The sequence below is a fragment of the Candidatus Pelagibacter sp. PS_40 genome (genome assembly GCF_059417765.1).
On sequence record NZ_CM182064.1, the window covers coordinates 1,154,149 to 1,210,196 of the forward strand.

The following is a 56,048-nucleotide window of genomic DNA, read 5'->3' on the forward strand; positions in this document are numbered from 1 at the left end:
TTGGGTTTGCAATTTCTTTTCCAGCAATATCCGGTGCAGAACCATGAATAGGCTCATACATAGCTCTCATTTCTCCATCTTTATTTTTTGCACCTAAAGAAGCAGATGGTAATAAACCTAGAGATCCCGTTAACATTGAGGCTTGATCGGAAAGCATGTCTCCAAATAAATTGTCCGTAACAATTACATCAAACTGCTTTGGGTTTTTTAATAATTGCATTGCACAATTATCAGCAAGCATATGACTTAATTCTACATCTTTATATTCTTTGTCGTGTAGTTCTTGAACTTCTTCTTTCCAAAGTTGTCCTGCTTCCATTACATTTGACTTTTCACATGAAGTAACTCTATTTGATCTCTTTCTTGCTAAATCAAAAGCTACTTTTGCAACTCTAACTATTTCGCTAGTTGTGTAGGAATGGGTATTAATCCCTTTTCTTTCACCATTTTCTATCGGCTTAATTCCTCTTGGTTCACCAAAATAAATTCCACCTGTTAATTCTCTAACTATCATAATATCTAATCCAGACACGATTTCTGGTTTTAAGGTTGAGGCATCAACTAATTGTTCAAAACAAATTGCAGGTCTTAAATTTGCAAATAGTTTTAATTCTTTTCTTAATTTTAATAAGGCTCTTTCAGGCTTTTTTGAAAACTCTAAGTTATCCCATTTTGGTCCACCAACTGCACCTAACATAACAAATTCACTTTCTAGAGCTTTGTAAAAAACTTCATCCGTGATTGGTGTCCCATGCTTGTCATAAGAACAACCTCCAGCTAAATCTTCATCAATTTCAAAATCTAGAGATTTATTTGAATTCAACCATAAAATAACTTTTTTAACTTCTTGAATAACCTCGGGTCCAATACCATCGCCTGGTAAAAGTAAAATTTTTCTTTTTTTAATTTTTATCATTAAATATCCATGGTTTATTATTCTTTAGATTTTCTTCAAAAGTTATAATTTTTTCTTTTTTGGCTAACGATAGTGCAATATCATCAAGTCCTTCTAACAAACATTTTTTCTTAAAAGGATCAATATCAAACTTGATTTCACTATTTCCAAAAATTATTTTTTCTTCATTTAAGTCTATTGAAATTTCTTCTTTTCTTTTTGAATACTCTGATAATTCTTTTATTTTTTCTTCTGGCAGAGTAATTGGTAAAATTCCATTTTTGAAACAGTTGCTGTAAAAAATATCGGCATAACTAGAGCTTATCACACATGTTATTCCAAAATCTAGCAGTGCCCAAGGTGCATGTTCTCTTGATGAGCCACAGCCAAAATTTTTTCCTGCGATTAATATTTTTGATTGATTGTGAGGTTTTTGATTTAGAATAAAATCTTTAATTTCATTTCCATTATCATCGTATCTCATTTCAAAAAATAAGTTTTTTCCTAACCCTGTTCTTTTAATCGTTTTAAGAAATTGTTTTGGAATAATCATATCTGTATCAATATTTACTATTGGTAAATATGCTGGGATACTAGTAAGTGAATTAAATTTTTGCATTTTAGTTTTGATACTTTCTAACATCATCTAAGTTTCCAGAAATTGCAGCTGCAGCTGCCATTCCAGGACTTACTAAATGTGTTCTTCCACCTCTACCTTGTCTTCCTTCAAAGTTTCTGTTTGAAGTTGAGGCGCATCTTTCTCCTGGTTTTAATTTATCAGCATTCATGGCAAGACACATAGAACAGCCAGGCTCTCTCCATTCAAAACCTGAAGCTATAAATATTTTATCTAAACCTTCCTGCTCTGCTTGTTCTTTAACCAAACCTGAGCCCGGAACAACCATTGCCTGAACATGGGACGCTTTCTTTTTATCTTTTAATATTTTGGCAGCTTCCCTTAAATCTTCAATTCTACCATTTGTACAACTTCCTATGAAAACCTTATCAATCTTAATATCTGTAGCTAGTGTATCAGCTTTTAAGCCCATATAATTTAATGATCTTTCTAAAGAGTTCTTTTTATCTTCATCCTGTTCATTTTTAGGATTTGGAACTTTGCCATCTATAGTGATTACATCTTGTGGAGAGGTTCCCCAAGTAATCATCGGTAAAATATCTTCTGCAACTAAGTTGATTTCTTTATCAAATTTAGCTCCATCATCAGTTTTTAAACTTTCCCAATATTTCATAGCCTTATCCCAATTTTCATTTTTTGGAGACATCGGTTTACCCTTTAAATATTCAAATATTTTTTCATCAGGAGCAATTAACCCTGCTCTTGCTCCTCCTTCAATAGTCATATTGCAAATAGTCATTCGTTGCTCTACGCTTAAAGATGAAATTAGACTGCCGGCATACTCAATAACTGATCCTGTTCCTCCCGCAGTTCCAATCTGTCCTATAATTTGCAAGATTACATCTTTAGAGGTAACTCCAATAGGAAGTTTTCCGTTAACATTGATTCTAAAATTTTTTGCTTTTTTTTGTACTAATGTTTGCGTTGCTAGAACATGTTCTACTTCTGAGGTCCCAATTCCAAATGCCAAAGCACCAAATGCACCATGTGTTGCTGTGTGGCTATCTCCACAAACAATTACTGTACCAGGTTGTGTAAAACCTTGTTCTGGACCAATTATGTGAACAATTCCTTGTCTCTTGTCATTCATTCCTAAATATTGAACTCCAAATTCCTTACAATTGCTTTCTAAGGTATCTACTTGAATTTTAGACTCTGCATCCGCTATTCCTTTAGATCTATCAGTAGTTGGAACATTATGGTCTGCAACTGCTAGTGTTAAGCCAGGTTGTCTAACTTTTCTATTAGAGTTTCTTAATCCTTCAAAAGCTTGTGGGCTTGTTACTTCATGTACTAAATGTCGATCAACAAATAATAGTGCTGTACCATCATCTTGTTGATCTACTAAATGATCATTCCAAATTTTATCGTAAAGAGTTAAAGGCATTGAAAAAAAAATTATTTTTTTTCTTCTGATTTTTCTATTTTTGGTTCTGCTTGAACTTCTGCTTGTTTTACAGGTTCTGCTTGAACTTCTGCTTGTTTTACAGGTTCTGCAGCTACTGGTGCTAAAGTTTCTTCTGTTACCATTTCTGGTTTAACATCAACTTCTATACCAATTTTTTTTCTAATTTTTTCTGCAATTCTAGCTGATTTACCTGTTCTGTCTCTTAGGTAATATAATTTTGCTCTTCTAACTTTACCATGACGGATAACTGTAATTGTATCTATAACAGTACCATATAGCGGAAATGTTCTTTCAACACCTTCACCAAATGAAATTTTTCTAACTGTGAATGAAGAATTTATATCTCTGTTTTTTCTAGCTATACACACACCTTCAAAATATTGAATTCTATCTTTTTTACCCTCTGTAATTCTAACACCAACTTTTATTACATCTCCTGGAAAAAAATCTGGGATTTTCTTCTCAGATAGTATTTTTTTAACGTTTAGTTGATTTATTTCTTCAATTGTTTTCATATTAGTATTTATCAAATTAATTTTTCTTATATTTTTCCCATAAATCTGGTCTTCGGACGCGTGTTATAGCCTCTGATTGTGATAAACGCCAGTCTTTAATTTTGTTGTGATCTCCTGATAATAGCACTTCTGGAACGCTTTTTTCCTCCCAAATTTGAGGTTTTGTGTATTGAGGATACTCCAAAAGTCCGTTCTCAAAACTCTCATCATGCTTTGATTGTTCATTTCCTAAGACACCTGGAAGCAATCTTAGAACACTATCTAGTACAACAAATGCTGCTGTTTCACCTCCAGATAAAATAAAATCTCCTATGCTAAGTTCTTCTATATTCCTTGTAGATAACAACCTTTCATCAACACCTTCAAAATGACCACAAATTAAACTAATAGATTTTTCTTTAGACAGTTCTAGTGCTAATTTCTGATCAAGCTTTTTTCCTTTTGGTGATAAATAAAAAATTCTTTCTCCTTCTTTTTTATTTTCATCAAGAGATTTTGCTAAAATGTCAGCTTTCAACAGCATTCCAGATCCACCTCCAAAAGGGGTGTCGTCTACTGTTTTATGTTTGTCCTCAGCAGCCTCTCTAAAATTTACAACTTTTAAATCCCAAATTTTATTTGTTAAAGCTTTTCCATATAGCCCTTTATTTAAAGGGCCAGGAAAAAAATCAGGATAGAGTGTGAATATCTGAGCTTGCCACATGAATCCAACTATTTAGCTTCTTCCTTTGGAGCTTCTGCTGCTGGTGCTGCTTCTGCTTTAGGAGCTTCTTCCTTTGGAGCTTCTGCTGCTGGTGCTGCTTCTGCTTTAGGAGCTTCTTCCTTTGGAGCTTCTGCTGCTGGTGCTGCTTCTGCTTTAGGAGCTTCTTCCTTTGGAGCTTCTGCTGCTGGTGCTGCTTCTGCTTTAGGAGCTGCTGCTGGTGCTGCTTCGTCTCCTTCTTTTTTTCTTTCTTTTTTAGGAATAGCTTTACTTGGATTACTACCGTTTGCAGGTATTGCTATAATACCATTTTCACCTAAAATTCTTGCAACTCTAGTAGTTGGTTGAGCACCTTGACCTAACCAATATTTAATTCTTTCTGCTTCTAGTCCTACTCTTTCTTTTTTATCTTTTGGTAAAAGTGGATTAAAGAATCCTACCTTCTCAATAAATCTTCCATCTCTTGCACGACGACTGTCAGCTATAACTACTTTATATACTGGTCTTTTCTTTGTTCCACCTCTTGATAGTCTTATTTTTATCATTTTTTTTCCTTTTTTTATTTAAGTTGATTTAGTAGCTCTGGAGGTATTCCTTTATCAGACATACCCTTCAGGTTTCCTTTTGACATCTTCTTCATCATTTCAGACATCATTTTAAATTGCTTAAGCAATTTATTGATAGTGGCCGCATCTGTTCCAGAGCCATTAGCAATTCTTTTTTTCCTAGAACCATCTATGATTTTAGGATTCCCTCTTTCTTTTTTGGTCATAGACAAAATTATTGCTTCGTTTTTAGTAATAATACTTTCATCAATTCCCGCAGCATCCATCTGTGACTTCATCTTTGAAACACCTGGCATAAATGACATTATTCCTTCTATACCACCCATTTTTTTCATTTGTCTTAGTTGGGATAGATAGTCCTCCATAGAAAATTGTCCTTTTTTCAAATTTTCTTCAGCTTTTTTTAAATTTTCTTCACCAAGATCTTCTGCTGCTTTTTCTACAAGGGAAACAATATCTCCCATTCCTAGTATTCTATTTGCTATTCTATCTGGATGAAAAACTTCTAAGTTTTCTATTTTTTCTCCTACCCCTAAAAACTTAATTGGCACTTGAGAAACATATTTCATACTAAGAGCTGCACCACCTCTTGCATCACCATCGGCTCTAGTTAAAACAATACCTGTTAAGTTTACCGTATTTTTAAATTCTTTTGCAACTTCTGCAGCAACTTGCCCTGTTAAAGAATCTGCAACTAAAAATGTTTCAGTTGGATTGATTATATTCTCTATTTGTTTAATTTCGCTCATCATCTGAAGGTCAATTTGAGTTCTACCAGCTGTGTCAAACAATATAATTTCTGCTCCATTTAAGCTTGCAGCACTAACTGCTCTTCTACAAATGTCTGCTGGTAATTGTCCTTCAATTATAGGAAGTGTTAAAATATTATTTTGTTCTCCTAAAGACCTTAATTGTTCTTGGGCAGCAGGCCTGTAAACATCAAGGCTAACCATCATTATCTTTTTCTTTTTATTTTTTTCTAAGTATTTGGCTAATTTTGCTGTTGTTGTAGTTTTACCAGAACCTTGAAGACCAACTAGCATCATTGGAACTGGCGGAACTGCATTTAAATTAATATCTGTGTTGCTTTCGCCTAAAAGGCTTACTAGTTCATCATAAACAATTTTAACAACCATATCTCCTGGTGAAGTTGATCTGATTATCTCTTGACCTAATACTTTAGGTTTAACTTTTGTTATAAAATCTTTAGCTACATCTAAAGAGACATCAGCTTCTAAGAGGGCCTGCCTAATAGCCCTTAAACCCTCATCTACTTGCTTTTCGTCAAGTGAAGGTGCTTTTTTTAAAGAAGAAAAAATTTCTTCGAATTTATTTGTTAAGTTTTCAAACATATTTATTACGCACAGCAGTTTCGCACTAGTGGGCGAATATCGCTGACTAGTGTTGATCTCTTTGTTTCCAAAGACACCACAAATTTAACGTTTTTGTGGAAACGAAATCAACCTATAATAGAGGTTCAAAAAGTCAATAAATAAGTTAAATATCTGTATATGGATATTAAAGCATTTAAAATGGATGGTTTAGGCAATGATTTTGTAATTATTGATCAAAGAAGCCAAGATTTTAATTTAGATAAAGATCAAATAATTAAGATATGTGATCGTAGTTTTATTGGATGCGATCAACTCATCCTAATTAAGAAAAATAAAGAAATAGATGCAAATGTAGAATTTTTTAATTCAGATGGAAGCATATCTGGTGCTTGTGGAAATGGCACTAGGTGTGTGGCAGATCTTCTATCAAAAGAAAGTGGTAAAAAAGAAATAACGCTCTTAACAACTTCTGGCTCACTAAAATCAAAAATTTTAGGAAATAATTTAGTCGAGACTGAAATTGGTATACCAAAAGTTAATTGGCAAGAAATTCCATTAAGTAAGCAGCTAGATACTCAAGACTTAAAAATTGAAATTATAGATAGAAATACTACCAAACATATTGGTGGAATAGCCATAAATGTTGGCAATCCGCACATAATTTTTTTTGTAGATGATATTGAAGCATTTGACTTAAAAAATATTGGTCCGAAAATTGAAAATCATCCTCTATTTCCTGAAAAATGTAATGTGACCCTGGCCAAAGTTATAAATAGAAATTTAATAAAAGTAAAAGTTTGGGAAAGAGGAGCTGGACTTACCAAGGCTTGTGGGACGGCAGCTTGTGCAACAGCTGTTGCAGCTAACATTAATAATCTGGTAGAAAAAACTACAGATATAGAGTTTGCATTAGGTAGTTTAACAATTTCTATTGATGAAAGAAATAGCATTCATATGAAAGGACCTGTGTCTGATATTAAAAATATCAACATTAAGTTGTAATGGGAATTTTTGATAAATTTAAAATTGGTTTTAAGAAAAGTGCTTCTACATTTACATCTGGTTTAAGAGATATAATTGTAAAAAAAGAAATAGATGACAAAACATTAGATCAAATTGAAGAATATTTGATTCAATCAGATGTTGGTCTTGTTGCAGCTGAAGAAATTAAAAAAATTATTGCTCAAGAAAAAATTGACCCCAAAAAAGATATTATGAATGAGGTAAACTTGATTCTTAGAAACTATATAGTTACTTTAATGAAACCTTTGGAAAATGAGAATTTTTTTAATAAAAAAGAAAAACTTAATGCAGTCCTAGTATCGGGAGTTAACGGGGTTGGAAAAACAACAACTATTGGAAAAGTTGGTAAAATTTTAAAATCTAATGGTAATAAAGTTATGTTTTCTGCCTGTGATACGTTTAGAGCAGCTGCTATAGAACAATTAGAAAGTTGGGCTAATAAAATTGATGTGCAAATTACAAAATCTACTCAAGGATCCGACCCGGCATCAGTTGCCTACAAGGCAATAGAAGAGGCATTAAAGAACGATTTTAACCATGTTTTGATCGATACGGCAGGGAGATTACAAAATAAAAAAAATTTAATGGAAGAATACAAAAAAATTGCCCATGTAACAAAAAAAATAGATCCAGATGCTCCTCACGATGTAATCCTAGTGCTTGACGCAACCTCTGGCCAAAATGTTATCAGTCAAGTTGAAGAGTTTAACAAAATTATACCTCTTACTGGTTTGATAATGACAAAATTAGATGGTACTGCAAAAGGAGGAATTTTATTAGCCCTTGCTAAAAAATATAAGCTTCCAATAATTGCTCTTGGACTTGGTGAAAAAGAGGATGATTTACAAATTTTTAATGCAGAAAAATTTGCAGAAGCATTTACTCAAATTAATTGATTAAATTATTCGAAATTAAAGGTTTATAATAATTACATTTATAATTTTCTTTTAATTGTGAGTGACCACAGTTTTTTGCGATCGATGAAATTATAAATTCAAATTTTCCACTAGAAGGATATTGATTTAACTTTTTATTAGTAATATCGAATTGAAAATTTTTATTAATATTCTTAATAGCACTAATCATAACTAATGTATTATTATCTTTTAATAAATAATAAGCAAAATCTTCAGGGAACACTGGAAAATCATACTCTTCTAAAAAAAATTTAGCCTTTGAAGGAAACCACTCGTATGAAATTAGAGGAAGTGAAGTTTTTGTTTTATAGTTATACATATAAAGATCCTGAGGAAAATCAGTTATATAATTAGATTCTTCCCCTCGTGCTAAAATAGGTTTTTCTCTAGTTTTAAAATAAAGACTAAAATTTTCATCATGTGAATTCATCTGACCTATATGAAAAAAATTATCCGCAGAATAATCTTTTTCATCCGCATAAGTAAAATTAGCTACAAAGATTATAATAAATAAAGTCCTAACAATTTTTTTCATACTTATTGTATAAATATGAAATTTGTAAATTATTTGTTTAGATTGTGGCTTAATTTATTTAAACTTTTCTCTTAACTATATATACCCCGCCAAAAACAAGGGCTGTCCCTATGTAATGATAATACTCGAGCTGCTCATTAAAGAATAAAACTCCATAAATGGCACTATAAACTGTAAAAATGTAAAGAGTAAAACCAGTTATAGATGCCCCAAGTTTTTTTTGCGCCATTGTGTACAAGGTAAAAGCTATAATTCCCGGTGAAATAGCTGCAAATAAAACCCACATAAAAAAATCAGAATTAAATACAGTTCTTACAAAAAAAGCCTCTTCGATTAGATAAAATGGGAGCAAGCTAACCACTCCAAAAAATGCAATCAAAGTAAATCTATCAAAAATTTTTAGATTAGTTTTCCAATAAAATAGATAGATAGAATAAAGAGCCCAACCTATTGCAGAAGCTAGCATCCAGAGGTCGCCAATTGTGAATTTAAGACTAATTAATAAAGATAAATCACCTTTAATAATAATGGCAAAAACACCTATTAAACATGAAACTAGTCCAATAATTCTAAGAAGATTTATTTTTTCCTTAAAAAATAAACTTGAGATTATGATTATAAAAATTGGAGAAGAGGAATATATAATTCCCATGTTGGTAACAGTTGTTGTTTGACCAGCTAAAAATGGAAAAGCTCCACAAACTCCACAACCCATCGATCCAATGAAAAATATTCTTTTATATTCTTGTTTTACAAACTTAAAATTTTTTTTTAAAGAACTGTAGGTAAATGGTAGTAATATTAAAAAAACTGCAGTCCATCTCCAAAAAGCTAAAGATATTGGAGGAACGTACTCAACCCCACCTCTTGCAACGATTAAGTTGCTAGCCATAAAAATTGGCTGAATAAATAATAATAAAAAAGGTAAATAGCTATTTTTAGAATTATTCACTTAAAGGAAGATTTAATTCTTATCGAAAAAAGCTTCGTAGAACATCATATAAATTGCTACTGCCATTAAAATATATACTGGTAATATATCCCAAAATCCTATCATTGAAGATCTAGTTAAAGTTGTTGCAAGACCTATAAGAAATAATGTTGCAAGGCCTGATCCTAATAGAGTTGTTATTTTATTTAGCATATTTTTTACAATTTTTTTCTAGCCAGTTGGCTACACCTAGAAATCTTAAATCATCTAGCTTGTCTCCAATTAACTGTATACCTAATGGTAAATTATTTTCTCCAACAAGTAAAGGTAATGAAATAGATGGTAGACCCATATAAGTCCAAATAGTACAAAATTCAGGGCTTCCAGTGCTCTTGAGACCCTTCGGTGCAACCCCTGCTGATGATGGAGTTAACACCCCATGGTAATCTTCAAAAACCTCTTTGTAAGACTCATAACTTCTCTTCATAAAATCTATCGCTTCAGCATATTCTTTGGCTGAGTACTTTAGGCCTCTTTCAATTGCACTGACCATTTCTTTAGAAAGATGTTTTTTTGATTTTTTATAATAACCTTGAAAATTATTTGCCATATCTGTTTCATGAATTATTTTATGATATTTTGGAATATCATCAAAATAAGAAGGGGTATCGAATACTTCAATATTTTTTTTAAAAGTTTTTATAAAGAACTCAAAAGATTTTTGAGATTCTTTATCAATATTTTTCCAGTTTTTTGTTTTATAAAAAATAAATTTTGGCTCATAAAGTGGTCCTTTTTTACAAACAGTTAACATTTCATCTGCCGCATAATGAATAGTTGATGGATCGTATAAATCTTTTTTTATTAATGATTTTGCAAATAGGGCAACATCTTCTACCGTTTTTCCAAATACACCGATGTGATCTAATTTATCAGATTGTCTCATCACTCCACTTCGTGAAATCAACCCATAAGAGGGCTTATAACCAACAACTCCACAGTAAGAAGCAGGTCTAATAATTGAGCCGTTAGTTTGTGATCCAATTGATAATGGTGCCATATGTGCTGCTATAACAGCCGCAGAGCCACTTGATGATCCTCCAGGTGTTCTTGAATTATCATGTGGGTTAGTAGTTTTGCCTGGGTGAAAATATGCAAGTTCAGTAGTTACAGTCTTTCCCATTACTATTGCCCCCTCAATCTTAAGTAGATTAACAACTTCAGAATCTTGTGAGCTTGGCATTTTTTTTCTGACAGGAGAACCACATTCAGTAGGCATTTCAAAAGTACCTATTATATCTTTAACTGCTATTGGTAGACCGTGCAAAGACCCAAGAGGTTTTCCTGATTTTCTATACTCATCTGCTTCAGCAGCTTTTTCTAAAAGCTTTTTTTTATCAAAATATTCCCACGCCTTTACATCTTTTTCAAATTTTTCAATTCTCTCAATATATTGATTACAAACCTCTACTGAAGAAATCTGACCCGATTTTAAGTGCTCAACTAATTTATTAGTTGTTAGAGTAAATATATTTAACATTTTAAATTATTTAGTTTGCAAATAACGTTTCTGGTAGCCACAAAGCAATACCTGGAAACATATACATAAGAAACATAGCAAATATTACTATTCCTAAGAAAGGCATAATTCCGGCAAATATTTCCATCAATTCAACATTTTTCTTTTGAACGCCCTTTAAGTAATAAGCGGACATAGCCATGGGAGGTGTTAAAAATGATGTTTGTAAATTTAGAGCGATTAACATTGCAAAGAAATATGGATTAACATCAAACACCTCAAGTAAGGGTAAAAATATTGGAACAAATATAATTAGAATTTCAGTCCATTCTAATGGCCATCCTAAAAGAAAAATTATTACTTGAGTAATAATTAAAAATTGCCAAGTTGATATTTCAATTGATGTAAAAAAATGTTCAAAAATTTCATGACCACCTAGATAAGAAAATACAGACGAAAAAGTCCAAGAACCAATGAATAACCACATAATCATCGCTGTAGTTTTTGCTGTTAGAAAAACAGATTCTTTAAAACTTTGCCATTTAAGTGTTTTGTAAAACCAAGATAACAATATAGCACCAAATGCTCCTGCTGCTGCTGCCTCTGCTGGCGTTGCTATACCTGCTAAGATTGTTCCAAGAACTAACATAATTAATCCAAAAAGAGGAACAAAAGAAACTAATACTTCTTTTAAAATTTCAGCTCGTGGCGGAATATCTTCTGCTCTTGGCTTAGGTGCAATTGATGGTTGGAGCCAAGCTCTACCTACTGCATAAGCTATATAAAGTCCTGCAAGTAAAAGTCCTGGAAAAATTGCTGCAGCAAATAATCTCAAAGGAGATAACTGAGCTATTACTGAATAAACAATTAACATGATACTAGGTGGAATTAAAATACCCAAACATCCACCCGCACAAATTACTCCTGAAGCAAATTTTTTATCATATCCTGCTTTAACCATTGCAGGCCAAGCAAGTAGACCCATTAGGGTTACAACGGCACCAATAATTCCTGTGGCTGTAGAAAATAAAGTACATGTTATTAGAGCAGCTACTGCCATTGAAGCTGGCAATCTGTGAGCTGCAAGTCTTATTGCAAAAAATAATTTTGATACAATTCCAGCTCTTTCAACTAGATACCCCATAAATAGAAATAGTGGGACGGCGGTGAGCACGTTATTATCCATAACGGTATAAGTATTTTTTACAAATAAAGAAAATATCCTATTATCAAATATGTGATCCATTAAAGCAGGATCGTAATAAGCATAATATCCAAAACCTATTCCCATTGCCATCAAGGTGAAGGCAATTGGAAAACCTAATAGCACCGCAAATAAAAATATCCCCATCATGAAGATGGCAACTTCTGGATTTGTTAAACTAAATAACATCTTTTTGATCCTCGTCCTGCGCTGTTCTCATTAAAATTTGTTCTGTTTCTTCTGCAACAACCATTCTTGCTGGCCAATGTCCAGTTTTAATACAAATAATTGCTCTAAATACTTCGGCTATTCCCTGAATAACTAAAAATACTCCCGCAGCTGGTATTAAGGATTTTACCATATAAATATTAATTTGTGCTGGGCTACTCCAACTAGTTTCTTTTATCTTCCAAGCAAGTGCAGCATATTCATAGCCATAAAATGCTAAAGACACGACACCAGGAAAAAAGAAAATAAAATAAAGTACTAAATCAATATAGCCTTGTGTTCTTGGTTTAAATAATCTGTAAATTACATCTCCTCTAACATGAGATTCGGTTGCTAAACAATAAGCACCTGACATCATTAATATTGCACCATACATCTGCATGCTAAAGTCAAAATTCCAAAGTGTTGGCTTATTAAATACATAGGCCATCATAACTTCATAACAAGTTCCACCCATCAAAATAACTATACACCAAGAAAAAGCCTTACCTATCGAAGTGCTTAACGTGTCAGCTAATTTTATGTAGGCTCTCATCATGATTTGAATAGGATACTCTAATTTTGTTAAAAACTGTACTATAAAAAAAGGGGGCCGAAACCCCCTTCTTAAATTATTAAAAAGTTAATTAGATTTTAACTTTTCCAATTGGTCCAAACTCATTTTCATAAGCTAGTTTGTAATTAGGCTGATTCATCAGCAAGTACTTCATTACTTTCTTAGCGTATGCTTTTTGAGAGTCTACCACTTTTTTGAAGAATGCATCTTTTCCAGAGAATTCTCCAACAACTTTATCCCAACCTTTTAACTGTTCAGCTAAAATAGCATCAGATGTTTGGTAAACGTTAACCTTATGTGTGTTCATCAAATCAGCTAAACTGTCAGAATATCTAACAAGTGCTTTGAAGTAGTTATCTGAGTTAGCAGCATAAGCAGCGTTCTTCAAGATAGCTTGATGAGCAGGTGAAAGGCTGTTCAGTCTCTTCGTGTTCATAGGAATTTCAAACATCTCTTGAGATTGGTGGAAACTTCCTAAGTGATAGTGTTTAGAGACATCTTGCATTCCAAACTGTGAGTCTGATGTTGGGTTGTTAAACTCAGCAGCATCGATCAAACCAGTTTTCATTGCTGGTTGGATTTCACCACCTGGTAATTGTCTTACGACCATCCCCATAGCAGTTAAAACGTTAGTCGCTAGACCAACTGTTCTATACTTCATACCTTTAACATCAGATACTTTAGTTACATTCTTTTTGAACCAACCAAAAGGTTGTGCTGGCATAGGCATATGAAAGAATCCAGTGTAGTTATATCCAACACTAGCTACTGCTTCTTCATATAATTTTCTTCCTCCACCATACTCCATCCATCCCATAACTTCTTGAGATGACATTCCGTATGAAGGACCAGTTCCAAAAAGTGAAGCTGCAGCGTTTTTACCGTACCAATACGCAGTCACCCAGTGACCCATATCAACGATTCCATCGCTTACCGCCGCTCCGATTTCTGAAGTTTTAACAATTGCGTTTACAGGCTGAAGATCAATTTTAAGTGATCCACCTGACATATCGCTAACCATGTTACAGTAGTCTTGCGCCATTTCAAAAAAGATGTTTGCGCCTGAAGGCCAAGCAGCTTGCATCTTTAATACAGTAGCGTGAGATCCTGCAGTTGCAATATTTGGCATTGCAACAGTTGCTGCAGCTACAGCACCAGCTTTAGCAGCAGTCTTAAAGAACTTACGTCTTGAAGAAGTTGAATTCTTCAATGATTTTTTTTCTTTAATCATTATTTTTCTCTCCTTGTTATTTATATTAGTTAATTAACTAGTATGATTTTAAGCACAAAATAAAATTAGAGTCTAATGAATAGTGTTTAGTTTTTTTGAAAAAACACTTGTTATATAAGGCTAATTCAATGATACGACTATTATAACTACAACTTAAAATTGCATTATTTTTTAAATGTTAAGCTTGCCCACAAGCTAAACCAGTCTGATTTATATTTTAGTTTTTCTATATAATTTGCTTTGTCCAACTTAACTGCACTCAATAAATAGGTTCTATTTTCAAAAATCCTTATTTTTCCTACTCCATTTGGGTTTGTTTTTACAATTTCCTTGTAGCTATTTTCCTCATCTCTACTGAAGATAGTAATTTGCCAGTTTTCTAGAGGGTTGCCCTTTTCAAATAGTTGAAACTCAAATATCTCCTCCTTTAAGTTATATGGTGAAGTTAAAGCAATAATCTCAAAGTCTAATTTTGGCTTTTGAATAAAAAAACTTTTATTACCATTTGTCATTAATGCTTTTGCAAATCTTCGATAACTCTCTGTGGGCAGCTTATTTTTATCAAATTTGTTTAAAGTGCTTTCAAAATTTTGCTCTTTTAAGAAATCTTCAAACTTTTCAATAGACTCATATTTTAAGAATTCATAATTTGTTTCATAATTTAAAATATGAAAACCTTTATCTAAAATTAGTGTTTGGATAGCTGGAAAATTTCCATCTCTCTGAGGTAAATTTATTACTTTATTTTTATTTTCCAAATATAAGCTTTTTTTATTTGGTTCATAATAGCCAAACGGAGAACCTATAAAATTTTGGCCTATATTAATATGTATCTTCGATACTTCCTTATTGTTAAATTTAAAGTTAACTGGCTCAAGCCATAATTCATGTGCGTATGAATTAAATTTCAAAAAAGTAATAAATAATAAGACTGCAAAAAAATAAAAAATCTGCTTTAATAAGTTAATGTTTTTTAAGATATTTATATTTTTATTATTTTTCATACAATCATCTTATGCTCATGAATTGCGTCCAGCAATTGCAAATCTCAATATTTATGAAGAAGACAATATCACAAATGCCACTTTATCAATCCGATTAAATCTTGAGGCTATTATTGCAGAAGTAGACATAAATCACTCGAATACGAAAGAATCTAAACAATCTGATAAATATGAAAGCTTAAGAAATATGAGTGCAGTTGAGTTGCTTGAAAAATTTAATTCTAAAATAAAAAACCTTCAAAACAAAATTTATTTAATATCAACTAACTCTAATTATAACTTAGTTCTACTGAATATAGATATACCTGGGGTTGGAAATACCAACGTTGCTAGGGATACTATTGTTGATTTTGATATTCAAAATATAAAGGATGAAGACTTAAAATTTTTTTGGGACAAAAATTTAGGATCAATTATTTTACGAGTTAATTCTCCTAATAATGAAGATTTATATTCAAAACTAATCGCGACTGGTAAAAAATCAGACTGGTTTAACCCTAAAAATAAAAAAGAAGTAGATTTTTTTGATAATATCAGATCATACACTCATTTAGGGTTTAAACACATAATACCCAAAGGTTTAGATCATATCTTGTTTGTATTAGCCTTATTTTTGTTAACACCCAAAATAAAACCTTTACTGCTACAGGTATCAATATTTACATTGGCTCATACAATTACTTTATTTTTAGGTGTATTAAATTTAATTAAAATTCCATCTGTTATTGTGGAGCCTATTATAGCTTTATCTATTTGTTTTATTGCTATTGAAAATTTATTTACTGAAAATATAAAAAAAACGAGACCTTATATAATTTTTATTTTTGGATTACTTCATGGTTTGGGTTTTGCTGGTATTCTAAATGAAATTGGAATTTCAGATGGATTATTTATTTCAAGTCTAATTTCTTTTAATGTGGGTGTTGAACTTGGGCAAATTAGTGTAATTTTTTTATCTTATGTTTTTATAGCATTGTTGTTCCAAAAAAGATTATGGTATCGTAATAAAGTTACAAGACCTCTTTCATTAATTATTGCATCCATTGGTCTTTATTGGTTTATTCAAAGATTATTCTTTTAAATAAAATTGATATGAAATATTTTTTTATATTGTTTATACTTTTTTTACCTTTTAATTCTTTTACAGAAGAAAAAAAACTAGAACATTTTTGTAAAATGGACACTAAATTTTATGAGACAGACAAAAATGAATGGAGCCAAAAAACTATAGACTATGATTTTTATATTTCAAATAATGATGAGATTAAAATTTTTGATAAAGAGGTAAAAAGATATCTTTTTTCTTTAGAAATTATCCTGAATAATGAAAAAGCTTTAGTTGGTCATTTTTTAAATGAAAAGATGATTAATACTTTTACGTTTAATAAAATTACTCGTTATGCAAAATATTCTAATACTTATTATAATAAACAAGGTGGTGGACAAATAGGTGTTGGTGTATGTTTTCCAAAAACAGTTTAATTGCTTAACTTAATTCGGTTCTGATAATTCTATCTCTGGATCAAATACTTTAACTTTTATTCTTGAATACCATTCTGAAACATTTTCAATATCTTCGTCTGATAGCATCTGAGCTATCATGGTCATTTGAGGATGTTGTAATTTTGCAGACTTATAATTTTTAAGCTTTATTTTTAGATAATCTCTTTCTTGTGCATATATATTTGGTACTGCACCAGAATTTCCACCAGATTCGGCTTTACCACTCACACCATGACAACCAGAACAAATATTTTGGGCAATTTCTTTACCAGCTTTAAGTGTTTCCGTTAAATTAACTTCTGCAGCTAATTGAGGGGTACTCAAAAGTGATAAAGAAAATATAGCTAATATAATTAATTTCTTCATACTCTTTATTAATTCATCCGAGTATGGCTAATAATTTTAATAGCTTCTACAAGTTTTGCTTCACCATCCCTTAATTTTCCAGCATCACAAAGGGCTTTACCTTCATCTTTAAGGGCATTTATTTTTGTTAAACTTGAATCTGTATACTGATACTGTTTTTTTCCATAAGGTCTTTCAGATTCTTTCCAAATAGACTTTTGATAATATTTACACAGATAATCAGGAGCGTTTAATGATGCCTGATATTCTTTTTCAGTAATACATTTACTTCTTACAATTTTATATTCTCCATCCTTTGTCCAAGTACCAAAACCTGTGCATACTTTTTTTTCATCTGTATTTGCAAAGCTTACTCCCGTGCAAATTGCTAAAAATGATATAATTATTAAAATTTTTTTGATCATAATTGTTTCCTTTAAATTTTTGTTTAAAAAAAAGGACCGGAGATTAAGCCGGTCCCTAATTTATATTTTATTAACCTTCGTATTTGATTCTGTATACTACTCCAGCTTTATCATCTGACACTAGTATAGAGCCATCAAAGTATTGTTGAACATCAACTGGTCTACCTAAGTAAGTGCCCATTTCAGTCATCCAACCATCAGCAAAAGGTTCTGTCTTTTTAGCATTGCCTTTTGAGTCTAGATAAGTAACCATAACTCTAGCACCTCTAGGTTTTACAGCATTCCATGAACCATGTTGTGCACTAAAAATTGCATTATGGTATTTTTTTGGAAACTGTTTTCCAGTATAAAACATCATTCCTAAGTCAGCAGCATGTGCAACCATCTCAACTTGAGGCTTAACATATCTATCAGCATCTTTTTTTGGAATTGTTTGTCCTTTATACTCATTGGTTCTAACTTCTCCACCACCGGTATAAGGGTGACCATACCACATGCCCATTTTAGGCATTTTATTTAGTTCACCTGGAGGTGTTTCATCTCCCATACCGTCAACTTGGTTATCAGTAAACCATAAAGATCCATCTTTAGGATTAAAAGCATGCCCAACTGAGTTTCTTATTCCAGTTGCTACAACTTTTCTATCAAGGTCTCCTGGGAAACGATTAAAGCTAATCATTCCACCAATTCCAACTTCTTGATATAGATCCAATTTGTCTGCTGGAGCTACGTTGTGAGGCTGACCTAAACTAACATAAAGTTTATTGTCTGCTTTATTAACAGCACAAACTCTAGCCGTGTGGTTATATGATTCCTCCTCAACTGGTATCAAATTACCTTGATCAATAATCGGTACAGCTACAGTGTCAGGACTTTCCATAAAATATTCAGCAGCTGGGAACCATAAAACTCTGTTTCTTTCTGCTACATACAAATGGCCATCATCACTAAAACAAACACCATTGGGGATATCAAACTTAACTGTTGGAGCAAACTGCTCTACAGTATCTGCAATATCATCCATGTCTCTATCGGTTGCTTGCCAAACCTTATCTTTTCTTGTTCCAATCCATACTGTTGTTTTGTTTCTTGCAACAGCCATGTGTCTTGCATCAGGTACTATAGCAAACACACTAATTGAAAACCCAGCAGGCAAATTAATATTTGGCAAAATGTTTTTTTTAACATTTGCAGCAAATTTAGTATCCTGTGGAATTACAATTGCTTGTGTAGCGTCGCCTGATTTATACATACTACTTAACTTTTTAATTGTTGCCTCATCACCAGCAGCAAATACAGAAGTAGCAATTGAGCTTACGAACAAAAAAGTACTTAATGTTGAAAGTATTTTTTTCATTTTCTTCTCTCCTCTATTGTTAATTATTCAATGATCAAGCTTCTCTCAAAACAGAACAAATGTGAATAGGTAAAATTTATATTAATTCCTATAAACGTTATAAAAAATAATAACTTTCAATTCCAAGTTGTATTAATTAACTTTATTTTTGCAATTTCCTGTTTTGAAAAACTCATCAATATTGTCTATAGCTAGATTAGCCATAGCAATTCTTGTGTGCTTAGTGGCACTTCCAAGGTGAGGCAAAATAAAAACACTTTTAATCTTCAGATAGCCTGAATTTAAATTTGGTTCACCTTTATAAACATCAAGTCCTGCTGCATAGATTTTTCTTCTATTTAATGCATCTATTAAAGCTTCATCTTCAACAATGTCTCCACGAGCTACATTTGTTATAACCGCACCTGTTGGAAAATATTCTAATGTTTCTTTATTAATTAAATTTTCTGTTTCTTTTGTTGCGGGGCAACAAATTGACAATACATCTGAAACTCCAAAAAGACTTTTAATGCTATCATGATAAATGGCACCTTGTTCTTTTTCGTCACTTAATTTTGATCTGTTGTGATAGTGAATAATCATTCCTAAAGATTTTGCAATTTTTGCAATCTTTTGACCTATTCTCCCCATTCCTAAAATTCCAAGCCTCGTACCAGTTAACTGTTTTCCAATCAAGTAATCTGCAGACCACTTCCAGCTACTTTCTTTTGCAGCTTGAATACCCTCTGGAACTCTTCTACATGCTCCAAGAATTAATAAAATTCCAATCTCTGCAGTAGCATCAGATAAAACCTCTGGTGTATTAGTTACGGCTATTCCTCTTTTTTTAGCTGCCTCTAAATCAATGTTTCCAAAACCAACTGCAAAATTAGAAATTACCTTAATACTATCTGGTAATTTACTTATAGTCTCTTCATCCATCTTATCAGTTAAAGAAGTTAAGATTGCATCATGGCCTTCACTTAATTCAATAAGTTTTGACTGAGAATATAATTCATCATTACCATTAAGCTTTGCATCAAATGTTTTAGAAGCTTTTTCCTCAGATTCTTTTAATAGTCTTCGTGTAATTATAATTTTTTTCATAGTTAATTCTTTTGTAATATTTTTGGTTTTGGACCACCAGTATACCAATCTAATATCTCAATGGTATGTAAAATTGGAGTTTTGGTTCCATTAGAAATTTGGGTAATACAACCTATATTTCCAGTTGAAATAAAATCTGGTTTCAAACTTTCAATATTTTTTACTTTTTTACTTAATAATTCTTTAGCAATTTCAGTTTGCAAAATATTATAAGTGCCAGCAGACCCACAACAGATATGTCCTTCTGGAATTTCCATAATTTCATTATTTGTTTTTGAAAGTAATGACATGGGTTGACTGTGTACTTTTTGTCCATGTTGCATTGAACATGCAGAATGATAAGCAATTTTATATTTCTTGTCTTTTGTTTTAAAGTTTAATTTTAAATTAGTATCTAAATATTCAGAAACGTCTTTTGTTAAATCAGAAATCACTTTTGCTTTCTTTTTCATTTCTTCATCATCTTTAAAAATGAAACCATAGTCTTTCATGGTCGTTCCACAGCCAGAAGTATTTGATAAAATAGCGTCTAAATTTCCTTTTTGATGTTCGTCATACCAAGTATTAATATTATTTCTAAAATCTTGGTGCGCGTCATCTTCTTTTCCCAAATGATGATTTAATGATCCACAACATCTGATCTTTTTAGGCACAACTACTTCAACTCCATGTCTATTTAAAAGTCTGATTGTTGCCTCATTAATTTGAGGAGAAATTTCTTTTTGAACACATCCAGTTAAAAGAGCAACTCTTGCAATTTTATTTTTACCAGTTGCGGAATAAATTTCTTTTTGTTTTATGGTTTTTTTTGGAAAACTTGTCGGCATCAAATTCATCATATCTTTTATTTTTAATGGCATTAAAAATTTAAAAGGTTTAGCTAATTTAACCATATAACTTGCTAATCTGAAGTATCCTGTATTTGGTAACACTACTGATAAAAAATTTCTAATTGTTCTATCAAAAAAAGATCTTTCATAGTTTTTTTCAATATATTTTTTACCATGATCAATGATGTGCATGTAATTCACTCCAGCAGGACAAGTGGTCATGCAGCTATAGCAAGATAAACATCTATCTATATGTTTTACAGTTTTTGCTGTTGGCTTTTTTTGATTTTCCAACATATCTTTAATCAAATAAATTCTTCCTCGCGGTCCATCTAATTCGTCACCAAATATTTGATGGGTTGGACAAGTTGCATTACAAAAACCACAATGAACACACTTTTTAAAAATTTTTTCTGTTGCAGCGTTGTCACTGTCTTTTAATTGTTTTTCAGTAAAGTTTGTTTGCATTAAATTCCTCTATACATTTTTCCAGGATTAAAAATTCTTTTAGGGTCAAAACTTTTTTTGATCTTTTCTGATATTAAAAGTCTTGTATCATCTACTGTAAAAATTGTTTCTTCGTAATCATATTCATCCGATGTCTTTATGATAGTTAAATAACCACCTAATTCCTTGGTTAATTTTTTAATATCGCTAACCTTAGAGTTCTTCTTTGATTGAACCTCTATCCAATATAATGAGCCACACCAATCAATGTAATATTTATACTTATTACCTAAGAATTGCATCAACTTAGGGCCTTTCGAAGGAGGCACTACTACTCTTAAAAGGTTATTCTTTGTTGATTTGAATATTTCAAGATTATTTATTTTTTTCCAAAATGGTGTTGATTGATGAACATCTAAAACTGTTGTATTCAGCTTACTAAGCTCCAGTTCATTTGTTAAAGCTTTTAATTTTTCATCTATTGAAATTTTATCTCCTTCTATTCTTAGCGCTAAAAATGAACCTTTGTATTTTAAGTCATTAAATTTAAAGACCATCTCTTTGTTTTGGTCATAATTTTCATCTTTGGGTTCTTCAGGAATATAAACAGCTCCAGAGACTTCGCTGCTTGAACTAGATATCTTATCAAATAAATTTTTAACTAATTTTTTATCATCAGTATGTATAGTAATTGTATTAGATAATTTTTTTTTAGGTAGAACCTTCAATGTTATTTCAGTTAAAGCAACTAAAGTTCCAAAAGATCCTGTTACTAGTTTTGATAGATCATAACCTGTAACATTTTTTACAACTGTCCCACCTGATTTAATTATATCTCCTTTACCATTCACACCTCTAAAACCTAATATGTGATCTCTTAAACTTCCTACTTTAAATCTTCGAGAGCCAGCAAAGTTACAAGCTAAATGGCCTGCTATGGTGCCCTTATTTGATTTTCCATTTTCAATAAATCCAAAATCAATAGGCTCAAAAGCAAGTTCTTGATTGTTTTTTTCTAACTCCTTTTCAACTAACTCTAATGGCGTGTTAGCTTTAACCTTAATATATAGTTCTTCAGGCAAATACTCAATTACACCTGACAACTTAGACATAGATAGTTTTTTTGCAGATTGAATGTTGTTACCAATAAAATTTTTTGAACCTGTGCCAATTATTTCTGTTGGTTGGTTTTTTTTGTAAAGTTCCTGAACTAGATTTGAAACTTGCAGCTCATCTTCTGGATAATAAGTATTATTAGAATCTTGGAAGATCTGGGAATTTTTCTTCATTTCTGTGGACATGTACCCTTCCTTCCTCTGCACATTTTCTTAATATTGGATAAACTTTTCCTGGGTTTAGTAAATTTTTTTCATCCAGTGATTTTTTAATATCTAATTGTTGTTGAATATCTGTATTATTAAACATCTCACACATTAGTTCTCTTTTTTCTACTCCTACCCCATGTTCTCCAGTGATCACTCCCCCTAATCTAACGCACGTCTTTAGTATCTCGGCTCCAAATTCCTCTGTTTTTCGCAGTTGTTCTTTATCACTTCCATCAAACATTATTAATGGATGTAAATTTCCATCTCCTGCATGAAAACAATTTGCTACAGGTAATTTGTATTTTTCAGAAAGTCTTTTTATTTCAAGTAAAGCTTCCGCAAGTTTTCCTCTTGGTATGGACCCGTCCATACAATAATAATCTGGTGCCATAGCTCCACATGCTGGAAATGCTGCTTTTCTACCTGCCCAAAATGATAGTCTTTCTTTTTCATTTTTACTTAATTTTAAACTTGAGCAATTATTTTTTTCACAAATACTTCTCACCTGTTTTAATAATTCATCTACCTCAGATTCGGTTCCATCTAATTCTACAATTAATAAAAGTTCCGCATCTCTTGGATATCCTGCTTTACTAAAATTATCTGTTGCCTCTATCAAAGCTTTATCCATTATTTCCATACCTGCTGGAACAATTCCACTTGAAATTATTTCCGATGCTGCATTTCCACCTTCTTCAATTGTTGGAAAGCCTATTAGCGCTGCTTTAACTACTTGAGGGTTTTTTAAAATTTTTACTGTCACTTCAGTAATTACTCCTAATAATCCTTCTGAACCACAAATTAATCCCATTAGATCATACCCTTCTTGATCAAGAGTTTTTCCACCAACTCTACAAACTGTTCCATCCATCATTACCATTTCAACACCTAAAATATTATTAGTTGTCGTTCCATATTTTAGAGAATGAACGCCTCCAGAATTTTCAGCAACATTGCCCCCTATTGAGCATGCAAGTTGACTTGATGGGTCTGGTGCGTAGTAAAAATTTTTATGTTGTACGGCATGTGTTATTCCTAAATTTGTTACACCAGGTTGGGTTACTACACATTTATTTTCAAAATCAATTTCTATAATTTTGTTAAATTTTCCAAGACTTAATAAAATTGCATCATTTAAAGGTAGAGCTCCCCCTGAAAGACCAGTGCCAGCACCTCTTGGTACAACTTTAATATTTTCTTTGTGACAAAACTTTAAAATGTTACTTACTTCTTCAGTGTTTTCTGGCATCACAACAGCGAGTGGTGTTTGTGTATAAGCTGCTAATGCATCAGTTTCATATGGTTTAATATCATCTGCATGACTTAAAACATTTTCTGGATTGATAATTTTTGCAAGATTTTTAAAAATATATTCTTTTTTATTGATCGTTGCTTTGTCAATCTTTGGCAGAACTAATTCACTCATTAGTCTTAGCCTAGCATTTTTTTGATGTTTTCCAATGCGTTAGATATGTTGTCTTGTGAAGCTGCATAGCTAAATCTTACGTAATCTTGGCAAGTTTTACCAAAAGCTGTTCCTGGAACTATTGCTACTCCTGCTTCATGCATACATTTTTTTGCAAATTCTGAACCATTCATTCCTGTTCCAATAACTTTAGGAAATGCATAAAAGGCTCCTCCTGGTAAACTGCATTCCACACCTGGTAAACTATTTAAACCTTCGTGAATCAATTTCCTTCTTTGATCAAATTTTACCATCATTTCATGGATTGCATCATCTGGTCCGTCTAAAGCTGCAATTCCTGCAAATTGTGACGGAGCATTAACACATGAAACACTATTAATAATTAGTTTATTTACATGTGGTATTAATTCTTCTGGCCACACACTCCATCCCATTCTCCATCCAGTCATTGCATAAGCTTTACTCCAACCATCTAAAACAATTAATCTATCTTGCAGATCAGGATAATTAAAAAATGTTGGCATTTCTTTTCCATCATAAATTTGTCTACTATAAATTTCATCACTTAGGATTGCTACATGAGGATGTTTTTTTAACCCTTCTGCTAAAACATCTATTGCAGATTTTTCAACAAAACTTCCCGTTGGATTATTCGGGTTAATTAATATTAACAATCTAGTTTTATCTGTAATTAAAGATAGAATTTTTTCTGGATCAAATTTTAAATCTTTATCTTCTGTTAAGTCATAAGGGACTGGAGTTGAACCTGTGTAATTAATCATTGATTCATATATTGGGAATGCTGGTGTTGGATGTATAATTTCCGCACCTGGCTCCCCAAAACATTGTATCGCATAATACATTGTTGGTTTCCCACCTGGCATTATCAATACTCTTTCAGGGTCAATATCCTTATTATAAAGTTTTTTAATTTTTCTAGTAACAGCTTGTCTGCACTCTAAAATTCCGTTTGATAAAACATATCCATGATGACCCTCATCTAATGCTTTTTTTGCAGCATCTACTACGTGTTGGGGTGTCTTAAAATCAGGCTGACCTAGACCTAAGTGAATCATTGGTTTGCCTTGTGCTTCTAATTTTTTTGCTTCAGCTAAAACACTAAATGCAGATTCAGTTCCTAGTCTTTGTAAATTTTTTGCTAATTTCATAATAATTTAATTCTAATATCAATATTATATAATTTAATTTATTTTTTTTATATATAATTTTGATAAGTAAAAACTATTTTCTATAAATTAATTTTGACATATCTAATCCTTTTAAAGTCTTACAACCCATTAGTACCATATTTCTATTAATTTCATCATGCATGTTTTGCAATAGACGTTCCACACCTGGTTGACCTCCAGCACTTAAAGCAAATAAAAACATTTTTCCAAAACTGCATGCCGTTGCACCAGCTGCTAAAGCTTTTAAAACATGGGTTCCACGTCTTACACCACCATCTAAAATAATCTCTAATTTATCACCAACAGCCTCTCTAATTACATTAACTTGGTCAAAGGGTGATCTTGAACCGTCTAATTGTCTACCCCCATGATTTGAAATCATTATTGCTGTACAACCAATATCTATTGCTCTTTTTGCATCTTCAACTGACATCACACCTTTAAGGGCAAATGGACCGTTCCATCTTTTTACACAGTATTCAGCATCCTTCCAATTCATAGCCGGGTCATATTGTTCATTGATATATTCGATAACTGATTTTGAGATATTTGTTCCTTTATCTGTTTTATTTTTAACATTTGATAATTCAAATTTTTTATGAGTAAAATAATTAAATACCCATTCAGGTTTCATGGCAAAACTCATTAAGCTTTGAAGTGTCAATTTTGGAGGGGTAGTAAAGCCAGTTCTGTGATCTCTTTCTCTGTTTCCAGCAACTAACGTATCAACTGTTAGACACATACCATTAAAACCAGACACTCTACATCTGTCTATTAAGTCGTCCGTAATTGATTGATCTTTATGAACATATAGTTGAAATAATTTTGGTCCATTTGAAATATCAGCAATCTCTTCAATAGTATTATTGGCCATTGTAGACATGCTATAAAAAGTTCCAAACTTTTCAGCAGCTCTTGCTGAGGCTTTGTCACCTTCATGATGGTAAAGTCTTTGCATTGCAGTTGGTGAGAGAAAAACTGGCATATCAATTTTTTTTCCAAAAACAGTTGTAGAAAGATCTGGTTTACCAACACTAGCAAGAATGTTTGGAATTAAATCACAATCATCAAAAGAATCTGTATTTCTTTTTAAAGTTTTTTCATCGTCTGCACCACCATCGATGTAATGAAAAATTGGAGAAGGTAATTTTTTTTTTGCTAATTTTCTAAAGTCATTAAAATTATAGCAGTCTTTTAAGTTCATATGTTCTTTTAAAATGATTTAAAGAAATTAAACATATAACTATTTGCTCCAGGATTTTTTGTTCCCAAGCTAGCATTAGAAAGATGATTATAAGAAAAACCAAGTTGACTGTTGCTTACAAAATCTACAGAAATTTGTAGTTCACTTTTAAATTCTAAAATATGACCCAGATCTTTACCATCACCTTTACTATACAATCCCGGTGCAAAGCTTGGAATAAAATTAATTTTACCTAACTTATATTGAGCTTGAATACCTGTATAAATATATGCAGCAGAGTCCGCAGTCACTAATGCACCCGTTATTGGAGAAATATTACCTAAAAAAGTATCTCTATTTAAATCCTCATTTTGATGTTGAAATCCGATTAATGTTGATTTTTTACCAGTATCACTGAAGTCAAACATTCCAGAATAGACATTAAATTTAGAACTATTTTCTTCTGAATAAACCATTGAAGACAATAGACTAAAAAAAATGATAAAAATAAATTTTGATATTAACTTGGAATGTTTCATTTAAATTTTGTTATTTTTATTAGATATTATTTTTTTATATATTATTGCACCACCAAACAAAAATAACAATAATGGTAATAACCATAAAACATAAGTATTTTTGTTTAACTGGGGATCAAAAATCACCCAATCACCATACTTTTCTCTTAAAAATTGGTATATTTGTTTTTCTTTTAATCCTTCATTAATTTTTCTATCAACAATTAGTTTAATACTGGAGGCAAATTCAGATTCTGAATCGTATACAGACTGACCTTGACAAATTAAACAACGAATATTTTTTAAAATTTTATTTTTTAAAATATCATTTGCTTCATCTGATTTTAACTCAAAAAAGCTTGTGGCTAAAAATAGGATTATAAATATTTTTAAAATTTTCATTTAATAACTAATTTAATTTCATTAACAATTTCTTGATTGATTGGACCAACAAATTTTTTAATCATATTTTTATTTTTATCTATTAAAAAAGTTTCTGGAACTCCATATGCTCCAAATTCAACTCCTAAAGTTCCATCTTTATCAATTAAGATTCTAGAATATGGATTGCCAAAGTCATCAATAAATTTTTTTGCATTATTAAAATTGTCTCTATAATTTAATCCAATTAACTTAATCGATTGATTTTTACTTAGTTGCATTAATAAGGGGTGTTCTGTTCTACAAGGTACACACCAGGATGCCCAAATATTTACAATATAAAATGTGTTCTCTTCAAAAATCTTATCTGAGTTTATATAACTATTGGAATAAAAGTCTTTTGCTTTAAAGGTTGGGATATTTTTTTTCTCATTAACCTTTGGGGTATAGGTGTTTGGAGTATTTAATCCTTTATAAAAAATAACAAAACAAAAGCTTAAGAAAATAACTACAACAAATAAGCTAAACTTATTTTTCATATCTTTCTTTTAAATAAACTCATTAATCCACCAAGGCATAATAGTAAAACTGAGATCCATATCCAAACCATAAATGGTTTTACTTGATATCTAATATTAAAATATTCATTACCTTTTACAAGATTCATTACTAAAAACTTGTCCTCTAATAGTGTTGTTCTTATATCTGCCTCACTAGTAATAATTACAGGCTGATTATAAATTCTAATCTCGGGTTTTAATTCAATAGTTTTGCCATTTTTGTCTTTTATTTCAAAAGAGGCAATGATGGAGTTAAAATTACTTTCTTTTCTTTCCTCTATCTTTTTAAAAAAAATTTCGCCTTTATTATAATCATATCTTTCACCAATTTTTATGTTGGTTATAATTTCTGAGGATAAAATACTATTAAATAGAATGCTTAATATTAATAAACTAAAACCAAAGTGTGAAACAGTTTGAGAAATATTATTAAATTTTTTAATAAATAATTCTTTTAAAGTTGTAAAGAAAAGAAAAAAAGCAGCTGAAATTAAAACCGTATAAAAAAGTAAGTCAGTAGTTAAATTTTTTATAATAAAAAAGGTTAACATTACCGAAATTATAAATGTGATAATAAGTGATTTCTTATTTTCAATTTTTGATTTAATCCATTTAAGTCTTGGTCCAAGAGACATGAACAATAGAAATGGTATTAAAAAAGGAACAATTAATTTTTGATAAAAAGGAGGCCCTACTGATATTTTTTCACTAGATATTACATCTAGAAATATTGGATATACCGTACCTATTAAAACAACAGCTAAAAAATACATCATAAACCAATTGTTTATTAAGATAGAGGTTTCTCTGCTAAGCCAAAAAAAATTATTTGAACTTTTACTATTTTCTTTGTGAAATATAAAAAATATTCCTAACGATAAGACAATTAGTGCAAATAAAAATATTAATATAAAAATACCTCTTGCAGGATCATTAGCAAATGTATGTACAGAATTTAATATTCCGGATCTTACTAAAAAAGTTCCACACATACTTAGGGTAAATGTTGTAATAGACAGTATAACCACCCAAGATGTTAGTGATGCTCTTCTTTCTAACACTACAATGCAATGCAACAATGCAGTTAGTGTTAGCCATGGCATTAAAGAAACATTTTCAACTGGGTCCCAAAACCAAAAACCTCCCCATCCTAACTCATAATATGCCCAAATTGATCCAAGCATAATTCCAATAGTTAGAAAAATCCAAGAAACTAAAACCCATTTTTTAATATGCTGCCCCCATTCTTTGGTGACATAATTTTGTGTAACTGCAGCAAGAGATGATGAAAATATTATAGAAGTACCAACATAACCTAAATATAAAATTGGGGGATGAATTGCTAAAGCTGGATCTTGTAAAATTGGGTTAAGACCAAGACCTTCATTGGGAATTGGAAATAGATAATTAAAAGGATTAGATGTCATTAATACAAATAAGAAAAACCCAATAATTATTATTTGCTGAAATAATAAAGTTAAGATTCTATATTTTTGAGGCTGCTCTCTTGATTTAATTAAAAACAAAAAAATAAACAAAGTTAATACTAATAACCATAATAACAAACTTCCTTCATGGTTTCCCCAAGTTCCTGAGATTTTATAGAATAATGGTTTGGTTGTGTGAGAATTATTAAAAACTGTCTCATTACTAAAGTCTGAGTTTATAAAAGATATAATCAAACTCAAAAAACTCACAATTACAAAAACTAACTGTAGAAATGATAGAGATAATATATTTTGGTTAATCTGCTTATTAGTTTTATTAAAGTCTTTAATTGAAACTCCACAAAGCAATACCGAAAGTAACAACCCTAAAATTAAAGAATAATAACCTATCTGATTAGCTAGCAATTTATTTATCTCCTAAGGCTTCTTTAACTTCTGGGGGCATATAATTTTCATCATGTTTTGCTAAAATTTTAGTAGCTGTAAAATAATTCTTATCTTTTAAAAAGCCTTCAGCAACTACTCCTTTTCCTTCAGCAAATAAATTGGGGACTGCCCCTGTATAGACAACATTAATTTCGTTTTGAAAGTCAGTAATAACAAAATTAACTTTATCAGAATCTATAAAAATCGATTGTTCTTTAACCATCCCACCCACTCTTATTTTTTTTTTATTTAATTCTATTAAAGATTTTATTTCAGATGGAGACTGAAAATATACAACGTTTTCTTTTAATGATTGTAAAACTAAAAAAACTGTTAAAATTACCGAGGCTAAGATTAAAGCTAAGAATATAAATCGTAATTTAACCTTTTTACCATACATGGTTTATTAGTTAAATATTTGATGTATTGGATAATATTTCTCTATTAATATTTTGTGATCTTGCAGCTCTAGCTTTCTCAACATTTAGAGAACCAAATTTAGAAGCAAATCTTTTTTGCTCTTTTGAAAGTTGTAATTTAGTTACAAAGTACAGGGCTGTAAAACTAATCAATGTAAATGAAAAAGCTGACCAAACGTAAGCTCCATATCCATTCATTGAAATTATTTCATTTATCATAATCTATCTAATCCTTTATTTTTAACTTTTATCAGCTCTGTATTATATTTCATCAAAAAAATGAGTAATGAAAAAAGGGCAAATGCCGCAGTCATAATGCCCAATGGGACTAACATTGTTGGGTGAATTGCTGTGTTGGTTGATAAAATATTAATTGAAGATGGTTGATGTAACGTGTTCCACCAGTCTACAGAAAATTTAATGATAGGAACATTTACCACTCCTAAAATTGCAATCAAAGAAGTAACCTTTACTACCTGTTCTTTGTCCTCATAAATTCTCCAAGCCAATAAATACATTCCATAAAACAAAGCTAAAATTAACATAGAAGTTATTCTTGCATCCCATGCCCACCAAGTACCCCAAGTTGGTTTTCCCCAAATTGAACCTGTAACTAATGCTATGATGTTAAAAATAAATCCTGAGGGTGCTAAACTTTTAGCAATTAATGCAAAATTTTTATTTTTAAAAACAAAACTTCCAACAGACAATAAAGCTAAACTTGTAAATATTCCAAGTGATATCCATGCAGCTGGTACATGAACATACATAATTCTTACTGCATCACTTTGTTTATAATCTTCAGGTGAAAGTATAAGCGCTTCCGTTAAACCAATTGTTAAGACAATAATAAATAAAAATAAAACATACTTTGGTGCTCTAGAGGTTATTGCAAAAATTTTATTAGGCTCAAAATATTTAAACATTTTTAAATTATATATATTAAAAAAAGATAATTTAGTTTTTATTATGGAAAGTCATCCTGATCAAGAATGCAGAGGGAGTCAATAATGATAAAAACGTTATTTAACACTCTTGATCAGAACATATTTAAGATAACAACTATATATGTCGAAGATTTGAATTAATTGTGTTTGAAAAAAGAATTAATTAGAGGGCTTAAAGTAGCTAGAGCCTCTTTTGCCAGAAAAAATCTCTTCAATTAAAGGATGTTTAATTGGATCTTCTGAATCGTCCATTAATAGATTTTGTTCTGAAACATATGCTTCATATGTAATTTCATCATTTTCAGCTAACAAATGATAAAAAGGCTGATCTTTTCTAGGACGAACGTTCTTTGGAATAGATTGATACCATTCTTCAGAATTATTAAATTCGAAATCAACATCATAAATTACACCTCTGAACTCAAAGTGTTTATGTTTTACAATGTCTCCTATTGAAAATTTTGCTTTTTGAATTGCCATTGCTATTAATATGGGGGTTTAAAAATAAAAATCAATAAAAAACATTTATATTTTTTTTATTATGTTAATATCTTTCAAGTGAATAAATCTTTTCTTAAATTTGCAACAGACTTTGGGCCTTTAGTCATTTTTTTTTATTATTATTATAATAATGATAAGAATCTAGCAGTTGCGATTCCTCCACTCATAGTTGCAACATTAATTGCACTAGCAGTTGTTTGGTTTTTTGAAAAAAAAATACCTATGATGCCATTAATAAGTGGTATCTTAATTACATTTTTTGGGGGTCTAACAATTTATTTTAATGATCCAGTTTTTATCTATGTAAAGCCAACGATCATTAATATTTTATTTGCCCTTGCTTTATATTTTGGAAAATATTTTACAAAAGAACCTGTCCTTAAAAAGATTATGGGTAAGTCAATTGCTCTAACTGATATGGGTTGGGAATTATTAAACAAAAGATGGATGTACTTTTTCTTCTTCCTTGCAATCCTTAATGAATGTGTCTGGAGAACGCAAACAGAAGAGTTTTGGGTTAATTTTAAGGTATGGGGCATGTTACCAATAACCCTTGTCTTTACAGCATTTCAAATATCATTGATTAATAAATACAAGCTTGATGAATAGAAACTTAAAGCTAGTTGTAAATAATCCTCACAAACAAATAGAAGAAAGACAATTTTTTGAAAAAAATGAACTTAAAATCATTTTAGATCTATATGCAAAAATGGTCTCTGAAGGATCATGGAAAGACTATGGTCTAAACATTTCTAACAGGCAGGTTAGTTTTAGTGTCTTTAAAAATGCAGCAGAGAATGCTTTGTATAAAATTTGTAAAAACTTTAAACCTAGCAATAAAAATTTAAAGTATTTAATTACAGATTCTAATGGGAAAGTTTTAAAAAATTCCTTTGATCTAGAAATTTTACTTAAAAATACTAATTGGAAGAACCTTAAGAAATAAAAAGACTATCGTCTTTGACCAAATAATCTTAACAACATTATAAACAAATTTATAAAGTCTAGGTAAAGAGTTAAAGCACCCATTACAGCTTTTTTACCCATCAACTCACCCGTATCGCTTGATACATACATGTTTTTAATTTTTTGAGTGTCATAAGCAGTAAGACCTACAAAAATTAAAACACCTAGAATTGAGATTACAAAATCCATCATTGAAGATTTTAAGAACATGTTAACAACTGATGCAACAATAATTCCAATTAAGCCCATCATTAAAAATGATCCTAATTTTGTAAGATCTCTTTTAGTTGTGTAACCATACAAACTCATTGCACCAAAAGTAATAGAGGTAATAAAGAATACTCTAGTGATACTCGCTCCAGTATAAACTAAGAATATTGAGGATAGTGATAACCCCATTAAAGACGCAAAAACCCAAAAAGTTGTTTGAGCAGTTGAAGCTGTCATTTTATTAATTCTAGCACTCATGTAAAAAACTACTCCAAGTGGAGCAAGCATTACAATCCATTTAAAACCTGAAAGAAATATTGTATTTCCTAAGCTTGTTAATGCTGTAATTGATCCATTAGCATCTGTTACTACAGATAGTTTGAAAAATATTAAAGATATAAGTCCTGTTAACAAAATACCAGAAGCCATGTAGTTGTAGACTTTTAGCATGTAGGCTCTTAAGCCCTCATCCATTACTACTGTTGATTGCTGAGCTTCTTTTACTTTATTTAATATGTTTTGCTTATTGAATTCCATGACACATATATAATAGCCTTTTACTATTATTTCAAGATGTCTTAATAAGATTAAATAATTATGAATTATAAAAAATTAGGAAATACAGATTTAAAAGTAAGCACTATTTGTCTCGGTACTATGACTTGGGGTGAACAAAATACCCAAAATGAAGGTTTTGAGCAGATGGATTATGCTTTAGATCAGGGTGTAAACTTTTGGGACACTGCGGAAATTTATTCTGTTCCACCAAGACAAGAAACGTTTGGTCATACTGAGACTATTATTGGTAATTGGTTTGAAAAAACAAAAAAGAGAGACAAAGTAATTTTAGCTTCAAAAGTTTGTGGCCCAATGAGAGAGTATGTAAGAGGTGGTGGAAATCAATTTGGAGAAAAGAATATTACAGAAGCACTTGAAGGAAGTTTAAAAAGATTAAAAACGGATTGTATTGATTTGTACCAATTACATTGGCCAGAAAGAAAAACAAATTTTTTTGGCAAACTAGGTTATGAACATGATGATAGCAATGAGTGGACTAGGTTTGAAGATATTCTAGGAAATTTAAAAAAATTTATTGATCAAGGAAAAATTAAATACGTTGGTGTATCGAATGAAACACCGTGGGGATTATCTAAATATTTAGAGCTTTCAAAAGATAAAAATTTACCAAGAATGCTTTCAGTTCAAAATCCTTATAATTTATTAAATAGAACTTATGAAATTGGACTTGCAGAAATGTCTATTAGGGAGCAAGCCGGATTGCTAGCTTACTCTCCTCTCGCGTGTGGTTATTTATCTGGAAAATACAGAAATAAACAATTGCCAAAAAATTCTAGAATGGAAAGAGATGGTGATTTTTGGTCTAGATATAATAATCAAAATGCTGAAAAAGCTATTGAATTATATTATGAAATATCAAAGAAACACAATCTGGATTTAGCTCAAATGTCTTTAAAATTTTTAGAAATTCAGCCGTTTGTAACATCGGTTATCATTGGTGCAACGACAATGGAACAGTTGAAAACTAATATAGAAAGTATAGGTATAGATTTAAGTGAAGACGTAATTAAAGAAATAAATGAAGTACAAAAAATTTACCCTAACCCATGTCCATAATTAAAAATTTTATAATTCTAATTCTTGTAAGCTTATTTGCTGTTAGCGTAAATTCACAAGAAGTAAAAAAAGTTGGTAAATTTAAAGACTGGGAAACAATTATTATAACTGAACAAACCGGTAAAGTTTGTTTTGCTCAATCAGTTCCTGTGTTGCAGGCCCCAAAATCTAACCCTAGAGAAGCAAGAATGTTTGTTTCATTTAGACCTGCCGAAAAAATAAATGATGAAATAAGCGTTACTGGTGGCTATGAATTTAATAATCAAAACTCAATTATAGCTACTTCAGGTAAATCTAAATACAAATTTGATATTGCTCAAGAAGGTTTTGCTTGGATTGCTGATAACAAACTTGAAAACAAAATGATTAAGACCATGAAGAAAGGATCAAGAATTATGATCACTGGTCATAATCAAAAAGGCTCTCAAACTATAGACCATTATTCATTGTTAGGATTTACGAAAGCCTATAATGCTGCAAAAACTAGCTGCAGTTAATTAAATGAAATCTAAAAAGAAAATTGTACTCGCATATTCTGGCGGACTAGACACTTCTATTATTTTAAAATGGCTTCAAGAAAATTATGATGCAGAAGTTATTTGTTATACTGCAGATGTTGGGCAAGAAATTGATAGAAAAAAAATTATAAAAAATGCCAAAAGACTAGGTGTTAAAAATATCATTATTGAAGATTTAAAAGATACATTTGTAAAAGACTATGTCTTTCCAATGATTAGAGGGCATGCAATTTATGAAGGTGTTTATTTATTGGGTACTTCAATTGCAAGACCTTTAATTGCAAAACGTCAAATTGCTGCCGCTAAAAAATTTGGAGCTTATGCAGTTTCTCATGGTTCAACTGGCAAAGGAAATGATCAAGTGAGATTTGAATTGGGATATCATTACTTCGGTCCAAAAGTAAAAATTATTGCACCATGGAGAATATGGAAATTAAACTCTAGAACAGATTTAATTAAATATGCAAAAAAAAACAATATTCCAATTCCAACAGATAAAAAAGGTGCTCCTCCTTTCTCTATTGATGATAATTTATATCACACATCAACTGAAGGTAAGGTTTTAGAAAACCCAAAAAATTCAGCTCCTGAGTTTCTTTTTCAAAGAACAGTGTCACCTGAAAATGCACCTAACAAAGCTTCATTTGTAACTATAGGCTTTAAAAATGGAGACCCCATAACTGTTAATGGTAAAAAACTATCGCCTGGAAATTTATTAGAAAAACTTAACGATGTTGCTGGTAAAAATGGAATAGGTAGAGTTGATCTAGTTGAAAACAGATTTATTGGAATTAAATCTAGGGGTGTTTATGAAACACCTGGTGGAACACTTTTAATGTCAGCGCACAGAGCAATTGAGTCTGTTACTTTGGACAAAGAAACTATGCATAAAAAAGATGAAATTATGCCTAAATATGCTGAACTTATTTACAATGGTTACTGGTACTCAAAAGCAAGATTTAAACTTCAAAAAATTGTCGATCTTAAAAAGAATAAAGTTAATGGCTCTGTTAAGCTTAAATTATACAAAGGTAATATCACCATAATGTCTAGACAGACAAAAAGTAATGCTTACTCAATGAAAAAAGTTTCTTTTGAAGAAAATAAAACCTTTAATAAATCAAATGTAGAAAGATTTATTAACTTTCATAAACAAAAGCTTCGTTCATAAATTAATGAAAATAAAAGTATTTGCTGACACAATTTGTGGGTGGTGTTTTATTGGTCAAACAAGATTAAATAAAGCATTAAAAAATTTTCCTGAAACTAAGTTTGAGATAGAGCATGTTCCATTTCAACTAAATACTGACATGCCTAAAGAAGGAATTGAAAGAAACAAGTACTTAGAAATAAAGTTTGGTGGAAAAGATTTTGCTCAACCAATGTATGATCGAATGACAGAAGAGGCGAATAAAGAAAATCTTAATTTTAATCTAGATAAGATAAAGAAAACACCCAATACTGTATTTTCTCACTTATTAATAAAATTAGCCGAACAATCTAATGTACACAACGAAATTAAAGAAAAAATATATCAATCATACTTTATTGAAGGTCTTGATATTGGAGATAAAGAAATCTTAATTAATATTGGCAAAGAATTTAATATTAATGGAGATACAATCAATAATTTTTTTAATTTAAAAAATATTGAAGAAGTTAATTCATATATTTCAGTCGCAAGAGAGAAAGAAATTAATGGAGTACCCTTCTTTGAAATAGGAACAGATTTTATTTCAGGCGCCCAAAGCTCTGCAAATTTAGAAAGTGTAATAAAGTCCAATTTAAGCTAAAAATTAAAGGACACTTTATCCTTTGCCTTTAACATATAAATATCTATTCTAGCTATATGGAAGCACTAAAAAATTGGATGAAAGATGCCGCTAACATTTTATTTGATGATAGCAAAAATGATCTAAGGTCTTTACCAAGATCTGTTAGATTGCAAATTTTATTAGTTCTTAGTTTCGTTTGGACAACTGTTTTTAGTTTATACATATTTTCTTATACAACTTTTGCATTTGGTTGGGCCGGTTTATACGTTGCTCATATTGGATTGATATTTGCAGTTTATATGACATTCAAACATTTTCATAAAGCAGAGGCGCAATCTAGCAGTGTATTCAAAACTAAAAACTTTGATCCATTTAAGATTATGGTTATTGTTTTTGTAATTGTATTCATCTTTGTATTTTCTAAGGGAATAGAAATTTTAACAAGTCCAAACCCTAGCTCTTATTCAATTCCATATGATGGACCAGTAAAATCAGTGTTTGAAAAATGGCTACCATTTAGTAAAGATAAGTAATGGATAAAATAGCAAAAAATTTACAACTAGCTCTAATGTGTATTATTTTAGTGAGTACTGTAATTGCTGTTGGTATGGAAATTAATAATATGTTTCTAAATCAATCTGTAATGCTAGCAGATTTACTTTTAATGTTTCTTTATTTAGAAGTCTTAGCAATGGTTCGTGTTTTTTGGAATCAGCAATCAATCAGTATAACTTTGCCTCTTTTAATTGCCATCACTGCTCTCGCACGATTTATTATATTACAAGGAAAAGAAATGGATCCATCAGCATTAGTCTATGAAGCTATAGCTATAGTTCTAATTGCATCTGCAATAGTTATTTTAAGATTAAGACACAGTGATAAATTGGGTCTAAAGAAAAGAAAATCTAAATAGTTTAAAATGATTTTTGAAGCTTCAAGGGCTAAAGCCGTTGATAAATTAAATACTTTTGTTGAACAAAATCTTTCAGATTATTCAAAACTAAGAAATTTTGATTTTGGGCCTAGTAATAGATCTAATGTTTCTTGTTTATCCCCCTATATAACTCACGGAATAATTAATGAATTAGAAGCAATTAATAAATCTCTTAAAAAGTTTTCATTTGTAAATAATGAAAAATTTATTCAGGAAGTTCTTTGGCGTGTTTATTGGAAAGGTTGGCTAGAATTAAGACCTGATGTTTGGTCAGATTACTTAATAGAATTAGATAAAATTAAAAAAGAATTTAAAAACAATCAAAGTTATTTGGATGCAATTGAAGGAAAAACAAATGTAGATTGTTTTAATCAATGGGTAATTGAACTTAAAGAAAACAATTATCTTCATAACCACACAAGAATGTGGTTTGCTAGCATTTGGATTTTTACACTAGAATTACCATGGCAGTTGGGGGCTGAGTTTTTTATGCAACATCTATATGATGGGGATGCTGCATCAAATACCCTTGGTTGGAGATGGGTTGCTGGCATTCAAACTCAAGGCAAGCATTACCTCGCAAGTGAATGGAATATAAATAAATTTACAAATAATAGATTTAAAAACATAAAACTAAGTGAAAATGCCAAACCTATATCCAATGATAAGATATATTCTGTTATTAACAAAGGCTTTAAAAATTCTGAGATTTTGGAAGATAAAACTTTATTAATATTTGAAAATAATATGACATTTGAATTTTCTGATTTTAAAGAACATAAGTTTAAAAAAATTTTGTTAGTCTCAAATAATACAGATAGAACTATCAAATTAAGTGAAAAGGTGTTGAAATTTAAAGCAAATCTTTTAGAGGATCAAAAAATAAGATTGAAAGAAAAATCAATAAATTGTGAAACTATTAATATTAATGATTTAAAAAATATTACCGAAGAAGTTTATGCGCTTTATCCAACCGTTGGTGAAAATTTAAATTTTATTCAAAATAATCAATTAAAAAATATAAAATTTTTATATAGAAAGTTGGATCAGTTTTCTTGGCAATATTGTAATAAGGGTTTTTTTAATTTTAAAAATTATATTCCAAAAATTATTGCTAATTTTAATTAAAACCAACGTATCATTCCAATTATACCTGCTGTTGCATAAAAAAATTGCAACACAAGTATTCCCTTGTGACCTCCTCTATATGCCCAGATACCAATTAAAATGGCAGACAACAGTAACAAACAAAATCCTAAAAACTCTATTCCAATGTTTAAGGCTACAAACATAGAATAAAGGATTGCCGTAATAACCCCTGCCCATTCAAAAAATTTATTATTCATAATAGCCTTTTAAAATTCTCATAAAGTATCTTAGAATAATTATTCATATCAGGCATATTATTTTTTGCAGCTTGATCAAATTTATCTAAAGCTCCCTCACCTAATTGACTTTCAAGAGCTTTTTTATATTCAGGCACACACCCCCACTCATTAACTGTTGTGTCTTTAATTTCTATATGAAATTGAATTGCATATGCGTGATTTTGGTATTTGAAAATTTGATATTTAGTAATAGGAGATGATGCTAGTAAAGTTACATCCTTATTATTATCTATTCCTTGCACTTCATATGAATGCCACTGCAAACTTTTAATTTGATCTGGAAATTTTGAAAATAAAATATCCTCCTTTTTTTCTTTAGTAAAATTTATATCCATTATTCCAATTTCTGCTGGATTTGATTTAACTACCTTACCACCTATTACCTCACCTAATAACTGACACCCAAGACAAAAACCTAAATAAGGTTTTTTTAAATTAACAACAAATTCTTTAATTGCTTTTTTTTCTTCAATTAGCCATGGATATTCTTGTTCCATAAAAGTATCCATTGGACCACCCATACAAAACATTCCATCAAATTTTCTTAGATCACTTGGGATTTTTTCACCTTCATCTAGCTCTATAGTGGTTAAGTTAAAACCATCAGCTAACATTAAATCTTTGATATAGCCTGGGTCTTCAATCTTTATATGCTGTAAGACAATTATGTTCATTACTATATTTATAGCATTTTAAAATAGTCTACTGAACAATACTTTAAGCTAAAAAGGTTTTTATTCCGTCTAAAATATACTGAACACTTAATCCAACTAGAATAATTGCTATTACTCTTGAAATTACACTAATAACTTTTTTATTTATTATCTGAGAAAATTTTGAAGCAGTAAAAAAAAATATAAAAGTTAAAAGCAAAACTGAAGCTAAAGCAATCATTCCAACAGATTGGTTTGTAAAATTACTTCCCATATCTGAAACAGAAACAATAACAGATGTGATTGCAGCTGGTCCTGCTATAATGGGTGTTGCTAAAGGAAATACACTTACATTTTCAGAATTAAAATCAATGTCATCTTCTTTTCGTTGTTGTCTTTTATCAAACAACATTTCCATGGAAATTATTAATAAAATGATGCCTCCACCAATTGTAAATGCTGGAAAAGATATATTCAAATAACTTAATAAAGTGCTTCCAAGAAATGCAAAGAATAGCAATATGATTGATGCAATTATTGTTGCACTCAATGCAGTTTTAACTCTTTGTTGGCTACTCATATTTTGAGTTACTGCTAAGAATAATGGTGTATTTCCTAGTGGATCAATAACAATAAAATATAAAAAGAAAGTTTGAATAAATATTTCAAGCATTCACTTTTCTAGCATAGTTACCTGGATAAATTCAGCAAATATTAAAACAAATAATAAATTAAGACGTACCTACTTACTTTTCCAATTGCCACTAAAATAATAAAATCTAAAAATCTAACTCTTAATAAGCCTGCAACTAAAGTCAGTGGATCACCTATTATTGGAACCCAAGCAAATAATAATGACCATTTACCAAATTTATTAAACCATTTTGAAGAGTTTTCTATTTGTTTGTCTTTAAACGGAAACCACTTTTTTGTACTAAGATTTCTTGAATAAAATCCCAAGACCCAGTTAACAACTGATCCCAAAATATTCCCAAAACTAGCAACAATTAACAATAATAAATTATCAAAATTTGATGTTGCAATTAATCCTGCCAATGTCAGCTCAGATGAAAATGGTAAAATGGTTGCTGCTAAAAAAGATATAGCAAATAAAGATAAGTAAATCACTTAGAGCACTTTTTGGAGCAATACTTTACCTTATCCCAATTAAGCTTCCACTTCTTACGCCAAACAAAAGGTCTTTTACAAACAGGACAAACTTTTGAAGGTAAATTTTCTTTTTTCATTAAATAGTATTTTGTTTAATAAATTTATCAGCTTCAGATAAAATCATTTTCTTTCTTTCATCTTTCATTTTATCAAAAACATAAACCATCATAGACAATCTAGGGTTCTTTAAAAAAAATTTTCTATTTTTATTTATAAACCTCCAATAAAGACCATCCATCGTATTACACCATTCCCCTTTTTTAAAATCCATCATTTTCATAAAATAACTTGATCCACAAATGTATGGTTTCGTTGCAAAAATACCTCCATCACTAAATAAGCCCATTCCATAAACATTAGGGACCATCACCCAATCAGAAGAATCTACAAACATTTCCATAAACCACTTATAAACAATTGTTGGTTTCACCTCACAAAGGTTCATTATATTTGATAAAATCATCAATCTTTCAATATGGTGAGACCAGCCATGATTAAACGCATTTTTAATTGCATGATCCAATGGAGGCAAACCTGTTGTGCCTTCATACCAAGACTTTTTCATTTTTCTTTCATGGTTGAAAAAATTTTTTGTTTCCATTTCATCAGAGTAACCTTGATAAATTCCACGCATGAACTCTCTCCAGCCTATTATTTGACGAATATAACCTTCAAGTGAGTTCATTCTAATTTTGTGTTTTTTATGAAATTCTAAAATTTTTTGAATGATAATTTCAGGGGTTATCAATCCTAAATTAATATACGGGCTTAATGCGCTATGAAATAAAATATTATCTTTTTGATTAACAGCATCTTCATAATCGCCAAATAAATTTGATTTTTCTTTAATAAAAAAATCTAAAAGTTTGACCACATCATTGTATTCTGTTGCTAACCAAAAATTATTAGTGCTACCAGGATGATCTTTAAATAGTTTTTCAATAATTGGTTTTAATTTTTTAGTATGATTAGTTTCGTTAATTTTTGGAAATTTTGGTATTGATATGTCTTTTGGTAATTTATTTCTGTTATCTTCATCAAAACTCCATTTGCCTCCAATAGGGTTTCCATCTGCTCCCATTAATATTCCAGATTTTTTACGAACTTCTTTGTAAAATGTTGCCATAAAAGGTTTTTTTGATTTTACTAAATAATTTTTAAACTCATCTCTTGAGTTTAAAAACATTGGAGTTTGAACAATATTCCAGTTAATTTTTTCTTTTTTTAAAAATTGTGAAATTTTCTTTTCAAAAGATTTATCCTCAACCTCAAAACTTGAAATTTCAGTAATTTTTTTTTGATTAATGATAATTTTTAATTTCTTAAAATAAGTATCTTTAAAATCTTTGTCCTCAATTTTAGAATATTCAAGTTTGTATTTATTTGCTTTAAGCATATCTGCATAAGACCTCATAGAAGATAGAAATAGCAGGATCTTTTGCTTATGATGCTTTTCATAAGTGCATAGTCCATAGTCTTCTGCCATGTAAAAAGAGTGGTCCTTTTTGAAGCGGTCTACGTATTTTAATGGAAATAATTGATTGCCAAGTATAAAAAACAGTTTCATAGTTAAATATAACTAAATAAAATTTATATGTCAGAAAAATATCTTATTTTTGGTGCGACAGGTTCTGTGGGTTCCAGCTTAGCTGAACAATTGAAAAATTCAGGAAATGATATTCACCTAATAGCAAGAAATGAAAATGAAGTTAAAACTATTGCAGAAAAATTAGGCTGCACTTATACGGTTGCTGACGTTTTAGAAGAAGGATTTATAGAAAAAGTAAAATCAGACATTAGTGAAATTAAGGGTATCGCTTACTGTGTGGGATCTATTGATTTAAAACCATTAAGGATGGTTACAGAAGCAGATATGAATAAATGTATGAAACTAAACCTTTATTCAGCTATTGAAGCAATAAAAGGATTTCAAGAAAGTTTAAAAAAGAACAAAGGCTCAGTTGTTTTATTTTCAACTGTTGCTGCTCAAAGAGGTTTTACTAATCACACAATTATTGCTTCTGCTAAAGCTGCAGTTGAGGGGCTAACTGTTACACTAGCTGCTGAGTTTGCTCCACATATTAGAGTGAATTGTATTGCACCCAGTTTATCAAAATCTAAAATTGCAGAACCAATGTTAAAAAATCCTGCAATTGCAGAAGGAATTGCTAAAGCTCATCCTCTTAAAAGATTGGGTGAAGGAAAAGATTCTGCAGCGCTTGCAAAATTTTTAATTACTGAAGAGAGTTCTTGGATTACTGGACAGATAATAGCTGTTGATGGTGGTAGATCAAAACTTTCTTAAAGTGAAAAAATATTTTTTATTAGTAATTTTTTTTCTTTTATTTGCTTCAAAAAGCTATTCCAATAATTATACATTCACTAAAATTATAGAGTTAGATGAACCTTGGGGATCATCCTTTATTAACAATGATGAAATCATTATTACTGAAAAAAGTGGAAAAATTAAAATTGTTAATATTATTTCAAAAGAAGTTACAGAGATTAAACATAATCTTAATTTTTTAGAAGTCGGCCAAGGTGGGTTATTAGATATTATTCATCAAGATAATGCTCTGTGGATTTCTTATTCAGAAGATAGGGGAAATTTAAAAACAAGCACATCAATTGCAAAAGCACAATTAAACAAACAAGAATTAAATTTTAAAAATATTTTTCAAGCAAACCCTCCTATAGATTCTGGTTATCATTTTGGTTCAAGATTAGTGATTAAAGATAATTATATTTATGCATCAGCTGGTGAAAGAGGCCAAGGTATGATTGCCCAAGATCCCACAAAACATCCTGGTAGTATTATTAGAATTCATACTGATGGTCGTATTCCCAAAGATAACCCAAAGTTTACTGATAAACCAGATTGGTTGCCTGAAATCTATCAAATAGGTGTTCGTAATCCACAAGGTTTAACACTCTCTGATTATGATGGAAAAATATATTTAAGTAATCATGGAGCAAGAGGTGGTGATTGGTTTGGAGAGGCAAAAAAAGGAGAAAATTATGGATGGAAAATTTTAGGCTGGGGTGGAAAAAATTATTCTGGAATTCCTATTGGCCCAAAATGGAAGCCAGGTTTTACTAAAGCAATTCAATATTGGGTACCTTCCATAGCTACAAGTGCTATTACAATTTACAAAGGAAATGAGTTTAAAGAGTGGAATGGGCATGCGCTAGTTACTTCTTTAAAAGATCGATCTTTAAGAAAACTAATATTTAATGATCCAACTAATGTGAAAGAAAATGTTATATTTAAAGATAATGTTGGAAGAATAAGAGATATTCAAGTTCATCCGTCTAATGGTAAAATATTTTTCTTAAGTGAAAATGCTTTATGGTTAATGGAAAAAAAATAATTTTAATTAGATAATATATTTTTTAATGAATTTATCTCTCCAATTTTAAAGATTATAGCATCATCTTTTTTAAAACCATACTCCTCAGCACTAGCTTTAAATCTTACTGGTGGTTCCATAATAGGTTCCAGCGATAAAACAAAAGTTCCCCAGTGTGTTCCCATAACCTTTTTACTTCTTAAATCTTGTGCTACGTTTAAAGCTTCTTCTGGTGTTGTGTGATAAATCGATTTATCAAACATAGGCTTAAAGTCATAAGCTCCAATATTAATCATTGTTAAATCAATTGGACCATATTTTTCACCTAATTCTTTGTAAATATTTCCATAGCCAGTATCACAAGCAAATAAGATTTTTTTACCTTTATATTCAATTAAGAAATTGCCCCAGAGTGTTTTGTTCATATCTGTAAGGCTTCTCTTCGACCAATGGACAGCTGGGAGTAATGTTACTTTCAGATCATCATTAACCTGAATTTCCTCATACCAATCCATTTCATTTACATCTTTAAATTTATTTTTTGTAAAGTATTTTCCAAGATTTAGTGGGGCCAAAACTTTTGTATTCTTAAACGGATATTTTCTAATGGTGCCCATATCTTGATGATCATAATGATTATGTGTTAATAACAATAAATCTGTCTTTGGAATTTCATTTAAATTTAAGGCAGGCTCAGTAAATCTGTCTGGGCCAAAAATTAAAGGTCCCGCATTTTTTGAAAATACTGGGTCAGTTATAATTGTTGTATCTCCAAGTTTAATTAAGTAAGTAGCATGACCAATCCATGCAATATAATCTTCATTTTTATACTTTTCTAAATCAGATAAAACTTTTTCTTTATCAACAACGTGTTCTTTAGGGACCGTCATGTCTATTTTCTTTTTCAATTTAATGAATTGTGTGTAAGAAAACTTCGCTTGACTAGTTCTAACAGGTGATCCTTCTGGATTTCTAAAAGTTCCATCTGGTAAATGATGATAAGGTTTTTTTTCCATAGCAATTAGTGATGAGTTATATGCAATAATTATAAATATAAAAATTATAAATTTTGCCACCTATAATGATATTTTTATTTTTGAGATCTTTTAAAACACTCAATAGTATTTTTTAACAAGCAGGCAATAGTCATTGGCCCTACTCCACCTGGAACAGGTGTTAAAGCTCTTGCAACTTTTGAAACTTCTTCGAATGCAACGTCACCGACAATACCGTTTTCAGTTTTATTAATCCCAACATCTATTACAATTGCATCTTTTTTAACCCAGTCCGCTTTCACAAGCTCTGGAATGCCAACAGCAGCAACTATAATATCTGCCTCCAAGCATTCTGCTTTTAAATCTTTAGTCTTTGAATGAGTAATTGTTACTGTGCAATTTTCTTTTAAAAGTAACTGCGCCATTGGTTTACCGTTTAAATTTGATCTACCAATCATAACAGCTTTTTTTCCACTCAAATTTGGTTCAATTTTTTTAATCATTAAATAACATCCTAAAGGAGTACAAGGAACTGAACTTTCATAACCTGAAGAAAGATTTCCAACATTCATTGGGTGAAACCCATCAACATCTTTTCCTGGTAAAATAGTTTCAATAACTTTTTGCTTATCGATATGTTTTGGTAAAGGTAGTTGAACTAAAATTCCTGAAATACTTTCATCTTTATTTAATTCCTCAATTTTATCTAATACTGTTTTTTCTTCCACAGCTTCAGGGTATCTAATTACTTCAGATTTTAACCCTACTTCATTCGCAGCTTTCTCTTTCATACGAACATAAATTTGACTAGGGGCCATTTCTCCAATTAAAATAACTGTAAGCCCAGGAATTTTATTGTGTTTAGCTTTTAGCTCTACGACCTCTTGTCTTAATTCTTCTCTAAGTTCAGCTGCTATTTTTTTTCCATTTATTAAAATCATATGTTCCCCTAAAAAATCATTGGCGCGATGTACAGCTTCATACACATTTCTATAAACCAAATCAATAAAAGTAATATAACTGGTGAAATATCTATTGATCCTAAATTAGGTAAAAAACTTCTTATTTTATTAAGTGCAGGATTTGTTAATCGATAAGTCACCTCTAAAATAGAATAAACAAATCTATTTTGAGTATTTAAAACATTAAATGCGACAAGCCAGCTGATAACTACATTTGCAATTACCACATAAGAATAGAGCTTTAATATTTGAAGAACCAAATAAAAAATTGCTATCATTTTTTCTCGATATAAATTGACTGACTTGGGAATGCAAATGAAGCTTTGTTTCCTTCTACTATTTCTTTAATTGCAATCGCTAATCTTTCTTTAACTAAAAGAGAGTCGCTCCAACTGTTGCTGGCCGTAAAACATCTAACTAATAAATCTATTGAGCTATCAGAAAACTTTTCAATTCTTACCGCAACACCAACACTTTGGCTAAAGTCCTCGCTTTTATTAATATAGTTTTCTATTTCTTCTCTTACTTTTTTTAACTGTGCAACAGTGGTATCGTATTGAAGAGTAATGGACCATCTTATTCTCCAATTGGTTGTTTCACTAATATTAACTACTGAGTTTTCAGCAAATTGAAAGTTTGGAATTATTGCTAAAGATTTATCAAATTTTCTAATCACTGTTGATCTAAATCCAATTTTTTCAACAATACCTTCAATTGTTCCTTCAACTAAAATCCAATCTCCAATTTTAAATCTTTTTTCAACTAAAACTAAAATTCCTGATATTAAATTTTTAAATAAGTCTTGTGCACCTAAAGCAACTGCAACACCGAATAAACCCAGTCCAGCAATAATTGGTCCAATTTTTATTCCCCAAAGTTCAAGAACAGCCGCTAAGCCTAGAATAAAAATCAAAATTTTTAATGATTTAATAATCCAGCCAATTAACTCTCTAGTTAACATTTTATCTAAACCACTTAAAATATAAGAGATGGGTTCAACAATTTGATGTATCACCCAAAAAATAAAAATAGTTATTAAAGTTCTATTAATTGTATCAATAGCTACTTTACCATCTTCTCCAAAAGACATGTAATAACTTGCAATAAAAAAACCTAGAACAATGGGAAGAAATCTTGCTGGCCCAACCATTGCATGGACGAAAGTGTCATCTAGTTTATTGGTTGTTCTTTTAGAGATACTTTCTAATCTTTTAATAATTACTTTACTGATAATTCCTCTAAAAATTAAAAAAATAAAAAAAATCCCAATTCCAATTAATATTTGAAAAATATCAATACCGTGAATTCCCTTTGACCAAACTGAAAAAAATAAGTCACTAAAATTGTTAAAAATGTCCATAGCTAAATTTTATATAGCAAAAATTCCTCTTCTCCAGGGTTAAAAAGAAAAATTTTTTTCCACTTTATTTCATTAAGAATTGAAGAGGTTTTTTCTCCAATGCACATTAAATTAGTATTCATCCATAGGGTTTCTAACTGATAATTTTTAATTACTTTTAAAAAATTAATCGCACTATTTTGCGAATAAATGTAAGTAATTTCAGGCATTTTTAATTTTAATTTTTCGATAAAGCTTTCATCGTATTTTTCAATTGGGTTAGCTCTGTAATTAATTAATCGTTCTATCGTATACCCACTCGAAATAAGCTCTTTGTCCAAATCACTAGAGATTATCTCTCCACTTATATAAATTAGCTTTCCATCAGAAGGTTTAAAATTTTGCAAGATTAATTCCTTAAGATTACTAACATTTCCTTCAGCTGCAAAAACATTTTGAAAACCAACACTTCTGGCTTTTTTTTCAGTAGCACTTCCAACACAAAAGCATTTTAATTTTTTATCAATGTTCTTAATATCCAAAAATTTAACAGCATTAGCACTGGTAAAAATAATTGCTTTAAACTCCGAATAGTTTGGTGCTTCGTATTTTAAACCTTCAATATTAATTAAAGGTAAATGAGATATTTCATGACCCAATGATTGAAATTTTAATATCATTTCATGACAATCTTCTAGAGGTCTTGTAAATAAAATATGCATATTATTTTTTGTAAGAATTATTAGACATCTTTTTAAGAGTTTTTCCCATCTCTATGCCCAATTCTTCTGCTTTATCTACACTTTCAGATGATTTTAAATAAAATCTTTTACTGCCGTCTAGTGAAAAAAGCTCTACCTCAAGATTAATTTTGTTCCCCTCAATATTTGCAAATGCTCCTACTGCTGTTTCACAATCTCCTTCTAAAACTTTTAAGACGTTTCTTTCAGCTTTTATTGAACTATGTGTTGATTGATGATCAACTTGTTTTAATAATTCAATTAAACCTTCATCGTTATCTCTACACTGCAAGGCAATAACTCCTTGTCCTGCACAAGGTATAATTTCTGAAGTAGAAAAAGTTTGAGAGATATTTTGATTTAATCCTAAAGAATCGATTCCGGCATAAGATAAGATAATTGCATCATATAAGTTTTCATTAAGTTTTCTTATTCTTGTATCAACGTTTCCTCTAATTAATTTACAATAAAGATCCTCTCTTATTTTTTTAATCTGAAATTCTCTTCTATATGAGGATGTTCCAATAATTGAATTTGATGCTAAATCTTTTAGATGTTTATTGTCTTTGCTGATTAAAATTTCTCTTGGATCATTTCTTTCTAAAAAACAATCTGTTAATAATCCTTTAGTTTCTTCAGAAGGCATATCTTTTAATGCATGTACTGCTATATCTATTTTTTTTTCTAATAATTCAACCTCTATAGTTTTTGAGAAAAGTCCCTTACCCCCTACTTCCGATAATCTTTTGTCTTGAACTTGATCACCTTTAGTTACAATTTCTTTAATTATTACTTCTTCAATTCCAAAATCTTTTGAATGTTTGAGAATTTTTTCTCTGGCCTTTTCTGCATAGATTAGTGCTAATTTGCTTCCTCTAGAGCCTATAATAATTTTTCTATTTTTCATTTAATTGCTTTATACTTCATACTTATATTGAGAATGTATTATTAATAAAAACTAATTTAATGAATAAAAAACCCATAATTTTAGGAATTGAATCAAGCTGTGATGAAACAGCAGCCTCTATCATAACTGAAAATGAGCAAGGTATGCCAACAATTTTATCAAGTATTGTTTCAAGTCAGGTAGATGTTCATAAAGAGTTTGGTGGTGTTGTGCCAGAACTTGCCGCAAGATCGCATATGGAAAAAATAGATTTAATCACAAAAAAAGCATTTGATAAAAGTGGAGTAAAAATGGAAGATCTGGATGCAATAGCAGCAACTGCAGGACCTGGTCTTATGGTCTGTCTGTCTGTTGGTTTAAGTTTTGGAAAAGCAATGGCCTCCTCGCTAAACAAACCTTTTATAGCTGTTAATCATTTAGAAGGACATGCATTAAGCCCAAAACTAAATTCTGAATTAAATTATCCTTATTTATTACTTTTAATCTCTGGAGGTCACACTCAGTTTTTAAGTGTGCAAGGCTTAGGAAATTATAAAAGATTAGGGACAACTATTGATGATGCTGTAGGTGAAGCATTTGATAAAACGGCAAAATTATTAGGAATAGAATTTCCTGGTGGTCCCCAAATTGAAATATACGCAAAAAAAGGTGATCCCAATAAATATGAGCTACCAAAGCCAATTTTTCATAAAGGAGGATGTAATTTATCATTTGCAGGTTTAAAGACTGCTGTTTTAAAAATATCAAAACAAATAAAAACTGAACAAGAAAAATATGATCTTGCAGCATCTTTTCAAAAAACAATTGAAGAAATACTATATAAGAAAAGTAAAATTGCTTTTGAAGAATTCAAAAAAATGAACACAACAAATAAAAATAAATTTGTAGTTGCGGGTGGTGTTGCTGCAAACAAGAGAATTAGAGAAGTTCTAACTAATCTTTGCAAAGAAGAGGAATTTGAAGCAATATTTCCACCTATTAATTTGTGTGGAGATAATGCAGCAATGATTGCAATGGTTGGATTAGAAAAATTTAAGTTAAAACAGTTTAGTGAATTAGATAGTCCTGCAAAACCTAGGTGGCCTCTAGATGCAGATGCTGCTTTTTTGAAGGGTGCTGGAGTAAAATTGTAATGCAGTATTGGTTGATGAAATCAGAACCTGATGTTTGGTCAATTGATCAGCAAAAAAAAGCTGGTGCTAAAGGTGCTCCTTGGGATGGAGTAAGAAATTATCAAGCTGCAAAAAATTTAAGAGCAATGAAAAAAGGAGACCTTTGTTTTTTTTATCACTCAAATATAGGCAAAGAAATTGTTGGTATAGTTGAGGTTATTAAAGAAGCTTTTTTAGATAAAACTGACAAAGATGGACGATTTGTAGCTGTTCAAGTAAAGTTTAAAGAAAAATTAAAGAAAAGTGTAACTCTAGAAGAGGTTAAAAAAACCAAGTCTCTTAGCCATTTATCACTTATTAGACAAAGCAGATTATCTGTTATGCCCATAGACTCTAAAAGCTGGAAAATTTTAAATAAGATGAGTAGTATTTAAATAAAAAAAATTCATGCCTAAAAAAAAATCATTATCAAAAGTAAAAAAAAAAACTTCTAAAAAAACTAAGGCTAAAAAAAAAGTAAAGCCTTTTAAGAAAAAGGTTTTAAAAAAAATAGAAGAAAAAGAATTAATCATAAAAACTAAACCTGAGTGGATAAAAAGTGCTCTAGTAAATAAAGCGAAATATCAAAAAAAATACTCAGACTCGATTAAAAAAAATGATGACTTTTGGAAGAATGAGGGGAAAAGAATTACTTGGATTAAGCCATACAAGAAGATTAAAAATATAAAATACAGTAAAAAAGAGGTTAAAATTAAATGGTATGAGGATGGCACATTAAATGCTTCTGCCAATTGTATAGACCGTCACCTTAAAGATAAAAAAGATAAAACCGCTATTATTTGGGTGGGTGATGATCCAAAAGATACTAAAAAAATTTCGTACAAACAATTACATAATGAAGTTTCTAAAGCTGCAAATGGTTTAAGAAAACTAGGAATTAAAAAAGGTGATCGAGTTACGATTTATTTAACTATGATTCCAGAACTGGCAGTAACAATGCTTGCTTGTGCTAGAATTGGTGCGGTTCACTCTATTATTTTTGGTGGTTTTTCGGCAGACTCTATTTCTGGCAGAGTTAATGACTGTGAGTCAGAATACATAATAACTGCTGATGAAGGGGTTAGAGGTGGAAAAACTATTCCACTAAAACAAATTACAGATGAGGCTTTAAGAAGTTGTCCTAATGTCAAAAAATGTATTGTTGTAAAAAGAACTGGAAATAAAGTTAATTGGGTTAAAGGAAGAGATGTTTGGTTTGACGATTTAATTAAAGATATGTCAACTAAATGTGAGCCTGAGGAAATGAATGCAGAAGATCCTTTATTTATTCTCTACACATCTGGTTCTACTGGAAAACCAAAAGGAGTTTTACATACAACAGGTGGATATATGGTTTATGCATCTATGACCCATCAATATATTTTTAACTATAAACCAAAAGATGTTTATTGGTGTACAGCTGATATTGGTTGGGTAACGGGTCACAGTTATATTGTTTATGGACCACTTGCTAATGGTGCCACAACAATAATGTTTGAAGGAATTCCAACCTATCCAGACAGCTCAAGGTGGTGGCAAATTATTGATAAACATAAAGTTAATATTTTTTATACAGCGCCCACTGCTATTAGAGCTTTAATGAGAGAGGGTGATAAACCTGTTAAGAAAACCTCAAGAAAATCTTTGAAACTATTAGGTACTGTTGGTGAACCCATTAATCCTGAAGCTTGGATGTGGTATTATAGAACAGTTGGAAATTCTAAATGTCCAATTGTTGATACATGGTGGCAAACTGAGACAGGTGGAATTTTAATTAGCCCTCAAACAGGTGCTATAAATTTAAAACCAGGGTCGGCTACTAAACCATTCTATGGAATTAAACCTTCAATAGTCGATAAGGACGGAAAAGAAATTAAAGGAGCTGGTGAGGGAAGACTGTGCATTTCTCAATCTTGGCCTGGACAAATGAGAACTGTGTACGGTGATCATCAAAGATTTATTGATACTTATTTCTCTCAGTTCGATGGAAAATACTTTACTGGGGATGGGGCTAGAAGAGACAAGGATGGCTACTACTGGATAACTGGTCGTGTAGATGATGTAATTATTGTCTCTGGTCATAACCTTGGAACTGCTGAAATTGAGAGTGCATTTGTTGCTCATCCAAAGGTTGCCGAAGCTGCTGTAGTTGGATACCCACATGACATTAAAGGTAATGGCTTATACTGCTATGTCACTTTAAATGTTGGGGAGATAGCTGACCTAGATCTTGAGAGAGATTTAAAACTTTGGGTAAGAAAACAAATCGGTGCACTAGCGACACCTGACATTATTCATTTCTCACCTGGTCTTCCAAAAACAAGGTCTGGAAAAATTATGAGAAGAATTTTAAGAAAAATTGCAGCTAATGAACATGACCAATTAGGGGATACAACAACTTTAGCAGACCCAAGTGTTGTGCAAAGTTTGGTGGATAATAGAAAAAATATTTAAAATTCTATTAATTTCTCAAATTCTTTTTTAATAATATCCCATTTCAATATCATAGAATTCAATACGATTTTTCGATCTAAAGTTTTAAGCTCTTCAGCTATTGGTGCCCATTTGTATAATGACAAAGCACTAGGATTAAAGGGTAAATCTTTATAATAAATTTCCCAGTTTATATTTTGAAGTCTTTCATTAAAAGTTTTTTTTGCTTCCTCAATAATATCAAGTGGCATCTTATTAGAAATCTCATCATCTAAAATTTTAGAAAAAATCTCTTTAGACTGGTCAACGTTTTGAAAATTAAAGTTAACTTTTAAATAAGAAAACGTAAATAACATCAAATCTTGTAAGGCTACAGAATAAATATTCCATTTGGCAATATTAAGGGAAGACATGAACACATCATTATCAAAGTGAAGAACATACCTTGTTCCCATCCTGGTTTTTAAATAACTATATAAAGTTACTTGTGTTACCCAAGCAGATTTTGTTTGAATAAAGTGTTCAAGCTCATCTAAATTCTTAATTTTTTTCTTTGGAATAAAAGCCCTAAACATGGCAAACAAATAAACTTTAAAATCATCAAACGATATGTCTTTCCAGGAGAGTTTATATTTTTGCATAAAAATTCATATATGCTCATTATACCTTAAAAAGGTAGGTAAATAAGCACCTAATATGAACAATTTTAAGTCTTTTAAAAACTTACAGAATGGTTATGGTTTAGGGTAGTTATAACTAAAAATAGAGAGGTATAAATGTCAAACGCAACAAAACACTGGGAAAAGACTAGATCATTGTTATTCGTAACACTGGCTATTTGGTTTGTTTTCTCAATCGGCATCTTCCTTTTTGCAGCTGAAATGAATGAGGTTACAGGACCTTTCGGTTATCCATGGACATACTGGTTTACATGTCAAGGATCTCTTGGAATTTTTGTAATTTTATGTTTCTGGTTTGCTAATAGGCAAGAGAAAATCGATGAAGAATTCGGCTTCAACGAAAAAGGAGATCAATAATGATTAAAGGTAAATTTATAGACAATTTGCCAAAAGTTTACGGAATCTATACAGGAGGTTTTATAGGTTTCATAATCTTAATGGCAATTGGTGAGCAGATGGGTATGACTGCTAAAGCAATAGGTGTTGCTTTTGTAGCCTTTACAATATTCATCTATGCACTGATCGGTTATCTATCAAGAACAGCTCAAGCAGACGCATATTACGTGGCTGGAAGACAAGTGCCCACTGTATTCAATGGAATGGCGACGGCGGCAGACTGGATGTCTGGTGCTTCATTCGTTGCAATGGCAGGTGGTATTTACTTCAAAGGCTATGGATATATGGCTCTACTTGTCGGTTGGACTGGTGGTTACATATTAGTTGCAACTTTATTAGCACCATACTTAAGAAAATTTGGATGTTACACAGTTCCAGATTTTGTGGGTACAAGATACGGTGGTAACTTAGCAAGGTTCTGTGCTGTAGTAGTTTTGACTGTTGCTTCATTCACTTATGTGACTGCTCAGATTAATGCTACGGGTACTATTGCATCTGTTGCTCTAGATATCGACTTTAAATATGCTGTATATATTGGACTAATAAGTATTTTACTTTGTTCAATGTTAGGGGGTATGAGAGCGGTAACTTGGACACAGGTTGCACAATATATCGTGCTAATTATAGCTTACATGCTTCCAATTTTTTGGATCAGTAACAAAATGGGTGCGGGTTTCTTCCCTCACTTTATGTTAGCTGACGAGGTAGCTAGAATTGGTGAGTTAGAACAACAGTTTGGGTTTATTAAAAACTCTGCTGCTGATCTAGCAACGGTACCTAAAGGGTTAGCTGGAATAACTAAAGCACACTCTGCAGTAAATGCAACGCCTTGGGCGTTTATTTCATTAGCATTGGCGATGATGATGGGAACAGCATCATTACCACACGTGATGATGAGATACTTTACTACTCCAAGCGTTAAAGCAGCTAGAAAATCAGTTGGTTGGTCATTATTCTTTATCTTCCTTCTGTATTCTTCTGCGCCAATGTTAGCAACGCTATCAAAACTATCATTGATTGATCCGACATTACCAACTGGTATTATTGGTAAATCATTTGCTGAAGTTCAATCTTTAGATTGGTTCCAAAACTGGAATAGTGCAAACTTGATGTTTATCAGCGACTTTAACGGCAATGGAACTCTTGAACTTAATGAGTTTTTCATGGGCGGTAAAGCTGTTGTGTTAGCAACTCCAGAAATAGCTGGATTACCATATGTAATCTCAGGACTGGTTGCTGCTGGAGGTATGGCTGCTGCCATGTCAACAGCTGATGGTTTGATTCTAGCAATTGCTAATGCGATCTCTCATGATGTTTATTACAAAATGATTGATCCAAAAGCGGAAACTGCAAAAAGACTACTTGTTGCAAGGGTATTACTTGTAGTAATTGGTTTTGCTGGAGCAACTATTGCTGCAATGGAGATCCAAGGTATTTTAGGTTCAGTTATCTGGGCTTTTGACTTTGCGATGTCTGGTTTGTTCTTCCCACTTGTACTAGGTGTATGGTGGAAGAGAGCTAACAAAGAAGGTGCAGTTGCTGGTATGGTTTTAGGTCTTGGTTCTGCTATTTGGTACCTTGTATGGGTAAGAAATGGTGGAAGTGGGTTCTTAGGACTTACTCAGTTAACATTTGGTATCTTCGGAGCAGCTGTTAGTTGTGTATCAATGGTGGTAGTAAGTTTAATGACTTCTGCACCTGATGCTTCAATCCAAAAAATGGTTGATGAAGTTCGTATACCAAGTGGTAAAACTGTCACTGGTAAATAGAGCTTAAATCTTGATTCTAGGGGCGATTAATTTCGCCCCTTTTAATTCAATAAGTTTTCAAATATAAATTTCTAAATGTCTGCCAACTTTCATCCTCTAGTTTATTTTATAGATTATCTACTTGGAGTTATCATGTGGACTTTAATAGGAAGAGTTGCGATGAATATTTTTCAAAAAGAAGATTCTGAATTTTTTTTTATGAAGATATTTGTAAAATATACCAATCCATTAATAAAAATTTTTAAGCCAATAACCCCTTCTTTCATCATAGGACCTCTGATTCCATTATATGTTGCTTGGTTTTTTTATATGATTAGATTTTACTTTATGCCATGGGTCTTAGGTTATTCTGTAATGGGAATGTTATCATTTCCTCTAGAAAGTGAAATTTCTAAACAAATTTATCAATTATTTAATTCAATTAAATTTTAAAAATTGATACTAGTAGAGCTGGCAATCAATGAAAAAAATACAAATATCCCCTTCAATTTTATCTGCTGACTTTAGTCAATTAGGAAATGAAATAAAAAGACTTGAAGAAGGTGGTGCAGATATGA

The 56,048-nt window shown here is 30.9% G+C and carries 68 protein-coding genes (2 of these 68 only partly in view); 22 read left to right on the plus strand and 46 right to left on the minus strand.

The genetic code is table 11. The features are described 5' to 3' along the window. The 7 genes in view from leuB to ffh are tightly spaced (at most 16 nt apart) and all read right to left on the minus strand, a layout consistent with a single transcriptional unit that may run on beyond the window. Positions 1-916: the 5' portion of a 3-isopropylmalate dehydrogenase gene (gene leuB, locus AC5SLW_RS06090; RefSeq protein ID WP_006997659.1), read on the minus strand. It extends 191 nt beyond the left edge of the window; 916 of the gene's 1,107 nt are visible here — the first part of the coding sequence; it begins with the start codon at positions 914-916; the stop codon falls past the left edge of the window. Beyond that, a complete protein-coding gene (gene leuD, locus AC5SLW_RS06095) occupies positions 903-1,514 on the minus strand; it encodes a 3-isopropylmalate dehydratase small subunit (RefSeq protein WP_011281572.1) in 612 nt (203 codons plus the stop codon). The genes leuB and leuD overlap by 14 nt, the downstream gene beginning before the upstream one ends. Before the next feature lies 1 nt (position 1,515). Beyond that, positions 1,516-2,919 carry a 3-isopropylmalate dehydratase large subunit gene (leuC, locus tag AC5SLW_RS06100; protein ID WP_006997657.1) on the minus strand — a complete coding sequence of 468 codons (1,404 nt, stop codon included), beginning with the start codon at positions 2,917-2,919 and terminating at the stop codon, positions 1,516-1,518. Between the two features lie 11 nt (positions 2,920-2,930). Further along, complete coding sequence (gene rplS / locus AC5SLW_RS06105; RefSeq protein ID WP_006997656.1) at positions 2,931-3,455, minus strand: 50S ribosomal protein L19; 525 nt, start codon at positions 3,453-3,455, stop codon at positions 2,931-2,933. 16 nt (positions 3,456-3,471) lie between these two features. Then, complete coding sequence (trmD, locus tag AC5SLW_RS06110; protein WP_006997655.1) at positions 3,472-4,158, minus strand: tRNA (guanosine(37)-N1)-methyltransferase TrmD; 687 nt, start codon at positions 4,156-4,158, stop codon at positions 3,472-3,474. Positions 4,159-4,166: 8 nt separating this feature from the next. Beyond that, on the minus strand, positions 4,167-4,700 hold the full coding sequence (gene rpsP / locus AC5SLW_RS06115) for a 30S ribosomal protein S16 (RefSeq protein ID WP_494574981.1): 534 nt from the start codon (positions 4,698-4,700) through the stop codon (positions 4,167-4,169). 14 nt (positions 4,701-4,714) lie between these two features. Then, positions 4,715-6,073: a signal recognition particle protein gene (gene ffh, locus AC5SLW_RS06120; protein WP_006997653.1), complete on the minus strand. Its 1,359-nt coding sequence runs from the start codon at positions 6,071-6,073 to the stop codon at positions 4,715-4,717. A gap of 159 nt (positions 6,074-6,232) precedes the next feature. On the opposite strand from ffh, the gene dapF reads away from it, so the two are divergent. Beyond that, on the plus strand, positions 6,233-7,057 hold the full coding sequence (gene dapF / locus AC5SLW_RS06125; RefSeq protein ID WP_018413629.1) for a diaminopimelate epimerase: 825 nt from the start codon (positions 6,233-6,235) through the stop codon (positions 7,055-7,057). Continuing rightward, positions 7,057-7,974: a signal recognition particle-docking protein FtsY gene (gene ftsY / locus AC5SLW_RS06130; RefSeq protein ID WP_271616582.1), complete on the plus strand. Its 918-nt coding sequence runs from the start codon at positions 7,057-7,059 to the stop codon at positions 7,972-7,974. Before dapF ends, ftsY begins: the two co-directional genes overlap by 1 nt. Here ftsY and AC5SLW_RS06135 read toward each other — a convergent pair. The 8 genes from AC5SLW_RS06135 to AC5SLW_RS06170 form a co-directional block, all read right to left on the minus strand. Continuing rightward, positions 7,967-8,530, minus strand: coding sequence for a hypothetical protein (locus AC5SLW_RS06135; RefSeq protein WP_494574984.1), 564 nt, complete (start codon positions 8,528-8,530; stop codon positions 7,967-7,969). The two genes, ftsY and AC5SLW_RS06135, sit on opposite strands and share 8 nt — an antisense overlap. A 58-nt stretch (positions 8,531-8,588) precedes the next feature. Next, complete coding sequence (locus AC5SLW_RS06140; RefSeq protein WP_011281578.1) at positions 8,589-9,482, minus strand: DMT family transporter; 894 nt, start codon at positions 9,480-9,482, stop codon at positions 8,589-8,591. A 12-nt stretch (positions 9,483-9,494) separates the two neighbouring features. Further along, entirely contained in the window at positions 9,495-9,674 is a 180-nt protein-coding gene (locus AC5SLW_RS06145; RefSeq protein ID WP_006997648.1) for a hypothetical protein, read from the minus strand. Beyond that, positions 9,664-11,001, minus strand: coding sequence for an amidase (locus AC5SLW_RS06150; RefSeq protein ID WP_006997647.1), 1,338 nt, complete (start codon positions 10,999-11,001; stop codon positions 9,664-9,666). The genes AC5SLW_RS06145 and AC5SLW_RS06150 overlap by 11 nt, the downstream gene beginning before the upstream one ends. Before the next feature lie 10 nt (positions 11,002-11,011). Continuing rightward, positions 11,012-12,373 carry a TRAP transporter large permease gene (locus tag AC5SLW_RS06155; RefSeq protein WP_006997646.1) on the minus strand — a complete coding sequence of 454 codons (1,362 nt, stop codon included), beginning with the start codon at positions 12,371-12,373 and terminating at the stop codon, positions 11,012-11,014. Beyond that, positions 12,363-12,947 carry a TRAP transporter small permease subunit gene (locus AC5SLW_RS06160; RefSeq protein WP_011281580.1) on the minus strand — a complete coding sequence of 195 codons (585 nt, stop codon included), beginning with the start codon at positions 12,945-12,947 and terminating at the stop codon, positions 12,363-12,365. Before AC5SLW_RS06160 ends, AC5SLW_RS06155 begins: the two co-directional genes overlap by 11 nt. 91 nt (positions 12,948-13,038) lie before the next feature. Next, positions 13,039-14,199 carry a TRAP transporter substrate-binding protein gene (locus tag AC5SLW_RS06165; RefSeq protein WP_006997644.1) on the minus strand — a complete coding sequence of 387 codons (1,161 nt, stop codon included), beginning with the start codon at positions 14,197-14,199 and terminating at the stop codon, positions 13,039-13,041. Positions 14,200-14,363: 164 nt separating this feature from the next. Continuing rightward, the gene (locus AC5SLW_RS06170) at positions 14,364-15,110 is read right to left on the minus strand and encodes a DUF4198 domain-containing protein (protein ID WP_494574987.1); all 747 of its coding nucleotides are present in this window, start codon (positions 15,108-15,110) and stop codon (positions 14,364-14,366) included. Positions 15,111-15,165: 55 nt separating this feature from the next. Between AC5SLW_RS06170 and AC5SLW_RS06175 the strand changes: the two genes are divergently transcribed. Further along, positions 15,166-16,284, plus strand: coding sequence for a HupE/UreJ family protein (locus tag AC5SLW_RS06175; RefSeq protein WP_018413635.1), 1,119 nt, complete (start codon positions 15,166-15,168; stop codon positions 16,282-16,284). 11 nt (positions 16,285-16,295) lie between these two features. Further along, a complete protein-coding gene (locus AC5SLW_RS06180; RefSeq protein ID WP_494573995.1) occupies positions 16,296-16,685 on the plus strand; it encodes a hypothetical protein in 390 nt (129 codons plus the stop codon). 9 nt (positions 16,686-16,694) lie between these two features. Here AC5SLW_RS06180 and AC5SLW_RS06185 read toward each other — a convergent pair whose 3' ends face one another. The 17 genes from AC5SLW_RS06185 to hspQ all read right to left on the minus strand — a co-directional run bounded on the left by AC5SLW_RS06185 (position 16,695) and on the right by hspQ (position 31,499). Beyond that, complete coding sequence (locus tag AC5SLW_RS06185; RefSeq protein ID WP_018413637.1) at positions 16,695-17,072, minus strand: c-type cytochrome; 378 nt, start codon at positions 17,070-17,072, stop codon at positions 16,695-16,697. 8 nt (positions 17,073-17,080) lie between these two features. Beyond that, positions 17,081-17,476 carry a hypothetical protein gene (locus AC5SLW_RS06190; RefSeq protein ID WP_006997639.1) on the minus strand — a complete coding sequence of 132 codons (396 nt, stop codon included), beginning with the start codon at positions 17,474-17,476 and terminating at the stop codon, positions 17,081-17,083. Between the two features lie 70 nt (positions 17,477-17,546). Further along, the gene (locus AC5SLW_RS06195; protein WP_494574989.1) at positions 17,547-18,833 is read right to left on the minus strand and encodes a PQQ-dependent sugar dehydrogenase; all 1,287 of its coding nucleotides are present in this window, start codon (positions 18,831-18,833) and stop codon (positions 17,547-17,549) included. A 132-nt stretch (positions 18,834-18,965) separates the two neighbouring features. Then, positions 18,966-19,919 carry a 2-hydroxyacid dehydrogenase gene (locus AC5SLW_RS06200; protein WP_494574991.1) on the minus strand — a complete coding sequence of 318 codons (954 nt, stop codon included), beginning with the start codon at positions 19,917-19,919 and terminating at the stop codon, positions 18,966-18,968. A 2-nt stretch (positions 19,920-19,921) separates the two neighbouring features. Further along, complete coding sequence (glcF, locus tag AC5SLW_RS06205) at positions 19,922-21,217, minus strand: glycolate oxidase subunit GlcF (protein WP_494574993.1); 1,296 nt, start codon at positions 21,215-21,217, stop codon at positions 19,922-19,924. Further along, positions 21,217-22,485, minus strand: coding sequence for an FAD-binding protein (locus AC5SLW_RS06210; protein WP_006997635.1), 1,269 nt, complete (start codon positions 22,483-22,485; stop codon positions 21,217-21,219). The genes glcF and AC5SLW_RS06210 overlap by 1 nt, the downstream gene beginning before the upstream one ends. Then, a complete protein-coding gene (locus tag AC5SLW_RS06215) occupies positions 22,451-23,947 on the minus strand; it encodes an FAD-linked oxidase C-terminal domain-containing protein (protein ID WP_011281593.1) in 1,497 nt (498 codons plus the stop codon). The genes AC5SLW_RS06210 and AC5SLW_RS06215 overlap by 35 nt, the downstream gene beginning before the upstream one ends. A gap of 5 nt (positions 23,948-23,952) precedes the next feature. Beyond that, on the minus strand, positions 23,953-25,116 hold the full coding sequence (locus AC5SLW_RS06220) for a pyridoxal phosphate-dependent aminotransferase (RefSeq protein ID WP_011281594.1): 1,164 nt from the start codon (positions 25,114-25,116) through the stop codon (positions 23,953-23,955). A gap of 73 nt (positions 25,117-25,189) precedes the next feature. Then, complete coding sequence (locus tag AC5SLW_RS06225; RefSeq protein ID WP_006997632.1) at positions 25,190-26,341, minus strand: alpha-hydroxy acid oxidase; 1,152 nt, start codon at positions 26,339-26,341, stop codon at positions 25,190-25,192. 8 nt (positions 26,342-26,349) lie between these two features. Further along, positions 26,350-26,859, minus strand: a complete 510-nt coding sequence (locus tag AC5SLW_RS06230; RefSeq protein WP_006997631.1) for an acyloxyacyl hydrolase — start codon at positions 26,857-26,859, stop codon at positions 26,350-26,352. Then, positions 26,860-27,240 carry a cytochrome c-type biogenesis protein gene (locus tag AC5SLW_RS06235; protein ID WP_006997630.1) on the minus strand — a complete coding sequence of 127 codons (381 nt, stop codon included), beginning with the start codon at positions 27,238-27,240 and terminating at the stop codon, positions 26,860-26,862. It abuts the gene before it with no gap. Continuing rightward, entirely contained in the window at positions 27,237-27,758 is a 522-nt protein-coding gene (locus AC5SLW_RS06240; protein WP_006997629.1) for a DsbE family thiol:disulfide interchange protein, read from the minus strand. The genes AC5SLW_RS06235 and AC5SLW_RS06240 overlap by 4 nt, the downstream gene beginning before the upstream one ends. Further along, entirely contained in the window at positions 27,755-29,632 is a 1,878-nt protein-coding gene (locus AC5SLW_RS06245) for a heme lyase CcmF/NrfE family subunit (protein ID WP_494574997.1), read from the minus strand. The genes AC5SLW_RS06240 and AC5SLW_RS06245 overlap by 4 nt, the downstream gene beginning before the upstream one ends. Before the next feature lies 1 nt (position 29,633). Then, a complete protein-coding gene (ccmE, locus tag AC5SLW_RS06250; protein ID WP_271481648.1) occupies positions 29,634-30,053 on the minus strand; it encodes a cytochrome c maturation protein CcmE in 420 nt (139 codons plus the stop codon). Positions 30,054-30,063: 10 nt separating this feature from the next. Then, positions 30,064-30,291, minus strand: a complete 228-nt coding sequence (locus AC5SLW_RS06255; protein WP_011281601.1) for a heme exporter protein CcmD — start codon at positions 30,289-30,291, stop codon at positions 30,064-30,066. Beyond that, the gene (ccmC, locus tag AC5SLW_RS06260) at positions 30,288-30,998 is read right to left on the minus strand and encodes a heme ABC transporter permease CcmC (protein ID WP_494574999.1); all 711 of its coding nucleotides are present in this window, start codon (positions 30,996-30,998) and stop codon (positions 30,288-30,290) included. Before ccmC ends, AC5SLW_RS06255 begins: the two co-directional genes overlap by 4 nt. A 180-nt stretch (positions 30,999-31,178) precedes the next feature. Beyond that, positions 31,179-31,499, minus strand: a complete 321-nt coding sequence (hspQ, locus tag AC5SLW_RS06265) for a heat shock protein HspQ (protein WP_006997624.1) — start codon at positions 31,497-31,499, stop codon at positions 31,179-31,181. 78 nt (positions 31,500-31,577) lie between these two features. On the opposite strand from hspQ, the gene AC5SLW_RS06270 reads away from it, so the two are divergent. After that, positions 31,578-32,129, plus strand: coding sequence for a septation protein A (locus AC5SLW_RS06270; RefSeq protein ID WP_494575001.1), 552 nt, complete (start codon positions 31,578-31,580; stop codon positions 32,127-32,129). After that, positions 32,122-32,466 carry a DUF2794 domain-containing protein gene (locus AC5SLW_RS06275; protein ID WP_011281603.1) on the plus strand — a complete coding sequence of 115 codons (345 nt, stop codon included), beginning with the start codon at positions 32,122-32,124 and terminating at the stop codon, positions 32,464-32,466. The genes AC5SLW_RS06270 and AC5SLW_RS06275 overlap by 8 nt, the downstream gene beginning before the upstream one ends. Positions 32,467-32,471: 5 nt before the next feature. On the opposite strand, the gene AC5SLW_RS06280 is transcribed toward AC5SLW_RS06275, so the two are convergent. After that, the gene (locus tag AC5SLW_RS06280; RefSeq protein WP_018413646.1) at positions 32,472-33,233 is read right to left on the minus strand and encodes a Bax inhibitor-1/YccA family protein; all 762 of its coding nucleotides are present in this window, start codon (positions 33,231-33,233) and stop codon (positions 32,472-32,474) included. A 60-nt stretch (positions 33,234-33,293) separates the two neighbouring features. Between AC5SLW_RS06280 and AC5SLW_RS06285 the strand changes: the two genes are divergently transcribed. From AC5SLW_RS06285 to AC5SLW_RS06315, 7 genes are read left to right on the plus strand one after another with little or no spacing between them, the layout of a single operon-like run. After that, positions 33,294-34,331 (plus strand): aldo/keto reductase, encoded by a 1,038-nt coding sequence (locus tag AC5SLW_RS06285; protein WP_011281605.1) that lies wholly within the window; start codon positions 33,294-33,296, stop codon positions 34,329-34,331. Then, on the plus strand, positions 34,322-34,828 hold the full coding sequence (locus tag AC5SLW_RS06290; protein WP_011281606.1) for an invasion associated locus B family protein: 507 nt from the start codon (positions 34,322-34,324) through the stop codon (positions 34,826-34,828). The genes AC5SLW_RS06285 and AC5SLW_RS06290 overlap by 10 nt, the downstream gene beginning before the upstream one ends. A gap of 4 nt (positions 34,829-34,832) precedes the next feature. Continuing rightward, a complete protein-coding gene (locus AC5SLW_RS06295; RefSeq protein WP_494575004.1) occupies positions 34,833-36,020 on the plus strand; it encodes an argininosuccinate synthase in 1,188 nt (395 codons plus the stop codon). A gap of 4 nt (positions 36,021-36,024) precedes the next feature. Next, positions 36,025-36,642, plus strand: coding sequence for a DsbA family oxidoreductase (locus tag AC5SLW_RS06300; protein WP_020168916.1), 618 nt, complete (start codon positions 36,025-36,027; stop codon positions 36,640-36,642). 56 nt (positions 36,643-36,698) lie between these two features. Next, the gene (locus AC5SLW_RS06305) at positions 36,699-37,157 is read left to right on the plus strand and encodes a membrane protein (protein ID WP_011281609.1); all 459 of its coding nucleotides are present in this window, start codon (positions 36,699-36,701) and stop codon (positions 37,155-37,157) included. After that, on the plus strand, positions 37,157-37,537 hold the full coding sequence (locus AC5SLW_RS06310; RefSeq protein WP_027306873.1) for a phosphate-starvation-inducible PsiE family protein: 381 nt from the start codon (positions 37,157-37,159) through the stop codon (positions 37,535-37,537). Before AC5SLW_RS06305 ends, AC5SLW_RS06310 begins: the two co-directional genes overlap by 1 nt. 6 nt (positions 37,538-37,543) lie before the next feature. Further along, positions 37,544-38,686, plus strand: coding sequence for an FAD-binding domain-containing protein (locus tag AC5SLW_RS06315; protein WP_494575007.1), 1,143 nt, complete (start codon positions 37,544-37,546; stop codon positions 38,684-38,686). Here the strand turns inward: AC5SLW_RS06315 and AC5SLW_RS06320 are convergent. Genes AC5SLW_RS06320 through AC5SLW_RS06345 form a run of 6 tightly spaced genes read right to left on the minus strand, consistent with a single transcriptional unit; the run spans position 38,683 to position 42,336 of the window. Continuing rightward, positions 38,683-38,904: a hypothetical protein gene (locus AC5SLW_RS06320; protein ID WP_011281612.1), complete on the minus strand. Its 222-nt coding sequence runs from the start codon at positions 38,902-38,904 to the stop codon at positions 38,683-38,685. The two genes, AC5SLW_RS06315 and AC5SLW_RS06320, sit on opposite strands and share 4 nt — an antisense overlap. Continuing rightward, positions 38,901-39,620, minus strand: a complete 720-nt coding sequence (locus AC5SLW_RS06325; RefSeq protein WP_011281613.1) for a type 1 glutamine amidotransferase — start codon at positions 39,618-39,620, stop codon at positions 38,901-38,903. The genes AC5SLW_RS06320 and AC5SLW_RS06325 overlap by 4 nt, the downstream gene beginning before the upstream one ends. A 43-nt stretch (positions 39,621-39,663) precedes the next feature. Continuing rightward, positions 39,664-40,272: a MarC family protein gene (locus AC5SLW_RS06330; protein WP_018413652.1), complete on the minus strand. Its 609-nt coding sequence runs from the start codon at positions 40,270-40,272 to the stop codon at positions 39,664-39,666. 41 nt (positions 40,273-40,313) lie between these two features. Continuing rightward, positions 40,314-40,727 (minus strand): YqaA family protein, encoded by a 414-nt coding sequence (locus AC5SLW_RS06335; RefSeq protein ID WP_020168920.1) that lies wholly within the window; start codon positions 40,725-40,727, stop codon positions 40,314-40,316. Beyond that, positions 40,724-40,846 (minus strand): DUF2256 domain-containing protein, encoded by a 123-nt coding sequence (locus AC5SLW_RS06340; RefSeq protein ID WP_018413654.1) that lies wholly within the window; start codon positions 40,844-40,846, stop codon positions 40,724-40,726. Before AC5SLW_RS06340 ends, AC5SLW_RS06335 begins: the two co-directional genes overlap by 4 nt. Then, positions 40,846-42,336: a cryptochrome/photolyase family protein gene (locus tag AC5SLW_RS06345; protein ID WP_494575009.1), complete on the minus strand. Its 1,491-nt coding sequence runs from the start codon at positions 42,334-42,336 to the stop codon at positions 40,846-40,848. The genes AC5SLW_RS06340 and AC5SLW_RS06345 overlap by 1 nt, the downstream gene beginning before the upstream one ends. A gap of 27 nt (positions 42,337-42,363) precedes the next feature. Here AC5SLW_RS06345 and AC5SLW_RS06350 point away from each other — a divergent pair, with 27 nt between their 5' ends. Beyond that, entirely contained in the window at positions 42,364-43,074 is a 711-nt protein-coding gene (locus tag AC5SLW_RS06350; RefSeq protein WP_011281617.1) for an SDR family NAD(P)-dependent oxidoreductase, read from the plus strand. Next, positions 43,049-44,140 (plus strand): PQQ-dependent sugar dehydrogenase, encoded by a 1,092-nt coding sequence (locus tag AC5SLW_RS06355; RefSeq protein ID WP_494575011.1) that lies wholly within the window; start codon positions 43,049-43,051, stop codon positions 44,138-44,140. The genes AC5SLW_RS06350 and AC5SLW_RS06355 overlap by 26 nt, the downstream gene beginning before the upstream one ends. A gap of 2 nt (positions 44,141-44,142) precedes the next feature. Here AC5SLW_RS06355 and AC5SLW_RS06360 read toward each other — a convergent pair whose 3' ends face one another. From AC5SLW_RS06360 to hemC, 6 genes are all read right to left on the minus strand, one after another. Beyond that, positions 44,143-45,135 (minus strand): MBL fold metallo-hydrolase, encoded by a 993-nt coding sequence (locus tag AC5SLW_RS06360; protein WP_271616709.1) that lies wholly within the window; start codon positions 45,133-45,135, stop codon positions 44,143-44,145. Positions 45,136-45,209: 74 nt separating this feature from the next. Further along, complete coding sequence (locus tag AC5SLW_RS06365; RefSeq protein WP_494575013.1) at positions 45,210-46,055, minus strand: bifunctional 5,10-methylenetetrahydrofolate dehydrogenase/5,10-methenyltetrahydrofolate cyclohydrolase; 846 nt, start codon at positions 46,053-46,055, stop codon at positions 45,210-45,212. A gap of 8 nt (positions 46,056-46,063) precedes the next feature. Next, a complete protein-coding gene (locus AC5SLW_RS06370) occupies positions 46,064-46,354 on the minus strand; it encodes a YggT family protein (RefSeq protein WP_006997601.1) in 291 nt (96 codons plus the stop codon). Continuing rightward, positions 46,351-47,436 carry a mechanosensitive ion channel family protein gene (locus AC5SLW_RS06375; protein ID WP_006997600.1) on the minus strand — a complete coding sequence of 362 codons (1,086 nt, stop codon included), beginning with the start codon at positions 47,434-47,436 and terminating at the stop codon, positions 46,351-46,353. Before AC5SLW_RS06375 ends, AC5SLW_RS06370 begins: the two co-directional genes overlap by 4 nt. Before the next feature lie 2 nt (positions 47,437-47,438). Next, entirely contained in the window at positions 47,439-48,137 is a 699-nt protein-coding gene (locus tag AC5SLW_RS06380; RefSeq protein ID WP_006997599.1) for a uroporphyrinogen-III synthase, read from the minus strand. A gap of 1 nt (position 48,138) precedes the next feature. Then, positions 48,139-49,062, minus strand: a complete 924-nt coding sequence (gene hemC / locus AC5SLW_RS06385; RefSeq protein ID WP_494575015.1) for a hydroxymethylbilane synthase — start codon at positions 49,060-49,062, stop codon at positions 48,139-48,141. Positions 49,063-49,121: 59 nt separating this feature from the next. On the opposite strand from hemC, the gene tsaD reads away from it, so the two are divergent. The 3 genes from tsaD to acs are packed head-to-tail and all read left to right on the plus strand — an operon-like array spanning position 49,122 to position 52,667. Continuing rightward, positions 49,122-50,195: a tRNA (adenosine(37)-N6)-threonylcarbamoyltransferase complex transferase subunit TsaD gene (gene tsaD, locus AC5SLW_RS06390; protein WP_018413662.1), complete on the plus strand. Its 1,074-nt coding sequence runs from the start codon at positions 49,122-49,124 to the stop codon at positions 50,193-50,195. After that, on the plus strand, positions 50,195-50,608 hold the full coding sequence (locus AC5SLW_RS06395; RefSeq protein WP_018413663.1) for an EVE domain-containing protein: 414 nt from the start codon (positions 50,195-50,197) through the stop codon (positions 50,606-50,608). Before tsaD ends, AC5SLW_RS06395 begins: the two co-directional genes overlap by 1 nt. A 13-nt stretch (positions 50,609-50,621) precedes the next feature. Beyond that, entirely contained in the window at positions 50,622-52,667 is a 2,046-nt protein-coding gene (acs, locus tag AC5SLW_RS06400; protein WP_494575017.1) for an acetate--CoA ligase, read from the plus strand. On the opposite strand, the gene AC5SLW_RS06405 is transcribed toward acs, so the two are convergent. Continuing rightward, a complete protein-coding gene (locus AC5SLW_RS06405; protein ID WP_018413665.1) occupies positions 52,664-53,287 on the minus strand; it encodes a hypothetical protein in 624 nt (207 codons plus the stop codon). The two genes, acs and AC5SLW_RS06405, sit on opposite strands and share 4 nt — an antisense overlap. A 135-nt stretch (positions 53,288-53,422) precedes the next feature. Here AC5SLW_RS06405 and AC5SLW_RS06410 point away from each other — a divergent pair, with 135 nt between their 5' ends. From AC5SLW_RS06410 to rpe, 4 genes are all read left to right on the plus strand, one after another. Beyond that, positions 53,423-53,683 (plus strand): DUF4212 domain-containing protein, encoded by a 261-nt coding sequence (locus AC5SLW_RS06410; protein WP_018413666.1) that lies wholly within the window; start codon positions 53,423-53,425, stop codon positions 53,681-53,683. Then, entirely contained in the window at positions 53,683-55,491 is a 1,809-nt protein-coding gene (locus tag AC5SLW_RS06415; RefSeq protein WP_018413667.1) for a sodium:solute symporter family protein, read from the plus strand. The genes AC5SLW_RS06410 and AC5SLW_RS06415 overlap by 1 nt, the downstream gene beginning before the upstream one ends. A gap of 75 nt (positions 55,492-55,566) precedes the next feature. Next, positions 55,567-55,923, plus strand: a complete 357-nt coding sequence (locus AC5SLW_RS06420) for a hypothetical protein (RefSeq protein ID WP_018413668.1) — start codon at positions 55,567-55,569, stop codon at positions 55,921-55,923. 28 nt (positions 55,924-55,951) lie between these two features. After that, positions 55,952-56,048, plus strand: the 5' portion of a protein-coding gene (rpe, locus tag AC5SLW_RS06425) for a ribulose-phosphate 3-epimerase (RefSeq protein ID WP_018413669.1). Its footprint extends 563 nt past the window's final position; the window shows 97 of its 660 coding nt (coding positions 1-97); it begins with the start codon at positions 55,952-55,954; its stop codon lies beyond the right edge, outside the window.

Coding starts and splice junctions, on each gene's coding strand:
- leuD (WP_011281572.1), bottom strand. CDS start 1,514: ATGCAAAAATTTAATTCACTTACTAGTATCCCAGCATATTTACCAATA.
- leuC (WP_006997657.1), bottom strand. CDS start 2,919: ATGCCTTTAACTCTTTACGATAAAATTTGGAATGATCATTTAGTAGAT.
- rplS (WP_006997656.1), bottom strand. CDS start 3,455: ATGAAAACAATTGAAGAAATAAATCAACTAAACGTTAAAAAAATACTA.
- trmD (WP_006997655.1), bottom strand. CDS start 4,158: ATGTGGCAAGCTCAGATATTCACACTCTATCCTGATTTTTTTCCTGGC.
- rpsP (WP_494574981.1), bottom strand. CDS start 4,700: ATGATAAAAATAAGACTATCAAGAGGTGGAACAAAGAAAAGACCAGTA.
- ffh (WP_006997653.1), bottom strand. CDS start 6,073: ATGTTTGAAAACTTAACAAATAAATTCGAAGAAATTTTTTCTTCTTTA.
- dapF (WP_018413629.1), top strand. CDS start 6,233: ATGGATATTAAAGCATTTAAAATGGATGGTTTAGGCAATGATTTTGTA.
- ftsY (WP_271616582.1), top strand. CDS start 7,057: ATGGGAATTTTTGATAAATTTAAAATTGGTTTTAAGAAAAGTGCTTCT.
- AC5SLW_RS06135 (WP_494574984.1), bottom strand. CDS start 8,530: ATGAAAAAAATTGTTAGGACTTTATTTATTATAATCTTTGTAGCTAAT.
- AC5SLW_RS06145 (WP_006997648.1), bottom strand. CDS start 9,674: ATGCTAAATAAAATAACAACTCTATTAGGATCAGGCCTTGCAACATTA.
- AC5SLW_RS06150 (WP_006997647.1), bottom strand. CDS start 11,001: ATGTTAAATATATTTACTCTAACAACTAATAAATTAGTTGAGCACTTA.
- AC5SLW_RS06155 (WP_006997646.1), bottom strand. CDS start 12,373: ATGTTATTTAGTTTAACAAATCCAGAAGTTGCCATCTTCATGATGGGG.
- AC5SLW_RS06160 (WP_011281580.1), bottom strand. CDS start 12,947: ATGAGAGCCTACATAAAATTAGCTGACACGTTAAGCACTTCGATAGGT.
- AC5SLW_RS06165 (WP_006997644.1), bottom strand. CDS start 14,199: ATGATTAAAGAAAAAAAATCATTGAAGAATTCAACTTCTTCAAGACGT.
- AC5SLW_RS06175 (WP_018413635.1), top strand. CDS start 15,166: ATGTTTTTTAAGATATTTATATTTTTATTATTTTTCATACAATCATCT.
- AC5SLW_RS06180 (WP_494573995.1), top strand. CDS start 16,296: ATGAAATATTTTTTTATATTGTTTATACTTTTTTTACCTTTTAATTCT.
- AC5SLW_RS06185 (WP_018413637.1), bottom strand. CDS start 17,072: ATGAAGAAATTAATTATATTAGCTATATTTTCTTTATCACTTTTGAGT.
- AC5SLW_RS06190 (WP_006997639.1), bottom strand. CDS start 17,476: ATGATCAAAAAAATTTTAATAATTATATCATTTTTAGCAATTTGCACG.
- AC5SLW_RS06195 (WP_494574989.1), bottom strand. CDS start 18,833: ATGAAAAAAATACTTTCAACATTAAGTACTTTTTTGTTCGTAAGCTCA.
- AC5SLW_RS06200 (WP_494574991.1), bottom strand. CDS start 19,919: ATGAAAAAAATTATAATTACACGAAGACTATTAAAAGAATCTGAGGAA.
- glcF (WP_494574993.1), bottom strand. CDS start 21,217: ATGCAAACAAACTTTACTGAAAAACAATTAAAAGACAGTGACAACGCT.
- AC5SLW_RS06210 (WP_006997635.1), bottom strand. CDS start 22,485: ATGAAGAAAAATTCCCAGATCTTCCAAGATTCTAATAATACTTATTAT.
- AC5SLW_RS06215 (WP_011281593.1), bottom strand. CDS start 23,947: ATGAGTGAATTAGTTCTGCCAAAGATTGACAAAGCAACGATCAATAAA.
- AC5SLW_RS06220 (WP_011281594.1), bottom strand. CDS start 25,116: ATGAAATTAGCAAAAAATTTACAAAGACTAGGAACTGAATCTGCATTT.
- AC5SLW_RS06225 (WP_006997632.1), bottom strand. CDS start 26,341: ATGAACTTAAAAGACTGCTATAATTTTAATGACTTTAGAAAATTAGCA.
- AC5SLW_RS06230 (WP_006997631.1), bottom strand. CDS start 26,859: ATGAAACATTCCAAGTTAATATCAAAATTTATTTTTATCATTTTTTTT.
- AC5SLW_RS06235 (WP_006997630.1), bottom strand. CDS start 27,240: ATGAAAATTTTAAAAATATTTATAATCCTATTTTTAGCCACAAGCTTT.
- AC5SLW_RS06240 (WP_006997629.1), bottom strand. CDS start 27,758: ATGAAAAATAAGTTTAGCTTATTTGTTGTAGTTATTTTCTTAAGCTTT.
- ccmE (WP_271481648.1), bottom strand. CDS start 30,053: ATGTATGGTAAAAAGGTTAAATTACGATTTATATTCTTAGCTTTAATC.
- AC5SLW_RS06255 (WP_011281601.1), bottom strand. CDS start 30,291: ATGATAAATGAAATAATTTCAATGAATGGATATGGAGCTTACGTTTGG.
- ccmC (WP_494574999.1), bottom strand. CDS start 30,998: ATGTTTAAATATTTTGAGCCTAATAAAATTTTTGCAATAACCTCTAGA.
- hspQ (WP_006997624.1), bottom strand. CDS start 31,499: ATGGCAATTCAAAAAGCAAAATTTTCAATAGGAGACATTGTAAAACAT.
- AC5SLW_RS06275 (WP_011281603.1), top strand. CDS start 32,122: ATGAATAGAAACTTAAAGCTAGTTGTAAATAATCCTCACAAACAAATA.
- AC5SLW_RS06280 (WP_018413646.1), bottom strand. CDS start 33,233: ATGGAATTCAATAAGCAAAACATATTAAATAAAGTAAAAGAAGCTCAG.
- AC5SLW_RS06285 (WP_011281605.1), top strand. CDS start 33,294: ATGAATTATAAAAAATTAGGAAATACAGATTTAAAAGTAAGCACTATT.
- AC5SLW_RS06290 (WP_011281606.1), top strand. CDS start 34,322: ATGTCCATAATTAAAAATTTTATAATTCTAATTCTTGTAAGCTTATTT.
- AC5SLW_RS06295 (WP_494575004.1), top strand. CDS start 34,833: ATGAAATCTAAAAAGAAAATTGTACTCGCATATTCTGGCGGACTAGAC.
- AC5SLW_RS06300 (WP_020168916.1), top strand. CDS start 36,025: ATGAAAATAAAAGTATTTGCTGACACAATTTGTGGGTGGTGTTTTATT.
- AC5SLW_RS06305 (WP_011281609.1), top strand. CDS start 36,699: ATGGAAGCACTAAAAAATTGGATGAAAGATGCCGCTAACATTTTATTT.
- AC5SLW_RS06310 (WP_027306873.1), top strand. CDS start 37,157: ATGGATAAAATAGCAAAAAATTTACAACTAGCTCTAATGTGTATTATT.
- AC5SLW_RS06315 (WP_494575007.1), top strand. CDS start 37,544: ATGATTTTTGAAGCTTCAAGGGCTAAAGCCGTTGATAAATTAAATACT.
- AC5SLW_RS06320 (WP_011281612.1), bottom strand. CDS start 38,904: ATGAATAATAAATTTTTTGAATGGGCAGGGGTTATTACGGCAATCCTT.
- AC5SLW_RS06325 (WP_011281613.1), bottom strand. CDS start 39,620: ATGAACATAATTGTCTTACAGCATATAAAGATTGAAGACCCAGGCTAT.
- AC5SLW_RS06330 (WP_018413652.1), bottom strand. CDS start 40,272: ATGCTTGAAATATTTATTCAAACTTTCTTTTTATATTTTATTGTTATT.
- AC5SLW_RS06340 (WP_018413654.1), bottom strand. CDS start 40,846: ATGAAAAAAGAAAATTTACCTTCAAAAGTTTGTCCTGTTTGTAAAAGA.
- AC5SLW_RS06345 (WP_494575009.1), bottom strand. CDS start 42,336: ATGAAACTGTTTTTTATACTTGGCAATCAATTATTTCCATTAAAATAC.
- AC5SLW_RS06350 (WP_011281617.1), top strand. CDS start 42,364: ATGTCAGAAAAATATCTTATTTTTGGTGCGACAGGTTCTGTGGGTTCC.
- AC5SLW_RS06355 (WP_494575011.1), top strand. CDS start 43,049: ATGGTGGTAGATCAAAACTTTCTTAAAGTGAAAAAATATTTTTTATTA.
- AC5SLW_RS06360 (WP_271616709.1), bottom strand. CDS start 45,135: ATGGAAAAAAAACCTTATCATCATTTACCAGATGGAACTTTTAGAAAT.
- AC5SLW_RS06365 (WP_494575013.1), bottom strand. CDS start 46,055: ATGATTTTAATAAATGGAAAAAAAATAGCAGCTGAACTTAGAGAAGAA.
- AC5SLW_RS06370 (WP_006997601.1), bottom strand. CDS start 46,354: ATGATAGCAATTTTTTATTTGGTTCTTCAAATATTAAAGCTCTATTCT.
- AC5SLW_RS06375 (WP_006997600.1), bottom strand. CDS start 47,436: ATGGACATTTTTAACAATTTTAGTGACTTATTTTTTTCAGTTTGGTCA.
- AC5SLW_RS06380 (WP_006997599.1), bottom strand. CDS start 48,137: ATGCATATTTTATTTACAAGACCTCTAGAAGATTGTCATGAAATGATA.
- hemC (WP_494575015.1), bottom strand. CDS start 49,062: ATGAAAAATAGAAAAATTATTATAGGCTCTAGAGGAAGCAAATTAGCA.
- tsaD (WP_018413662.1), top strand. CDS start 49,122: ATGAATAAAAAACCCATAATTTTAGGAATTGAATCAAGCTGTGATGAA.
- AC5SLW_RS06395 (WP_018413663.1), top strand. CDS start 50,195: ATGCAGTATTGGTTGATGAAATCAGAACCTGATGTTTGGTCAATTGAT.
- acs (WP_494575017.1), top strand. CDS start 50,622: ATGCCTAAAAAAAAATCATTATCAAAAGTAAAAAAAAAAACTTCTAAA.
- AC5SLW_RS06405 (WP_018413665.1), bottom strand. CDS start 53,287: ATGCAAAAATATAAACTCTCCTGGAAAGACATATCGTTTGATGATTTT.
- AC5SLW_RS06410 (WP_018413666.1), top strand. CDS start 53,423: ATGTCAAACGCAACAAAACACTGGGAAAAGACTAGATCATTGTTATTC.
- AC5SLW_RS06415 (WP_018413667.1), top strand. CDS start 53,683: ATGATTAAAGGTAAATTTATAGACAATTTGCCAAAAGTTTACGGAATC.
- AC5SLW_RS06420 (WP_018413668.1), top strand. CDS start 55,567: ATGTCTGCCAACTTTCATCCTCTAGTTTATTTTATAGATTATCTACTT.